This window comes from Pseudomonas psychrophila HA-4 (assembly GCF_000282975.1).
In the GTDB taxonomy this organism is placed as follows: Bacteria; Pseudomonadota; Gammaproteobacteria; order Pseudomonadales; family Pseudomonadaceae; genus Aquipseudomonas; species Aquipseudomonas psychrophila_A.
In genome coordinates, this window is sequence record NZ_ALJC01000084.1 from 1 (window position 1) to 55,204 (window position 55,204).

At 54.2% G+C, this 55,204-nt stretch carries 60 protein-coding genes and 4 tRNA genes; 60 read left to right on the top strand and 4 right to left on the bottom strand.

Annotation, left to right across the window (positions count from 1 at the left end; translation table 11 throughout):
* Positions 1 to 186: 186 nt before the first annotated feature.
* The 49 genes from birA (at position 187) to bfr (ending at position 35,609) form a co-directional block, all read left to right on the top strand.
* Complete coding sequence (birA, locus tag B347_RS0111610) at positions 187 to 1,134, top strand: bifunctional biotin--[acetyl-CoA-carboxylase] ligase/biotin operon repressor BirA (RefSeq protein ID WP_019409891.1); 948 nt, start codon at positions 187 to 189, stop codon at positions 1,132 to 1,134.
* A complete protein-coding gene (locus B347_RS0111615; RefSeq protein ID WP_019409892.1) occupies positions 1,124 to 1,867 on the top strand; it encodes a pantothenate kinase in 744 nt (247 codons plus the stop codon). Before birA ends, B347_RS0111615 begins: the two co-directional genes overlap by 11 nt.
* A 7-nt stretch (positions 1,868 to 1,874) precedes the next feature.
* On the top strand, positions 1,875 to 2,354 hold the full coding sequence (locus B347_RS0111620; protein ID WP_019409893.1) for a hypothetical protein: 480 nt from the start codon (positions 1,875 to 1,877) through the stop codon (positions 2,352 to 2,354).
* A 110-nt stretch (positions 2,355 to 2,464) separates the two neighbouring features.
* Positions 2,465 to 2,549 (top strand) — tRNA-Tyr (locus tag B347_RS0111625).
* Between the two features lie 24 nt (positions 2,550 to 2,573).
* Positions 2,574 to 2,647, top strand: a tRNA-Gly gene (locus B347_RS0111630).
* A 25-nt stretch (positions 2,648 to 2,672) separates the two neighbouring features.
* A tRNA-Thr gene (locus tag B347_RS0111635) sits at positions 2,673 to 2,748 on the top strand.
* Between the two features lie 243 nt (positions 2,749 to 2,991).
* A tRNA-Trp gene (locus B347_RS0111640) sits at positions 2,992 to 3,067 on the top strand.
* A 45-nt stretch (positions 3,068 to 3,112) separates the two neighbouring features.
* Positions 3,113 to 3,481 carry a preprotein translocase subunit SecE gene (gene secE, locus B347_RS0111645; RefSeq protein WP_019409894.1) on the top strand — a complete coding sequence of 123 codons (369 nt, stop codon included), beginning with the start codon at positions 3,113 to 3,115 and terminating at the stop codon, positions 3,479 to 3,481.
* Positions 3,482 to 3,490: 9 nt separating this feature from the next.
* Positions 3,491 to 4,024, top strand: coding sequence for a transcription termination/antitermination protein NusG (gene nusG, locus B347_RS0111650; protein WP_026014126.1), 534 nt, complete (start codon positions 3,491 to 3,493; stop codon positions 4,022 to 4,024).
* 119 nt (positions 4,025 to 4,143) lie between these two features.
* Positions 4,144 to 4,575 carry a 50S ribosomal protein L11 gene (gene rplK, locus B347_RS0111655; RefSeq protein WP_008008888.1) on the top strand — a complete coding sequence of 144 codons (432 nt, stop codon included), beginning with the start codon at positions 4,144 to 4,146 and terminating at the stop codon, positions 4,573 to 4,575.
* Positions 4,575 to 5,270, top strand: coding sequence for a 50S ribosomal protein L1 (gene rplA, locus B347_RS0111660; RefSeq protein WP_016779167.1), 696 nt, complete (start codon positions 4,575 to 4,577; stop codon positions 5,268 to 5,270). Before rplK ends, rplA begins: the two co-directional genes overlap by 1 nt.
* 195 nt (positions 5,271 to 5,465) lie before the next feature.
* A complete protein-coding gene (gene rplJ, locus B347_RS0111665) occupies positions 5,466 to 5,966 on the top strand; it encodes a 50S ribosomal protein L10 (protein WP_019409896.1) in 501 nt (166 codons plus the stop codon).
* 78 nt (positions 5,967 to 6,044) lie between these two features.
* Positions 6,045 to 6,410, top strand: coding sequence for a 50S ribosomal protein L7/L12 (gene rplL / locus B347_RS0111670; protein WP_019409897.1), 366 nt, complete (start codon positions 6,045 to 6,047; stop codon positions 6,408 to 6,410).
* 219 nt (positions 6,411 to 6,629) lie between these two features.
* Positions 6,630 to 10,703 carry a DNA-directed RNA polymerase subunit beta gene (gene rpoB / locus B347_RS0111675; RefSeq protein WP_019409898.1) on the top strand — a complete coding sequence of 1,358 codons (4,074 nt, stop codon included), beginning with the start codon at positions 6,630 to 6,632 and terminating at the stop codon, positions 10,701 to 10,703.
* A 64-nt stretch (positions 10,704 to 10,767) separates the two neighbouring features.
* Complete coding sequence (gene rpoC, locus B347_RS0111680; protein WP_019409899.1) at positions 10,768 to 14,967, top strand: DNA-directed RNA polymerase subunit beta'; 4,200 nt, start codon at positions 10,768 to 10,770, stop codon at positions 14,965 to 14,967.
* Positions 14,968 to 15,183: 216 nt separating this feature from the next.
* Positions 15,184 to 15,555 (top strand): 30S ribosomal protein S12, encoded by a 372-nt coding sequence (gene rpsL / locus B347_RS0111685; RefSeq protein WP_002555494.1) that lies wholly within the window; start codon positions 15,184 to 15,186, stop codon positions 15,553 to 15,555.
* Positions 15,556 to 15,678: 123 nt separating this feature from the next.
* Positions 15,679 to 16,149 (top strand): 30S ribosomal protein S7, encoded by a 471-nt coding sequence (gene rpsG, locus B347_RS0111690; RefSeq protein ID WP_019409900.1) that lies wholly within the window; start codon positions 15,679 to 15,681, stop codon positions 16,147 to 16,149.
* Between the two features lie 30 nt (positions 16,150 to 16,179).
* Entirely contained in the window at positions 16,180 to 18,285 is a 2,106-nt protein-coding gene (fusA, locus tag B347_RS0111695; protein ID WP_019409901.1) for an elongation factor G, read from the top strand.
* 35 nt (positions 18,286 to 18,320) lie between these two features.
* Positions 18,321 to 19,514 carry an elongation factor Tu gene (tuf, locus tag B347_RS0111700; RefSeq protein WP_017848801.1) on the top strand — a complete coding sequence of 398 codons (1,194 nt, stop codon included), beginning with the start codon at positions 18,321 to 18,323 and terminating at the stop codon, positions 19,512 to 19,514.
* Between the two features lie 143 nt (positions 19,515 to 19,657).
* Positions 19,658 to 19,969: a 30S ribosomal protein S10 gene (gene rpsJ, locus B347_RS0111705; RefSeq protein WP_003186070.1), complete on the top strand. Its 312-nt coding sequence runs from the start codon at positions 19,658 to 19,660 to the stop codon at positions 19,967 to 19,969.
* Positions 19,970 to 20,050: 81 nt separating this feature from the next.
* Positions 20,051 to 20,686 (top strand): 50S ribosomal protein L3, encoded by a 636-nt coding sequence (gene rplC, locus B347_RS0111710; RefSeq protein WP_019409902.1) that lies wholly within the window; start codon positions 20,051 to 20,053, stop codon positions 20,684 to 20,686.
* A gap of 12 nt (positions 20,687 to 20,698) precedes the next feature.
* Positions 20,699 to 21,301, top strand: coding sequence for a 50S ribosomal protein L4 (rplD, locus tag B347_RS0111715; protein WP_019409903.1), 603 nt, complete (start codon positions 20,699 to 20,701; stop codon positions 21,299 to 21,301).
* Positions 21,298 to 21,597: a 50S ribosomal protein L23 gene (gene rplW / locus B347_RS0111720; protein ID WP_003444375.1), complete on the top strand. Its 300-nt coding sequence runs from the start codon at positions 21,298 to 21,300 to the stop codon at positions 21,595 to 21,597. Before rplD ends, rplW begins: the two co-directional genes overlap by 4 nt.
* A 14-nt stretch (positions 21,598 to 21,611) precedes the next feature.
* Positions 21,612 to 22,436, top strand: coding sequence for a 50S ribosomal protein L2 (gene rplB / locus B347_RS0111725; RefSeq protein ID WP_019409904.1), 825 nt, complete (start codon positions 21,612 to 21,614; stop codon positions 22,434 to 22,436).
* A gap of 16 nt (positions 22,437 to 22,452) precedes the next feature.
* Positions 22,453 to 22,728 carry a 30S ribosomal protein S19 gene (gene rpsS / locus B347_RS0111730; protein ID WP_003232420.1) on the top strand — a complete coding sequence of 92 codons (276 nt, stop codon included), beginning with the start codon at positions 22,453 to 22,455 and terminating at the stop codon, positions 22,726 to 22,728.
* A gap of 13 nt (positions 22,729 to 22,741) precedes the next feature.
* Positions 22,742 to 23,074, top strand: a complete 333-nt coding sequence (rplV, locus tag B347_RS0111735; protein ID WP_003444373.1) for a 50S ribosomal protein L22 — start codon at positions 22,742 to 22,744, stop codon at positions 23,072 to 23,074.
* 13 nt (positions 23,075 to 23,087) lie between these two features.
* Positions 23,088 to 23,774 (top strand): 30S ribosomal protein S3, encoded by a 687-nt coding sequence (gene rpsC, locus B347_RS0111740; RefSeq protein WP_003176422.1) that lies wholly within the window; start codon positions 23,088 to 23,090, stop codon positions 23,772 to 23,774.
* A gap of 12 nt (positions 23,775 to 23,786) precedes the next feature.
* Positions 23,787 to 24,200, top strand: a complete 414-nt coding sequence (rplP, locus tag B347_RS0111745; protein WP_019409905.1) for a 50S ribosomal protein L16 — start codon at positions 23,787 to 23,789, stop codon at positions 24,198 to 24,200.
* A complete protein-coding gene (gene rpmC, locus B347_RS0111750) occupies positions 24,200 to 24,391 on the top strand; it encodes a 50S ribosomal protein L29 (protein ID WP_003444371.1) in 192 nt (63 codons plus the stop codon). The genes rplP and rpmC overlap by 1 nt, the downstream gene beginning before the upstream one ends.
* 2 nt (positions 24,392 to 24,393) lie before the next feature.
* Positions 24,394 to 24,660 carry a 30S ribosomal protein S17 gene (gene rpsQ, locus B347_RS0111755; RefSeq protein WP_003176419.1) on the top strand — a complete coding sequence of 89 codons (267 nt, stop codon included), beginning with the start codon at positions 24,394 to 24,396 and terminating at the stop codon, positions 24,658 to 24,660.
* 23 nt (positions 24,661 to 24,683) lie between these two features.
* Positions 24,684 to 25,052: a 50S ribosomal protein L14 gene (gene rplN / locus B347_RS0111760; protein WP_002555479.1), complete on the top strand. Its 369-nt coding sequence runs from the start codon at positions 24,684 to 24,686 to the stop codon at positions 25,050 to 25,052.
* A gap of 11 nt (positions 25,053 to 25,063) precedes the next feature.
* On the top strand, positions 25,064 to 25,378 hold the full coding sequence (rplX, locus tag B347_RS0111765) for a 50S ribosomal protein L24 (protein WP_003444369.1): 315 nt from the start codon (positions 25,064 to 25,066) through the stop codon (positions 25,376 to 25,378).
* Positions 25,379 to 25,400: 22 nt separating this feature from the next.
* Positions 25,401 to 25,940 carry a 50S ribosomal protein L5 gene (gene rplE / locus B347_RS0111770; protein ID WP_003186044.1) on the top strand — a complete coding sequence of 180 codons (540 nt, stop codon included), beginning with the start codon at positions 25,401 to 25,403 and terminating at the stop codon, positions 25,938 to 25,940.
* 13 nt (positions 25,941 to 25,953) lie between these two features.
* Entirely contained in the window at positions 25,954 to 26,259 is a 306-nt protein-coding gene (gene rpsN / locus B347_RS0111775; RefSeq protein ID WP_019409906.1) for a 30S ribosomal protein S14, read from the top strand.
* A gap of 212 nt (positions 26,260 to 26,471) precedes the next feature.
* On the top strand, positions 26,472 to 26,864 hold the full coding sequence (gene rpsH, locus B347_RS0111780; protein WP_019409907.1) for a 30S ribosomal protein S8: 393 nt from the start codon (positions 26,472 to 26,474) through the stop codon (positions 26,862 to 26,864).
* A 12-nt stretch (positions 26,865 to 26,876) separates the two neighbouring features.
* Positions 26,877 to 27,410 carry a 50S ribosomal protein L6 gene (gene rplF / locus B347_RS0111785; protein ID WP_003176412.1) on the top strand — a complete coding sequence of 178 codons (534 nt, stop codon included), beginning with the start codon at positions 26,877 to 26,879 and terminating at the stop codon, positions 27,408 to 27,410.
* Positions 27,411 to 27,420: 10 nt separating this feature from the next.
* Positions 27,421 to 27,771: a 50S ribosomal protein L18 gene (gene rplR / locus B347_RS0111790; RefSeq protein WP_003444364.1), complete on the top strand. Its 351-nt coding sequence runs from the start codon at positions 27,421 to 27,423 to the stop codon at positions 27,769 to 27,771.
* 3 nt (positions 27,772 to 27,774) lie between these two features.
* Positions 27,775 to 28,275 carry a 30S ribosomal protein S5 gene (rpsE, locus tag B347_RS0111795; protein ID WP_003186035.1) on the top strand — a complete coding sequence of 167 codons (501 nt, stop codon included), beginning with the start codon at positions 27,775 to 27,777 and terminating at the stop codon, positions 28,273 to 28,275.
* A 2-nt stretch (positions 28,276 to 28,277) separates the two neighbouring features.
* On the top strand, positions 28,278 to 28,454 hold the full coding sequence (rpmD, locus tag B347_RS0111800; RefSeq protein ID WP_003186033.1) for a 50S ribosomal protein L30: 177 nt from the start codon (positions 28,278 to 28,280) through the stop codon (positions 28,452 to 28,454).
* Positions 28,455 to 28,457: 3 nt separating this feature from the next.
* Positions 28,458 to 28,895 carry a 50S ribosomal protein L15 gene (gene rplO / locus B347_RS0111805; RefSeq protein WP_016779182.1) on the top strand — a complete coding sequence of 146 codons (438 nt, stop codon included), beginning with the start codon at positions 28,458 to 28,460 and terminating at the stop codon, positions 28,893 to 28,895.
* Entirely contained in the window at positions 28,896 to 30,224 is a 1,329-nt protein-coding gene (gene secY / locus B347_RS0111810; protein ID WP_019409908.1) for a preprotein translocase subunit SecY, read from the top strand. It abuts the gene before it with no gap.
* A gap of 28 nt (positions 30,225 to 30,252) precedes the next feature.
* Positions 30,253 to 30,369 (top strand): 50S ribosomal protein L36, encoded by a 117-nt coding sequence (rpmJ, locus tag B347_RS0111815; protein ID WP_002555468.1) that lies wholly within the window; start codon positions 30,253 to 30,255, stop codon positions 30,367 to 30,369.
* 129 nt (positions 30,370 to 30,498) lie between these two features.
* Positions 30,499 to 30,855, top strand: coding sequence for a 30S ribosomal protein S13 (gene rpsM / locus B347_RS0111820; RefSeq protein WP_019409909.1), 357 nt, complete (start codon positions 30,499 to 30,501; stop codon positions 30,853 to 30,855).
* A gap of 30 nt (positions 30,856 to 30,885) precedes the next feature.
* Positions 30,886 to 31,275 (top strand): 30S ribosomal protein S11, encoded by a 390-nt coding sequence (gene rpsK, locus B347_RS0111825; RefSeq protein WP_002555466.1) that lies wholly within the window; start codon positions 30,886 to 30,888, stop codon positions 31,273 to 31,275.
* Between the two features lie 18 nt (positions 31,276 to 31,293).
* Positions 31,294 to 31,914 (top strand): 30S ribosomal protein S4, encoded by a 621-nt coding sequence (gene rpsD, locus B347_RS0111830; protein WP_003444359.1) that lies wholly within the window; start codon positions 31,294 to 31,296, stop codon positions 31,912 to 31,914.
* A gap of 22 nt (positions 31,915 to 31,936) precedes the next feature.
* A complete protein-coding gene (locus tag B347_RS0111835) occupies positions 31,937 to 32,938 on the top strand; it encodes a DNA-directed RNA polymerase subunit alpha (RefSeq protein ID WP_003176403.1) in 1,002 nt (333 codons plus the stop codon).
* A 42-nt stretch (positions 32,939 to 32,980) separates the two neighbouring features.
* Positions 32,981 to 33,367: a 50S ribosomal protein L17 gene (rplQ, locus tag B347_RS0111840; protein WP_003444357.1), complete on the top strand. Its 387-nt coding sequence runs from the start codon at positions 32,981 to 32,983 to the stop codon at positions 33,365 to 33,367.
* 173 nt (positions 33,368 to 33,540) lie between these two features.
* A complete protein-coding gene (locus tag B347_RS0111845; protein WP_019409910.1) occupies positions 33,541 to 34,989 on the top strand; it encodes a catalase in 1,449 nt (482 codons plus the stop codon).
* A gap of 155 nt (positions 34,990 to 35,144) precedes the next feature.
* Positions 35,145 to 35,609, top strand: a complete 465-nt coding sequence (gene bfr, locus B347_RS0111850) for a bacterioferritin (RefSeq protein WP_019409911.1) — start codon at positions 35,145 to 35,147, stop codon at positions 35,607 to 35,609.
* 82 nt (positions 35,610 to 35,691) lie between these two features.
* Here the strand turns inward: bfr and uvrA are convergent, their stop codons facing one another.
* Positions 35,692 to 38,526: an excinuclease ABC subunit UvrA gene (uvrA, locus tag B347_RS0111855; RefSeq protein ID WP_019409912.1), complete on the bottom strand. Its 2,835-nt coding sequence runs from the start codon at positions 38,524 to 38,526 to the stop codon at positions 35,692 to 35,694.
* 198 nt (positions 38,527 to 38,724) lie between these two features.
* Here uvrA and B347_RS0111860 point away from each other — a divergent pair, with 198 nt between their 5' ends.
* The 7 genes from B347_RS0111860 to B347_RS0111890 all read left to right on the top strand — a co-directional run bounded on the left by B347_RS0111860 (position 38,725) and on the right by B347_RS0111890 (position 45,577).
* A complete protein-coding gene (locus B347_RS0111860) occupies positions 38,725 to 40,116 on the top strand; it encodes an MFS transporter (RefSeq protein ID WP_019409913.1) in 1,392 nt (463 codons plus the stop codon).
* Between the two features lie 9 nt (positions 40,117 to 40,125).
* Positions 40,126 to 40,653, top strand: coding sequence for a single-stranded DNA-binding protein (locus tag B347_RS0111865; protein WP_019409914.1), 528 nt, complete (start codon positions 40,126 to 40,128; stop codon positions 40,651 to 40,653).
* A 588-nt stretch (positions 40,654 to 41,241) separates the two neighbouring features.
* Complete coding sequence (locus B347_RS0111870; protein ID WP_019409915.1) at positions 41,242 to 42,036, top strand: transporter substrate-binding domain-containing protein; 795 nt, start codon at positions 41,242 to 41,244, stop codon at positions 42,034 to 42,036.
* Between the two features lie 91 nt (positions 42,037 to 42,127).
* Positions 42,128 to 42,802, top strand: coding sequence for an amino acid ABC transporter permease (locus B347_RS0111875; RefSeq protein ID WP_019409916.1), 675 nt, complete (start codon positions 42,128 to 42,130; stop codon positions 42,800 to 42,802).
* 4 nt (positions 42,803 to 42,806) lie between these two features.
* Positions 42,807 to 43,607, top strand: coding sequence for an amino acid ABC transporter ATP-binding protein (locus B347_RS0111880; protein WP_019409917.1), 801 nt, complete (start codon positions 42,807 to 42,809; stop codon positions 43,605 to 43,607).
* Positions 43,608 to 44,798: a pyridoxal phosphate-dependent aminotransferase gene (locus B347_RS0111885; protein WP_019409918.1), complete on the top strand. Its 1,191-nt coding sequence runs from the start codon at positions 43,608 to 43,610 to the stop codon at positions 44,796 to 44,798.
* A 296-nt stretch (positions 44,799 to 45,094) separates the two neighbouring features.
* A complete protein-coding gene (locus B347_RS0111890) occupies positions 45,095 to 45,577 on the top strand; it encodes an Lrp/AsnC family transcriptional regulator (RefSeq protein ID WP_019409919.1) in 483 nt (160 codons plus the stop codon).
* A gap of 55 nt (positions 45,578 to 45,632) precedes the next feature.
* Here the strand turns inward: B347_RS0111890 and B347_RS0111895 are convergent, their stop codons facing one another.
* The 3 genes from B347_RS0111895 to B347_RS0111905 are packed head-to-tail and all read right to left on the bottom strand — an operon-like array spanning position 45,633 to position 49,767.
* Entirely contained in the window at positions 45,633 to 47,222 is a 1,590-nt protein-coding gene (locus B347_RS0111895; protein WP_019409920.1) for an aldehyde dehydrogenase (NADP(+)), read from the bottom strand.
* 21 nt (positions 47,223 to 47,243) lie between these two features.
* The gene (locus B347_RS0111900; protein WP_019409921.1) at positions 47,244 to 48,581 is read right to left on the bottom strand and encodes an MFS transporter; all 1,338 of its coding nucleotides are present in this window, start codon (positions 48,579 to 48,581) and stop codon (positions 47,244 to 47,246) included.
* Between the two features lie 43 nt (positions 48,582 to 48,624).
* Positions 48,625 to 49,767 carry an iron-containing alcohol dehydrogenase gene (locus B347_RS0111905; protein ID WP_019409922.1) on the bottom strand — a complete coding sequence of 381 codons (1,143 nt, stop codon included), beginning with the start codon at positions 49,765 to 49,767 and terminating at the stop codon, positions 48,625 to 48,627.
* 155 nt (positions 49,768 to 49,922) lie between these two features.
* On the opposite strand from B347_RS0111905, the gene B347_RS0111910 reads away from it, so the two are divergent.
* From B347_RS0111910 to B347_RS0111925, 4 genes are all read left to right on the top strand, one after another.
* Positions 49,923 to 50,867, top strand: a complete 945-nt coding sequence (locus tag B347_RS0111910; protein ID WP_019409923.1) for a LysR family transcriptional regulator — start codon at positions 49,923 to 49,925, stop codon at positions 50,865 to 50,867.
* A gap of 268 nt (positions 50,868 to 51,135) precedes the next feature.
* The gene (locus tag B347_RS0111915; protein ID WP_050997502.1) at positions 51,136 to 53,199 is read left to right on the top strand and encodes a mechanosensitive ion channel domain-containing protein; all 2,064 of its coding nucleotides are present in this window, start codon (positions 51,136 to 51,138) and stop codon (positions 53,197 to 53,199) included.
* A 145-nt stretch (positions 53,200 to 53,344) separates the two neighbouring features.
* Complete coding sequence (locus tag B347_RS0111920; protein ID WP_026014129.1) at positions 53,345 to 54,229, top strand: sugar nucleotide-binding protein; 885 nt, start codon at positions 53,345 to 53,347, stop codon at positions 54,227 to 54,229.
* Complete coding sequence (locus tag B347_RS0111925; protein ID WP_019409926.1) at positions 54,222 to 55,151, top strand: NAD-dependent epimerase/dehydratase family protein; 930 nt, start codon at positions 54,222 to 54,224, stop codon at positions 55,149 to 55,151. Before B347_RS0111920 ends, B347_RS0111925 begins: the two co-directional genes overlap by 8 nt.
* Positions 55,152 to 55,204 lie beyond the last annotated feature (53 nt).

Sequence of the window (55,204 nt, forward strand, 5' to 3'; positions counted from 1 at the left end):
AAACCCCCTGTCTGCTCGCGCAGACAGGGGGTTTGTTTTTGCGCTCGAAAAATTCAAGTTTGCACTCTAGGTGTCAATTCTAGAAATAAGCTGCCAATAGATCGTTTGGCTCCTGCTTTGCAGGCTTTCTATGCAATAGTCCGGCTCATCGTTATTATGCGTGCCTGATTGTGAGGCGAAACTTGCATGCTGATGTTGTTAAAACTTCTTAAAGATGGTCGTTTTCATTCTGGACAAGCCCTGGGTGCAGCGCTCGGTATTAGCCGTAGTGCTGTATGGAAGCAGTTGCAGCGCTTGGAAGCAGACTTGAACCTATCGATCCATAAAGTTCGTGGTCGTGGCTATCAATTAGCTTCGCCGCTTGAGCTTCTTGAAAAGGACCAGCTTGCCGATAGCTGCTTTCCCGTATGTATCCATGAGTCTCTGGATTCGACCAATGCGCAAGCATTGCGTGAGATTTCAAGCGGGCTGCCTGCCCCTTTTATAATTCTGTCAGAGCAGCAGAGTGCAGGGCGAGGCCGTAGAGGAAGAAAGTGGGTCAGCCCCTTTGCTGAAAATATCTATTACAGCCTGGTTCTTCGCATGGATGGCGGGATGCGCCAGCTTGAAGGGCTCAGCTTGGTTGTCGGCTTAGCGGTGCTAGGTGCGCTTAGAGTTTTTGGCGACTTTGAGGCTGGTTTGAAATGGCCAAATGATATTTTGGTGGGAAATAAAAAAATTGCAGGCATTCTGCTGGAGTTGGTGGGTGATCCTGCTGATGTGTGTCATGTCGTCATTGGCATTGGTGTGAACGTCAATATGATTGTTGCAAGTGGTGTGGATCAGGCTTGGACGTCCGTGCGTTTGGAAACCGGTTGCGCTATCAATCGCAATGCGTTGATTGTTGCTCTTGGCGGGAGCTTAGAAATGTATCTGGGCCGTCATGAGGCTTTAGGGTTTGCTCCAATTAGGGCTGAATGGGAGCGCAATCATCTATGGCAAGGGCGCGAAGTTTCTTTGATGGCCGGTGCGCACCAGGTGGCTGGGACCGTGCTTGGTATCGACCAGCAAGGCGCAATACGTCTGAATGTTGCTGGGCAGGAAAAAACGTTCAGTGGTGGCGAGCTAAGTTTGAGGTTGCGCCATGATTCTTGAGCTGGACTGCGGGAATAGTTTTATCAAATGGCGGATAATTCATAACGGTGCAGTTATCGAGGGCGGAGTTGTTGACTCTGATTTGGGTCTGATAGCAGAGATCTTAGCAAACCCCTTACTGCGTATTACTCGTTGTCGCCTGGTCAGCGTGCGCAGTGATGAGGAGACATCTGGTCTTATTGCAGTTTTAGTCTCTACTTTTGCGGTAGAGGTTTTATGCGCTGAACCTGCTAGAGCTCTCGCAGGAGTCACAAACGGTTATGAGGACTTCGAGCGTCTTGGTCTAGATCGTTGGTTGGCTTTGGTCGGTGCTTATGAGCTGTCTAAAGGTCCTTGCCTTGTGCTTGATTTGGGGACGGCCGTAACTGCTGATTTTGTGTCTGGAGGCGGCCAGCACCTGGGTGGGTTTATTTGTCCAGGCCTTCCATTGATGCGCAGCCAGTTGCGTACGCATACTAGACGAATCAGATATGACAACTTGTCGGCTGAACAGGCGCTTCAGCGCGAAGCACCTGGGCGCACGACTGTTGAAGCTGTTGAGCGTGGATGTCTTATGATGTTGCGCGGGTTTGTGCTGTCGCAGTTGCAATTGGCGAGTACTTACTTGGGTGAGGATTATGTTGTATTCCTCACTGGGGGCGATGCTGGCTTGGTGGCGAGCGCGGTGCCGGATGCTCGTCTTGTGAAAGATCTTGTATTCGTAGGTCTGGCTGCTGCTTGTCCCTTATCCTGAGGTTCCTATGCGTTGGCTGTTCCTGCTGTTGGTTGTACTAAATATCTTCTACTTTGTGTGGCATCAGCAAGAGGCGCCTTTGAAGGCAAAGGAAGTTGTATCCTTATCTCTTTATAAAGGTAACAAGCAGGGTATTCAGCTGCTTAGCGAGACACGCTCGGACTTGTCCGCAGCGCAGCCTAAGAGGCAGGAAGGGTATGAGAATTCTGTCTGCTTTTATTTGAGCGGGCTTGGCAATGGCGATGCCTTGAGCAAAGTTAGGCAAAGTTTGGCGGATGCGGGGCTCGCAGGTGAGCTAGATAGTGCCGCGGATGCGGATTCTGGGGAGTTTACTTTCTTAGTATCGCCGCTCTCCAGGGCTCAAGCAGCTGAAAGCGTTTTGCAAAACCTACTTAATGAATTCAATAAGTTGAAATACGAAAAAAAGCAGTGCGAGGGCTTGCAGCTGCCCGGCACTTTGCATAGAATGGCGCCCGCTCCACAGTGAACTCAGAATTGTGTTTTCAAGGTGGTGCACGTTGACAACCTAACTTGATGATTTAATTAAGGAAAGCGGTTGACAAAGAGTAGGGATGATGTAGAATCCCGCTCAGCTCAGGAGGGGTTCCCGAGCGGCCAAAGGGATCAGACTGTAAATCTGACGTCTACGACTTCGAAGGTTCGAATCCTTCCCCCTCCACCATATTTACGCAAATCAGCAAGATTTGCGGGTGTAGTTTAGTGGTAGAACCTCAGCCTTCCAAGCTGATGATGCGGGTTCGATTCCCGCCACCCGCTCCATTCGTGCTGGTTTCAAAGATGTTTCGCTCTTGTAGCTCAGTTGGTAGAGCACACCCTTGGTAAGGGTGAGGTCAGCGGTTCAAATCCGCTCAAGAGCTCCATATAACAAGGCAGATATGAAAATATCTGCCTTTGTTTTGACGGGCTGGTTAGCTTGTTTGGAGTGTTTGCGGGTAATGCTTAGGCTTGGCATTGCTGCTCCTGTTGGTGATTGCTGTTGTGGGTGGCCTGCATTCTGCTGCTTACAAGTCTTGGTTTGTTGTTCGGCCTGAGGCAAAAGTAATTACATTGGTTGTTGAAAAGTCTCTCTCGGGTCGGCATAATCGGCGGCTCGATAATGTTTTAGGTCAGTAGCTCAATTGGCAGAGCGACGGTCTCCAAAACCGTAGGTTGGGGGTTCGATTCCCTCCTGACCTGCCAGATTCGCTCATTGCGTCTGGCTTTCTTTTCACAGGATCCTCTTTGATGACTCCCAAAGCTGAAGTTCAAGGCTCTCGCTTCGATCTCCTCAAGTGGCTAGTAGTAGTAGCTCTGGTGGTGGTGGGCGTTGTTGGGAATCAGTATTATTCTGGTTCGCCGATCCTGTATCGCGTCATTGCGCTTCTTGTGATTGCTGCTGTTGCTGCCTTTGTAGGTTTGCAGACTGCAAAGGGCAAGTCGTTCGCTGTCCTGGTAAAGGAAGCTCGTACTGAGATTCGTAAAGTCGTATGGCCAACTCGCCAAGAAACTACGCAGACTACGTTGATCGTGGTGGCTGTTGTTCTTGTTATGGCGTTGCTGTTGTGGGGTTTAGATTCCCTGCTCGGCTGGCTCGTTTCCTTGATTGTTGGCTAAGGGTGTCCCGTGGCTAAGCGTTGGTACGTAGTGCATGCTTATTCGGGTTACGAAAAGCATGTTATGCGCTCTTTGATTGAGCGTATTAAGCTGGCAGGCATGGAAGATGGCTTCGGCGAAATTCTGGTTCCCACTGAAGAAGTGGTTGAAATGCGTAATGGCCAGAAGCGCAAAAGTGAGCGTAAGTTCTTCCCTGGTTATGTGTTGGTCCAGATGGACATGAGCGAAGGTACTTGGCACTTGGTCAAGGATACACCTCGCGTCATGGGCTTCATTGGCGGCACCGCTGACAAGCCAGCACCCATTACAGATAAAGAGGCAGAAGCAATTCTGCGTCGCGTTGCTGACGGTAGCGACAAGCCTAAGCCGAAGACGTTGTTCGAGCCAGGTGAAGTTGTTCGCGTCACTGACGGTCCGTTTGCCGATTTCAATGGCACGGTCGAAGAAGTTAACTACGAAAAAAGTCGCATCCAAGTGGCTGTGCTTATTTTCGGGCGCTCTACTCCGGTAGAGCTAGAGTTTAGCCAGGTCGAAAAGGTCTAGCTGAGCACGCATCCCAACCCCATGGCTTCGGCTGTGGGGTTTTGTCGTCACTGGGATAAACACGCAAGTAACCGGGGAGCCTTTAATTTAGGCGTCTGAACCCGTAATTGGAGTGCCTCATGGCCAAGAAGATTACCGCTTACATCAAGCTGCAAGTGAAGGCCGCTCAGGCCAACCCAAGCCCACCTGTTGGTCCAGCTCTGGGTCAGCATGGTGTGAACATCATGGAATTCTGCAAAGCTTTCAACGCCCGTACTCAGGGTATTGAGCCAGGCCTGCCGACTCCAGTGATTATCACTGTTTACAGCGACCGTAGCTTCACGTTCGAAACTAAGTCGACCCCTGCTTCGGTTTTGCTGAAGAAGGCTGCTGGTCTGACTAGCGGTTCCGCTCGTCCAAACACCGTTAAGGTTGGCACTGTTACTCGTGCTCAGCTGGAAGAAATCGCGAAAACCAAAAACGCGGATCTGACTGCAGCTGATATGGAAGCAGCCGTGCGTACCATCGCCGGTTCTGCTCGTAGCATGGGCCTTAACGTGGAGGGTGTGTAATGGCTAAGCTGACTAAGCGTCAAAAGGCAATCGCCGGTAAAATTGAAGCTGGCAAGTCTTACAACTTTGTAGACGCTGCTGCTCTGCTGGCTGAGCTGTCGACTGTTAAATTCAGCGAGTCTTTTGACATCGCCGTTAACTTGGGCGTAGACCCACGTAAATCTGACCAGGTTGTTCGTAGCGCTACTGTGCTGCCACACGGCACTGGTAAGACTGTACGTGTAGCTGTGTTCACCCAAGGTCCTGCTGCTGAAGCTGCTCTGGCTGCCGGCGCTGATCGCGTTGGTATGGATGACCTGGCTGCCGAAATGAAAGGCGGCGACCTTAACTACGACGTAGTTATTGCATCCCCGGACGCAATGCGTGTTGTAGGTCAGTTGGGTCAGATCCTTGGTCCACGTGGTCTGATGCCTAACCCTAAGGTTGGTACTGTAACTCCAGACGTAGCTACCGCAGTTAAGAACGCGAAGGCTGGTCAGGTTCGTTATCGCACTGACAAAAACGGTATCATCCACACTTCCGTTGGCAAGATCGGCTTCGACGCCGTTCAGCTGAAGGAAAACGTTGAAGCCCTGATCGCTGATCTGAAGCGTATCAAACCAGCTTCATCGAAAGGTATTTACGTTAAGCGCGTTACCCTGAGCACCACTATGGGCCCAGGCTTGGTCATCGACCAAGGTTCTTTGGACGCGTAAGACAAATTGGCGCAGCGTGCTGCGCCAATGAAAGATTGGGGTCCCTGCCTGGCGGGGGCTATCCAAGACCGTAGGCGGCGCAAGCCTTAAACCTCAAGCCTACGCAGATGGTGCTCCCGGTTCCTTACCGAATCAGACACCAAAACGACATCCGGCCTCGGTTGGATGAAACGGTAACAAGCAGGAGTTAAACCCGTGGCAATTAAACTCGAAGACAAGAAGGCCATCGTCGCTGAAGTCAACGAGGCTGCCAAAGTTGCTCTGTCTGCTGTTGTGGCTGATGCCCGCGGTGTGACAGTAGGCGCTATGACCGGACTCCGTAAAGAGGCTCGTGAAGCTGGCGTTTACGTACGTGTTGTACGTAACACCCTACTGAAGCGCGCTGTTGCAGACACTGAATACAGTGTCCTCAATGACGTGTTCACTGGCCCGACCTTGATCGCATTCTCCAACGAACATCCAGGCGCTGCTGCCCGTTTGTTCAAAGAGTTCGCTAAAGGTCAGGATAAGTTCGAGATTAAGGCAGCTGCGTTCGAGGGCAAGTTCCTCGCAGCTAACCAAATCGACGTACTGGCAACACTGCCGACCCGCGACGAAGCTATTTCGCAGCTGATGAGCGTGATTCAAGGCGCTACCAGCAAGCTGGCTCGTACTCTGGCTGCAGTTCGCGAGCAAAAAGAAGCTGTTGCAGCCTAAGGCTGAGCACTTTCTCTCGCGTATTTTTGTTTATTTCGATGGCCGCGTAGGCCGTCTCCCAATTCAGGAAATACAGCAATGTCTATCTCCCAAGACGATATCCTCAACGCCGTAGCTGAAATGTCGGTTCTGCAGGTTGTTGAGCTGATCAAAGCTTTCGAAGAAAAATTCGGCGTTTCGGCTGCCGCTGCTTCTGCTGGTCCAGCTGCTGCTGCCGCTGTTGTTGAAGAGCAAACTGAATTCAACGTCATGCTGCTGGAAGCTGGCGAGAAGAAAGTTAACGTGATCAAGGCTGTTCGTGAACTGACTGGTCTGGGCTTGAAAGAAGCCAAGGCAGTAGTTGACGGTGCTCCAGCTATGGTTCTGGAAGCTGTTGCTAAAGACGCAGCTGACAAAGCCAAGGCTACCTTGGAAGAAGCAGGCGCTAAAGTCGAGCTGAAGTAAGCATCGACCTTGCGTCTCCAGCCCAAGCGTTAAGCTGAGGCTGATGGCTGGTGGCTCTTGCCACCGGCCTTTTTCCGTTATTGGCGGCCGACTGGCTCGGCGCCTTTAGCGTGCTGTAACCACCCTGTGCGGTGGAGCAAACCAAGGGGTTTGCACGATTTTCTGGCTGCTCCCGTCGGGAGAGGCCAAACAAGCAGGTGACCAAGCTGGGGAACGCTGATGGCTTACTCATATACTGAGAAAAAACGTATCCGCAAGGACTTTAGCAAGTTGCCGGACGTCATGGATGTGCCGTATCTCTTGGCAATCCAGCTGGATTCGTATCGTGAATTCTTGCAGGCGGGAGCGACTAAAGATCAGTTCCGCGACGTGGGCCTGCATGCGGCCTTCAAATCCGTTTTCCCGATCATCAGCTACTCCGGCAATGCTGCGCTGGAGTACGTCGGTTATCGCTTGGGCGAACCGGCATTTGATGTCAAAGAATGCGTGTTGCGCGGTGTAACTTACGCCGTACCTTTGCGGGTAAAAGTTCGTTTGATCATTTTCGACAAAGAATCGTCGAACAAAGCGATCAAGGACATCAAAGAGCAAGAAGTCTACATGGGTGAAATCCCCCTGATGACTGAAAACGGTACCTTCGTAATCAACGGTACCGAGCGTGTAATTGTTTCCCAGCTGCACCGTTCCCCGGGCGTGTTCTTTGACCACGACCGCGGCAAGACGCACAGCTCCGGTAAGCTGCTTTATTCCGCGCGTATCATTCCTTACCGTGGTTCGTGGTTGGACTTTGAGTTCGATCCGAAAGACTGCGTGTTCGTTCGTATCGACCGTCGTCGTAAGCTGCCTGCATCGGTACTGCTGCGCGCGCTGGGTTATACGACTGAGCAAGTGCTTGACGCTTTCTACACCACCAACGTTTTCCATGTTCAAGGTGAGAGCATCAGCCTAGAGCTGGTTCCTCAGCGCCTGCGTGGTGAAATCGCAGCCATCGATATTACCGATGACAAAGGCAAGGTGATCGTCGAGCAAGGCCGTCGTATTACTGCTCGTCACATCAACCAGCTGGAAAAAGCCGGTGTCAAAGAGCTCGTTATGCCTCTGGACTATGTCCTGGGTCGCACAACGGCCAAGGCAATCGTTCATCCGGCTACTGGTGAAATCATTGCCGAGTGCAACACCGAGCTGACAACAGAAATCTTGGCAAAGGTTGCCAAGAGCCAGGTTGTTCGCATCGAAACGTTGTACACCAACGATATCGACTGCGGTCCGTTTGTCTCCGACACTCTCAAGATCGACTCCACCAGCAACCAATTGGAAGCTCTGGTCGAGATCTATCGCATGATGCGTCCTGGCGAACCGCCAACTAAAGACGCTGCCGAGACACTGTTCAACAACCTGTTCTTCAGCCCTGAGCGCTATGACCTGTCTGCGGTCGGCCGTATGAAGTTCAACCGTCGTATCGGTCGTACCGAAATCGAAGGTTCGGGTGTGTTGTGCAAAGAAGACATCGTCGCGGTACTGAAGACTCTTGTCGACATCCGTAATGGTAAAGGCATCGTCGATGACATCGACCACCTGGGTAACCGTCGTGTTCGCTGTGTTGGCGAAATGGCTGAAAACCAGTTCCGCGTTGGCTTAGTGCGTGTTGAGCGTGCGGTCAAAGAGCGTCTGTCGATGGCAGAAAGCGAAGGCTTGATGCCGCAGGACCTGATCAACGCCAAGCCAGTGGCTGCTGCGGTCAAAGAGTTCTTCGGTTCCAGCCAGCTGTCTCAGTTCATGGACCAAAACAACCCGCTGTCCGAGATCACCCACAAGCGCCGTGTTTCTGCACTGGGCCCGGGCGGTCTGACGCGTGAGCGTGCAGGCTTTGAAGTTCGTGACGTACACCCGACGCACTACGGTCGTGTATGCCCGATTGAAACGCCGGAAGGTCCGAACATCGGTCTGATCAACTCCTTGGCTGCTTATGCGCGCACCAACCAGTACGGCTTCCTTGAAAGCCCGTACCGTGTGGTGAAAGACGCGTTGGTCACCGACGAAATCGTATTCCTGTCCGCCATCGAAGAAGCTGATCACGTGATCGCTCAGGCTTCGGCCACGATGAACGACAAGAAAGTACTGATCGACGAACTGGTAGCTGTTCGTCACTTGAACGAATTCACCGTTAAGGCGCCGGAAGACGTCACCTTGATGGACGTTTCGCCGAAGCAGGTAGTTTCGGTTGCCGCGTCGTTGATTCCGTTCCTTGAGCACGATGACGCCAACCGTGCGTTGATGGGTTCGAACATGCAGCGTCAAGCTGTACCAACCCTGCGCGCTGACAAGCCGCTGGTAGGTACTGGCATGGAGCGTAACGTAGCGCGTGACTCCGGCGTTTGCGTCGTGGCTCGTCGTGGCGGCGTGATCGACTCTGTTGATGCTAGCCGTATCGTGGTTCGTGTTGCTGATGATGAAGTTGAGACCGGCGAAGCTGGTGTTGATATCTACAACCTGACCAAATACACCCGCTCGAACCAGAACACCTGCATTAACCAGCGTCCGCTGGTTCGCAAGGGTGACCGCGTACAGCGCAGCGACATCATGGCTGACGGTCCGTCCACCGATATGGGTGAGCTGGCTCTGGGTCAGAACATGCGCATCGCGTTCATGGCCTGGAACGGTTACAACTTCGAAGACTCCATCTGCTTGTCGGAACGCGTAGTTCAAGAAGACCGCTTCACCACGATCCACATTCAGGAACTCACCTGTGTGGCGCGTGACACCAAGCTTGGGCCTGAAGAGATCACTGCAGACATCCCGAACGTCGGTGAAGCTGCGCTGAACAAGCTGGACGAAGCCGGTATCGTTTACGTAGGTGCTGAAGTTGGCGCTGGCGACATTCTGGTGGGTAAGGTCACCCCGAAAGGCGAGACCCAGCTGACGCCAGAAGAGAAGCTGTTGCGTGCAATCTTCGGTGAAAAAGCAAGCGACGTTAAAGACACCTCCCTGCGCGTGCCTACCGGTACCAAAGGTACTGTCATCGACGTTCAAGTCTTCACTCGTGACGGTGTTGAGCGTGATGCTCGTGCCCTGTCGATCGAGAAGACTCAGTTGGACGAGATCCGTAAGGATCTGAACGAAGAGTTCCGTATCGTTGAAGGCGCCACTTTCGAACGTCTGCGCTCTGCTCTGGTTGGCCATGTGGCTGAGGGCGGTGCAGGTCTGAAGAAAGGCCAGGAAATCACTAATGAAGTCCTGGACGGTCTTGAGCATGGGCAGTGGTTCAAACTGCGCATGGCTGAAGATGCTCTGAACGAGCAGCTTGAAAAAGCTCAGGCTTACATCATCGATCGCCGTCGTCTGCTGGATGACAAGTTCGAAGACAAGAAGCGCAAGTTGCAGCAGGGCGATGACCTTGCTCCAGGCGTGCTGAAGATCGTCAAGGTTTACCTAGCAATCCGCCGTCGCATCCAGCCGGGTGACAAGATGGCTGGTCGTCACGGTAACAAAGGTGTGGTCTCTGTGATCATGCCGGTTGAAGACATGCCGTACGATGCCAATGGCACCCCGGTCGATGTGGTCCTCAACCCGTTGGGCGTACCTTCGCGTATGAACGTTGGTCAGATTCTCGAAACTCACTTGGGCCTCGCGGCTAAAGGTTTGGGCGAGAAGATCAACCTCATGATTGAAGAACAGCGCAAGGTTGCTGACCTGCGTAAGTTCCTGCATGAGATCTACAACGAAATTGGCGGTCGTCAAGAAAGCTTGGATGACTTCTCCGATCAAGAAATCCTTGATCTGGCGAAGAACCTTCGCGGCGGTGTACCAATGGCTACCCCGGTGTTCGACGGTGCCAAAGAAAGCGAAATCAAGGCAATGCTTCGTTTGGCAGACCTGCCAGACAGCGGCCAGATGGTGCTGACTGATGGTCGTACCGGCAACAAATTCGAGCGTCCGGTTACCGTTGGCTACATGTACATGCTGAAGCTGAACCACTTGGTAGACGACAAGATGCACGCTCGTTCTACCGGTTCTTACAGCCTGGTTACCCAGCAGCCGCTGGGTGGTAAGGCGCAGTTCGGTGGTCAGCGTTTCGGGGAGATGGAGGTCTGGGCGCTGGAAGCTTACGGCGCGGCATACACTCTGCAAGAAATGCTCACAGTGAAGTCGGACGATGTGAACGGTCGTACCAAGATGTACAAAAACATCGTGGACGGCGATCACCGTATGGAGCCGGGCATGCCCGAGTCCTTCAACGTGTTGATCAAAGAAATTCGTTCCCTCGGCATCGATATCGATCTGGAAACCGAATAACACGTGACGCGAATCGAGAGCGGGGCTGTACCGCCCGCTCTCTGCTCCGCCAGGAGGAAAGGCCTTGAAAGACCTACTGAATTTGCTGAAAAACCAGGGTCAAGTCGAAGAGTTCGACGCTATCCGTATTGGATTGGCATCGCCTGAGATGATCCGTTCGTGGTCGTTCGGTGAAGTTAAAAAGCCGGAAACCATCAACTACCGTACGTTCAAGCCTGAGCGTGACGGCCTGTTCTGCGCCAAAATCTTTGGCCCGGTAAAGGATTACGAGTGCCTGTGCGGTAAGTACAAGCGCTTGAAGCACCGCGGTGTGATCTGTGAGAAGTGCGGCGTTGAAGTCGCGCTGGCCAAGGTCCGTCGTGAGCGCATGGCTCACATTGAACTGGCCTCGCCAGTTGCGCATATCTGGTTCCTGAAATCGCTGCCGTCCCGTATCGGCTTGCTGATGGACATGACCCTGCGTGATATCGAGCGTGTTCTCTACTTCGAGAGCTATGTCGTTATCGATCCAGGCATGACCACCCTTGAGAAAGGTCAGTTGCTCAACGATGAGCAGTATTTCGAAGCGCTGGAAGAGTTCGGCGACGACTTCGATGCCCGCATGGGTGCTGAAGCTGTCCGTGAACTGCTGCACGCTATCGATCTGGAGCACGAGATTGGCCGTCTGCGCGAAGAAATTCCGCAAACAAACTCTGAAACCAAGATCAAGAAACTGTCCAAGCGCTTGAAGTTGATGGAAGCCTTCTTGGGCTCCGGCAACCTTCCTGAGTGGATGGTTCTGACCGTTCTGCCGGTTCTGCCGCCAGACCTGCGTCCTTTGGTTCCGTTGGATGGCGGTCGTTTCGCGACGTCCGACCTCAACGATTTGTATCGTCGAGTGATCAACCGTAACAACCGCTTGAAGCGCCTGCTTGATCTGTCCGCACCGGACATCATCGTGCGTAACGAAAAGCGGATGTTGCAAGAAGCTGTCGACGCCTTGCTCGACAACGGCCGTCGTGGCCGCGCTATCACGGGTTCGAACAAGCGTCCTCTGAAATCCTTGGCTGACATGATCAAGGGTAAACAAGGTCGTTTCCGTCAGAACTTGCTCGGTAAGCGTGTTGACTACTCGGGTCGTTCGGTAATTACCGTTGGTCCGACCTTGCGTCTGCACCAGTGCGGTCTGCCTAAGAAAATGGCCCTCGAGCTGTTCAAACCATTCATTTTTGGCAAGCTTGAAATGCGCGGTCTTGCGACCACCATCAAAGCAGCCAAGAAAATGGTTGAGCGTGAGTTGCCAGAGGTTTGGGACGTTCTCGCTGAAGTAATTCGCGAACACCCGGTACTCCTCAACCGTGCGCCGACCCTTCACCGTCTGGGTATCCAAGCGTTTGAACCGGTACTGATCGAAGGTAAAGCTATCCAGCTGCACCCTCTGGTCTGTGCTGCGTACAACGCCGACTTCGACGGCGACCAAATGGCCGTGCACGTACCGCTGACACTGGAAGCTCAGTTGGAAGCGCGTGCGTTGATGATGTCGACCAACAACATTCTGTCGCCAGCCAACGGTGAGCCAATCATCGTTCCGTCGCAGGACGTTGTACTGGGTCTGTACTACATGACGCGTGAGGCGATCAACGCCAAAGGCGAAGGTCGTGTGTTCGCTGACCTGCAAGAAGTTGACCGCGTATTCCGTGCTGGCGAAGCTGCACTGCATGCCAAGGTTAAAGTGCGGATCAACGAAACCGTTAACGACCGTGACGGCGGCAGCGTGAGCAACACCCGTATCGTCGACACAACTGTTGGCCGTGCACTGTTGTTCCAGGTTGTGCCAAAAGGTCTGTCGTACGACGTCGTCAACTTGCCGATGAAGAAAAAAGCGATCTCTAAGCTGATTAACCAGTGCTACCGCGTGGTTGGTTTGAAAGAGACTGTGATCTTCGCTGACCAGTTGATGTACACCGGTTTTGCTTACTCGACAATTTCCGGCGTTTCCATCGGTGTTAACGACTTCGTTATCCCTGATGAAAAAGCTCGCATCATCGCTGCTGCTACCGATGAAGTGAAAGAGATCGAAAGCCAGTACGCCTCGGGCCTGGTAACACAGGGCGAGAAGTACAACAAAGTAATCGACCTTTGGTCGAAAGCTAACGACGAAGTATCCAAGGCGATGATGTCGAACCTTTCGAAAGAGAAGGTTATTGACCGTCACGGCAACGAAGTTGAGCAAGAGTCGTTCAACTCGATGTACATGATGGCCGACTCCGGCGCGCGGGGTTCTGCCGCGCAGATCCGTCAACTGGCCGGTATGCGTGGTCTGATGGCTAAGCCGGACGGTTCCATCATCGAAACGCCGATTACTGCGAACTTCCGTGAAGGTTTGAGCGTACTTCAGTACTTCATCTCGACCCACGGTGCTCGTAAGGGTCTGGCGGATACCGCCTTGAAAACTGCTAACTCCGGTTACTTGACGCGTCGTCTGGTAGACGTTGCGCAGGATCTGGTTGTGACTGAAGTCGACTGCGGCACCGAACACGGTCTGCTGATGACTCCGCACATTGAAGGCGGTGACGTTGTAGAGCCATTGGGCGAGCGTGTACTGGGTCGAGTAATCGCCCGAGACGTATTCAAGCCGGGTACCGATGAAGTTATCGTTCCTGCTGGCACTCTGGTTGACGAGAAGTGGGTTGAATTCATCGAGCTGAACAGCATCGACGAAGTTATCGTGCGCTCGCCAATCAGCTGTGAAACCCGTTTCGGTATTTGCGCCAAGTGCTACGGCCGCGATCTGGCTCGTGGTCACCAGGTGAACATTGGTGAAGCTGTCGGCGTAATCGCTGCTCAGTCGATCGGTGAGCCGGGTACTCAGCTGACGATGCGTACGTTCCACATCGGTGGTGCTGCAAGCCGGACCTCTGCTGCTGACAGCGTTCAGGTTAAGAATGGCGGTACTGTCCGTCTGCACAACCTGAAGCACGTAGAGCGTGTAGATGGTTGTCTGGTCGCCGTGTCGCGTTCCGGTGAGCTGGCAATCGCTGATGACTACGGTCGTGAGCGTGAGCGCTACAAGCTGCCGTACGGTGCCGTAATCTCGGTTAAAGAAGGTGACAAGGTTGACGCTGGCTCTATCGTAGCTAAGTGGGATCCGCACACTCACCCAATTGTTACCGAAATGAAAGGTACCGTGACCTACGTGGGCATGGAAGAAGGCATCACGATCAAGCGTCAGACCGACGAATTGACCGGTATGACCAACATTGAAGTGCTTGATGCCAAAGACCGTCCAGCTGCCGGCAAGGACATTCGTCCAGCCGTTAAGATGGTGGGTGTTGACGGCAAGGATCTCCTGTTGCCAGGTACCGACGTACCGGCTCAGTACTTCCTGCCAGCTAACGCATTGGTCGGTGTAGCGGATGGTGCGGAAATCGCGATCGGCGACGTTATCGCTCGTATTCCGCAAGAAACTTCGAAAACTCGAGACATCACCGGTGGTCTGCCACGCGTTGCTGACTTGTTCGAAGCGCGTCGTCCGAAAGAAGCCTCGATCTTGGCTGAAGTCAGCGGCACCATCGCGTTCGGTAAAGAAACCAAAGGCAAGCGCCGTCTGGTTATTACCCCGAACGACGGTACCGATCCGTACGAAGAGCTGATTCCAAAGTGGCGCCACCTGAACGTCTTCGAAGGCGAACAAGTGAACCGCGGCGAAGTTATCTCCGACGGTCCAAGCGATCCACACGATATCTTGCGTTTGCTGGGTGTGAGTGCGCTGGCCAAGTACATCGTTAACGAGATTCAAGACGTTTACCGTCTGCAAGGCGTAAAAATCAACGATAAGCATATCGAAACGATCCTTCGTCAGATGCTGCGTAAAGTTGAAATTGCCGAGTCTGGTGACTCCTCCTTCATCAAGGGTGACCAGATGGAGTTGACGCAGGTATTGGTCGAAAACGAGCGTCTGGGTAACGAAGACAAATTTGTGTCCAAGTTCACTCGCGTTCTGTTGGGTATCACGAAGGCATCGTTGTCCACTGAATCGTTCATCTCCGCGGCCTCTTTCCAAGAGACAACCCGCGTACTGACCGAAGCAGCGGTAACCGGCAAGCGCGATTACCTGCGCGGCCTGAAAGAAAACGTTGTCGTGGGTCGTTTGATCCCGGCAGGTACTGGTCTTGCATACCACAGCGAGCGCAAGCGTCGTCGTGAGGCTGACAAGCCATTGCGCGTAAGCGCCAGTGAAGTGGAAGCAGCACTGACCGAAGCGCTGAACTCGAGCGGTAACTGAGTTCTGCGATAAATGAAGGGTAGGCCCTGACCATTCCGTTCATCGAATCGAGACAAATTGTCGAGCTTTGATGAGGGGGAAGCTCGGGGCCTTGCCTTGACTGGGGGCAAGATCCTCTTTAGACTCTTGTACCCCTAAATTTGGCGGGAATTCGTTCCTGCCATTTTGCTTTTCTTGCAAGACAATAGCGTCGCAAGACAACAGTGGAGCTAGTAGATGGCAACTATCAACCAGCTGGTACGTCAGCCGCGTAAGCGTATCGTCGAGAAATCCGACGTGCCTGCGCTGCAAAACTGCCCGCAACGTCGTGGCGTATGCACCCGTGTGTATACAACTACGCCGAAAAAACCTAACTCGGCACTGCGTAAAGTATGCCGTGTGCGCCTGACCAACGGTTTCGAGGTTTCCTCGTACATCGGCGGTGAAGGTCACAACCTGCAAGAGCACAGCGTGGTACTGATCCGTGGCGGTCGTGTAAAAGACTTGCCAGGTGTTCGTTATCACACCGTTCGCGGCTCTTTGGATACTTCCGGCGTTAAAGGTCGTAACCAAGGTCGTTCGAAGTACGGTACCAAGAAGCCGAAGTAGTATTCGGTTGCTGGTAAATAATGCAGATTTCTTTTTTTCTGAGTCGATAAGAGTAAGGTCGGACGTGCATCCTCAGGGTGTAATGGTTCCGAGCTAACCTGAAGACCGTTTGAGGGCTTATCCATGCCAAGAAGACGCGTAGCAGCCAAGCGCGAAGTGCTTGACGATCCAAAATACGGAAGCCAAATTCTGGCCAAGTTCATGAACCACGTAATGGAAAGCGGTAAAAAAGCCGTTGCCGAGCGTATCGTTTATGGCGCGCTGGAAAAGGTTAAAGAACGCAAGAACGGCGATCCCCTGGAACTCTTCGAGAAAGCACTCGACGCCATCGCTCCGCTGGTCGAAGTGAAGTCGCGCCGTGTAGGCGGTGCTACTTACCAGGTTCCGGTCGAAGTTCGCCCGTCCCGTCGTAACGCCCTGGCAATGCGCTGGTTGGTAGACTTCGCACGCAAGCGTGGCGAGAAGTCTATGGCCCTGCGTTTGGCTGGCGAGCTGTTGGATGCTGCTGAAGGTAAAGGTGCTGCTGTTAAGAAGCGTGAAGACGTGCACCGTATGGCCGAAGCTAACAAAGCTTTCTCGCACTACCGCTTCTAATTTTAGCGTCACTAATTTTGCGAGGGCTTTATGGCTCGTACTACTCCGATTAATCGCTACCGTAACATTGGTATCGTTGCTCACGTGGATGCTGGTAAAACCACCACCACAGAGCGCGTCCTTTTTTACACTGGCAAAAGTCACAAAATGGGCGAGGTGCATGATGGCGCCGCGACCACAGACTGGATGGTTCAGGAGCAGGAGCGTGGTATTACCATTACTTCTGCTGCTATTACCGCCTTCTGGAAAGGTTCTGCCAAGCAGTACAAAGACGAGCATCGCTTCAACGTAATCGATACCCCGGGCCACGTAGACTTCACTATTGAAGTTGAGCGTTCCCTGCGCGTACTCGATGGTGCTGTTGTTGTGTTCTGCGGTACTTCGGGTGTGGAGCCTCAGTCGGAAACCGTATGGCGTCAAGCCAACAAATACGGTGTTCCACGTCTTGTTTACGTAAACAAGATGGACCGTGCTGGTGCGAACTTCCTGCGCGTAATCGAGCAGATCAAAAAGCGTCTGGGTCACACTCCGGTGCCTATCCAGCTAGCTATTGGTTCTGAAGATAACTTCCAGGGTCAGATCGATCTGATCAACATGGAAGCTGTCTACTGGAATGATGCAGACAAGGGTATGGTTCCTGTCCGCAAAGAAATTCCAGCTGAGCTGAAAGATCTGGCTGATGAGTGGCGCGATAACATGGTTCAGGCTGCGGCCGAAGCCAACGAAGAGCTGATGAACAAGTACCTCGAAGGTGAAGAATTCACCATCGCGGAAATCAAGGCTGCTCTGCGTCAGCGTACTATCGCTGGTGAGATCGTCTTGGCTGTTTGTGGTTCTTCCTTCAAGAACAAGGGTGTTCCCTTGGTTCTCGACGCCGTTATCGACTTCTTGCCTGCGCCTACCGATATTCCAGCCATCAAGGGTACTGACCCGGATGACGAGACTATCGAGTTGGAGCGTCATGCAGACGACAGCGAGCCGTTCTCAGCTCTGGCGTTTAAAATCGCTACTGACCCATTCGTGGGTACCTTGACTTTCGTCCGCGTTTACTCGGGCGTTTTGAACTCCGGCGACGGCGTAATCAACTCGGTTAAAGGTAAAAAAGAGCGTGTGGGTCGTATGGTGCAAATGCATGCAAACGCCCGCGAAGAGATCAAGGAAGTGCGCGCTGGTGACATCGCGGCCTTGATCGGCATGAAGGACGTCACCACTGGTGAGACCCTGTGCAACGCTGACAAGCCAATCATCTTGGTTCGTATGGATTTCCCGGAGCCGGTTATTTCGGTTGCCGTTGAGCCTAAGACCAAAGATGACCAGGAAAAAATGGGTATCGCTCTGGGCAAACTTGCTCAGGAAGATCCATCTTTCCGCGTTAAAACTGATGAAGAGACTGGTCAGACGATCATCTCTGGTATGGGTGAGTTGCACCTGGACATCCTGGTTGACCGGATGCGCCGTGAGTTCAACGTTGAAGCCAACATCGGTAAGCCTCAGGTTTCCTATCGTGAGCGCATCACGAAGAACTGTGAGATCGAAGGCAAGTTCGTTCGTCAGTCCGGCGGTCGTGGTCAGTTTGGCCATTGCTGGATCCGTTTTGCTCCTGCTGACGAAGGTCAGGAAGGTCTGCAGTTCGTGAACGAAGTGGTAGGTGGTGTGGTTCCTAAGGAATACATCCCGGCTATCCAGAAAGGTATCGAAGAGCAGATGAAGAACGGTGTTGTTGCCGGCTATCCGCTGATCGGCCTGAAGGCTACCGTGTTTGATGGTTCTTACCACGACGTCGACTCCAACGAGATGGCGTTTAAGGTGGCTGCTTCCATGGCTACCAAGCAACTGGCCCAGAAGGGCGGTGGTGAGTTGCTTGAGCCGATCATGGCGGTAGAGGTTGTTACACCTGAAGACTATATGGGTGACGTGATGGGCGACTTGAATCGTCGTCGCGGCATGATCCAAGGTATGGAAGATACGGTTTCCGGCAAAGTTATTCGTGCTGAGGTTCCGTTGGGTGAAATGTTCGGTTATGCGACCGACGTTCGTTCCATGTCCCAGGGTCGCGCAAGCTACTCTATGGAATTCAAAAAATACGATACAGCTCCGTCGCACATCGTCGAAGCTGTTACTAAAAAACAAGGCTGATTTAGTTCAGTCCTTTAGGCAAGGAGTTAATTGTCGTGGCTAAAGAAAAATTTGATCGTTCCCTACCGCACGTCAACGTTGGCACTATCGGTCACGTTGACCATGGTAAAACCACGCTGACTGCAGCTCTGACTCGTGTTTGCTCCGAGGTTTTCGGTTCGGCTATCGTTGATTTCGATAAAATCGACAGCGCGCCAGAAGAAAAAGCTCGTGGCATCACCATCAACACTGCGCACGTTGAATACAACTCGAAAATTCGTCACTACGCTCACGTTGACTGCCCAGGTCACGCTGACTACGTGAAGAACATGATCACCGGTGCTGCCCAGATGGACGGCGCGATCCTTGTTTGTTCGGCTGCTGATGGTCCGATGCCACAAACTCGTGAGCACATCCTGCTGTCCCGTCAGGTAGGCGTTCCGTACATCGTGGTTTTCCTGAACAAGGCTGACCTGGTAGACGACGCTGAGCTGCTGGAACTGGTAGAGATGGAAGTGCGCGATCTGCTGAGCACTTACGACTTCCCAGGTGACGACACTCCGATCATCATCGGTTCTGCTCGTATGGCGCTGGAAGGCAAAGACGACAACGAAATGGGCACCACTGCCGTTCGTAAGCTGGTTGAAACTCTGGACAGCTACATCCCAGAACCAGTTCGTCTGACCGACAAGCCGTTCCTGATGCCAATCGAAGACGTATTCTCGATCTCTGGTCGCGGTACTGTTGTGACTGGTCGTATCGAGCGCGGTATCGTTCGCGTTCAAGATCCGCTGGAAATCGTTGGTCTGCGTGACACTACTGTTACCACTTGCACCGGCGTTGAAATGTTCCGTAAGCTGCTCGACGAAGGTCGTGCAGGCGAGAACTGCGGCGTTCTGCTGCGTGGCACCAAGCGTGACGATGTTGAGCGTGGCCAGGTTCTGGTTAAGCCAGGCACTGTTAAGCCTCACACCAAGTTCACCGCAGAAGTTTACGTTCTGAGTAAAGAAGAAGGCGGCCGTCATACTCCGTTCTTCAAAGGCTACCGTCCACAGTTCTACTTCCGTACTACTGACGTGACTGGTAACTGCGAGCTGCCAGAAGGCGTTGAAATGGTAATGCCAGGTGACAACATTCAAATGACTGTTACCCTGATCAAAACCATCGCAATGGAAGATGGTCTGCGTTTCGCTATTCGTGAAGGCGGTCGTACCGTCGGCGCTGGCGTCGTAGCCAAAATCATCGAATAATCGATGATTGCATGAAAAAGCCCCCGCTCAGCGGGGGCTTTTTTTATTGAGTTGACACCTAGTGGGGTCGTCTATAGAATTGCGCCTCCTTTTAACGGGCGTATTGCGCTCGGTGGGAATAGCAATCTGGAGTCTGAAATCCAATGCAAAATCAGCAAATCCGTATCAGGTTGAAGGCTTTTGACCATCGCCTGATCGACCAATCAACCCAGGAAATCGTGGAAACCGCGAAACGTACTGGTGCTCAAGTGCGTGGTCCAATTCCACTGCCTACCCGTAAAGAGCGGTTCACCGTTCTGGTCTCCCCGCACGTCAACAAAGACGCGCGTGACCAGTACGAGATCCGTACTCATAAGCGCGTCCTGGATATCGTCCAGCCAACGGATAAAACCGTTGATGCACTTATGAAGCTTGATCTTGCGGCCGGTGTGGAAGTGCAGATCAGCCTCGGCTAAGACTTGGGTCTTAGTCGTGTAACGCTCTGAAATGGGCGGCCATAGCGGGTGAAAGCCCCGTACACTCATGAGGTTTACAACATGACTATTGGTGTAGTCGGTCGTAAATGCGGTATGACCCGTATTTTCACCGAAGAAGGTGTCTCCATTCCGGTCACGGTCATTGAGATCGAGCCGAATCGCGTCACCCAGTTCAAAACTGAAGAAACCGATGGCTATCGTGCAGTGCAAGTCACTGTCGGCGAGCGTCGCGCTTCGCGTGTAACAGCTGCTCAGGCGGGTCACTTCGCCAAGGCAAACGTTGCAGCTGGTCGTACCGTGCTGGAATTCCGTCTTGAAGAAGGCGAGTACCAAGCAGGCGACCTGATCAACGCTGAAATCTTCGCTGCTGGTCAACTGGTTGATGTAACCGGTCAGTCCAAAGGTAAAGGCTTCCAGGGTACGATCAAGCGTTGGAATTTCCGTGGCCAAGATAACACTCACGGTAACTCCGTTTCCCACCGCGTCCCGGGCTCTATTGGCCAGTGCCAGACTCCTGGTCGTGTATTCAAGGGCAAGAAAATGTCCGGTCATATGGGCGCTGAGCGCGTGACCGTGCAGTCCCTCGAAGTAGTGCGCGTCGACGCTGAACGCAATCTGTTGTTGGTCAAGGGTGCTGTTCCTGGCGCTACTGGCGGCAACCTGGTTGTACGTCCGGCGGCCAAGGCTCGCGGTTAAGGGGAAGCTGACATGCAATTAAACGTAAATGACGCTCAAGCGATCGAAGTTTCCGAACTGACTTTCGGCGGCGAGTTCAACGAGACGCTGGTTCACCAAGCAGTCGTGGCCTACATGGCTGGCGGCCGTCAAGGTAGCAAGCAGCAAAAGACCCGTTCCGACGTTCGTGGTGGCGGTAAGCGCCCTTGGCGTCAGAAAGGTACTGGCCGTGCTCGTGCCGGTACTATCCGTAGCCCAATCTGGCGCGGCGGCGGTACCACTTTCGCAGCTCGTCCACAGGATCACTCTCAGAAGCTCAACAAGAAGATGTATCGCGCAGCAATGCGTTCCATCCTTGCTGAACTGGTGCGTACTGATCGTCTGGTCGTGGTTCAGGACTTCGCTGTTGAAGCACCGAAAACCAAAGATCTGCTGAACAAACTGACTGGCATGGGTCTGACAGACGTCCTGATCGTGTCCGAAGTTGTTGATCAGAATCTGTACCTGGCTGCTCGTAACCTGCCACACGTTGATGTACGTGACGTGCAAGGTTCCGATCCAGTTAGTCTGATCGCATACGACAAGGTGTTGATCACCGTGTCGGCCGTGAAGAAATTCGAGGAGCTGCTGGGATGAACCAGGAACGCGTATTTAAAGTTCTGCTTGGCCCGCACGTTTCCGAGAAGGCTACGGTTCTGGCAGACAAGAAAGGCCAGTTCGTTTTCAAGGTTGCTACTGATGCAACCAAGCTGGAAATCAAGAAGGCCGTCGAAAGCCTGTTCAGCGTGAAAGTTGAGCGTGTTACTACCCTGAATGTTCTGGGTAAGAGCAAGCGCACCGCTCGCGGCGTGGGCAAGCGTAATGACTGGAAGAAGGCGGTAATCTCCCTTCAGCCAGGCCAAGATCTCGATTTCAGCAGCAGTGCTGAGTAAGGAAGGGGTGCATCATGGCAATCGTTAAATGCAAACCGACTTCCCCTGGCCGCCGTCATGTGGTCAAGGTGGTCAACCAGGAGCTGCATAAAGGCGCTCCTCACGCACCGCTGCTCGAGAAAAAATCGAAGTCTGGTGGTCGTAACAACAATGGCCGTATTACCACTCGTCACATCGGTGGTGGTCATAAGCAGCATTATCGTTTGGTCGACTTCCGTCGCAACGACAAAGATGGCATTCCAGCCACTGTTGAGCGTATCGAATACGATCCAAACCGTACTGCTCACATTGCTCTTATGTTGTACGCAGACGGCGAACGCCGTTACATCATCGCCCCTAAAGGCGTGAGCGCTGGTGACCAACTGATCGCAGGTGCTTTGGCACCGATCAAGCCAGGTAACTCGCTGCAGCTGCGCAGCATTCCAGTAGGTAGCACCGTACACGGCATCGAATTGAAGCCAGGTAAAGGCGCGCAAATCGCACGTTCCGCTGGTGCTTCGGCTCAGCTGGTAGCTCGCGATGGTGTTTACGTGACCCTGCGTCTGCGTTCTGGTGAAATGCGTAAAGTATTGGCTGAATGCCGTGCAACGTTGGGCGAAGTCTCGAACTCCGAGCACAGTCTGCGTTCGCTGGGTAAAGCTGGTGCCAAACGCTGGCGTGGCGTTCGCCCAACCGTTCGTGGTGTTGCCATGAACCCGGTTGACCACCCACATGGTGGTGGTGAAGGTCGTACCTCTGGTGGTCGTCATCCGGTATCGCCATGGGGCTTCCCGACTAAGGGCGCGAAGACTCGTGGTAATAAGCGTACCGACAAAATGATCGTCCGTCGTCGCAAGTAAATAGAGGGATACGACAGTGCCACGTTCTCTGAAAAAAGGTCCTTTTATTGATCTTCACCTACTGAAGAAGATCGAAGTGGCGGCGGAAAAGAACGATCGCAAACCGGTGAAAACCTGGTCGCGTCGTTCGATGATCCTGCCACAAATGGTCGGTCTGACCATCGCTGTGCATAACGGTCGTCTTCATGTCCCAGTTCTTGTGAACGAAGACATGGTTGGCCATAAACTAGGCGAGTTTGCCGGTACCCGCACTTATCGTGGGCACGTGGCAGACAAGAAAGCCAAGCGTTAAGGGGTAAGGAACGATGGAAGTAGCCGCTAAGTTGTCGGGCGCTCGAATCTCCGCCCAGAAAGCCCGCTTGGTCGCCGACCAGATCCGCGGGAAGAAGGTGGGCGAAGCGCTCAACCTGTTGGCTTTCAGCAACAAGAAAGCCGCCGAGATCATCAAGAAAGTGCTGGAGTCGGCCGTAGCCAACGCCGAGCACAACGAAGGCGCAGACGTTGACGACCTTAAAGTCGCTACCGTTTTCGTCAACGAAGGGCGTTCGCTGAAGCGCATCATGCCGCGTGCCAAAGGCCGCGCTGATCGCATCGTCAAGCGGTCTTGCCATATCACTGTCAAGGTTGCTGACAAGTAACGGAGTCGAAGAGATGGGTCAGAAAGTACATCCCATTGGCATTCGCCTGGGAATCGTCAAGGAGCACACCTCCGTCTGGTACGCAGACGGTCGGACTTATGCGGACTACTTGTTCGCTGATCTGAAGGTGCGTGAATACCTCCAAGACAAACTAAAAAGCGCGTCCGTAAGCCGTATCGATATCCATCGTCCGGCCCAAACTGCACGCATCACCATCCACACTGCTCGTCCAGGTATCGTTATCGGGAAGAAAGGTGAAGATGTTGAGAAGCTGCGTCAGGACCTGACCAAGCAAATGGGTGTGCCTGTGCACATCAATATCGAAGAGATCCGCAAGCCGGAACTCGACGGTATGCTGGTTGCGCAGAGCGTAGCTCAGCAGCTGGAGCGTCGTGTAATGTTCCGTCGCGCGATGAAACGCGCTGTACAGAACGCTATGCGCATTGGTGCCAAAGGCATCAAAATCCAAGTGAGCGGTCGTCTCGGCGGTGCTGAAATTGCACGTACTGAATGGTATCGCGAAGGTCGTGTGCCATTGCACACCCTGCGTGCCGACATCGACTATGCCAACTACGAAGCTCACACCACTTACGGTGTGATCGGTGTAAAGGTTTGGATCTTCAAAGGCGAAGTAATTGGTGGTCGCCAAGAAGAGCTGAAGCCACAAGCACCAGCGCCTCGTAAAAAAGCTGCTAAGTAAGGGGTACGCCAAATGTTACAACCTAAGCGTACGAAGTTCCGCAAGCAAATGACTGGCCACAACCGTGGCTTGGCATTGCGCGGTAGCAAAGTCAGCTTCGGCGAGTATGCGCTGAAGTCTGTTGCTCGTGGTCGCCTCACCGCTCGTCAGATCGAATCAGCGCGTCGTGCACTGACCCGTCACGTTAAGCGTGGTGGCAAGATCTGGATCCGTGTATTCCCGGACAAACCTATTTCCAAAAAGCCACTCGAAGTTCGGATGGGTAAAGGTAAGGGTAACGTCGAATACTGGGTTGCCCAGATTCAGCCAGGCAAAGTCCTGTATGAAATCGAGGGTGTTTCTGAAGAGCTGGCGCGTGAGGCTTTCGCCCTGGCTGCTGCAAAGCTGCCGCTCGCCACCTCCTTTGTTAAACGGACGGTGATGTGATGAAAGCGAATGAACTTCGTGAAAAATCCGCACAGCAGCTGAACGAGCAACTGCTCGGCTTGCTGCGCGACCAGTTCAATCTGCGTATGCAGAAAGCAACTGGCCAGTTGGGGCAGTCGCATCTGCTCTCGCAAGTTAAGCGTGACATTGCTCGCGTGAAGACTGTGCTCAAACAGCAGGCAGGTAAGTAATCATGGCTGAAGCCGAAAAAACTGTCCGTACGCTGACTGGCCGTGTTGTCAGCGACAAGATGGACAAGACCATCACCGTTCTGATCGAGCGTCGCGTTAAGCACCCGATCTACGGTAAATACGTTAAGCGTTCGACTAAGCTGCACGCGCACGACGAAACCAATCAGTGCCACATCGGCGACAAAGTCACTATTCGTGAAACTCGTCCGCTGGCCAAGACTAAGTCTTGGGCATTGGTTGATGTTCTCGAACGCGCTGTGGAAGTCTAAGGACTAGGGGTCGGAGAAATTATATGATTCAGACTCAATCCATGCTCGATGTGGCCGATAACAGCGGCGCACGCCGCGTTATGTGCATCAAGGTGCTGGGTGGCTCCCATCGTCGTTACGCTGGTATCGGTGACATCATCAAAGTTACCGTGAAGGAAGCAATTCCTCGCGGTAAAGTGAAAAAAGGCCAAGTGATGACTGCTGTTGTAGTCCGCACTCGTCACGGCGTACGTCGTGCTGATGGCTCCATTATCCGCTTTGATGGCAACGCTGCTGTTCTTCTGAACAACAAGCAAGAGCCGATCGGCACCCGTATCTTTGGGCCAGTGACCCGTGAGCTTCGTACTGAGAAGTTCATGAAGATCGTCTCGCTCGCCCCAGAAGTGCTGTAAGGAGATCCGACATGCAAAAGATTCGTCGTGACGACGAGATCATCGTGATCGCCGGCAAAGACAAAGGTAAGCGCGGTAAGGTGCTTAAGGTTCTCGCTAACAACCGTCTGGTTATTGGCGGTCTGAACCTGGTTAAGCGTCATACCAAGCCAAACCCGATGTCGGGCGTACAAGGCGGTATCGTCGAGAAAGAAGCTCCACTGGACGCTTCTAACGTGGCCATTTTCAACGGCGAAACCAACAAGGCTGATCGCGTTGGTTTTAAAGTAGAAGAAGGCAAAAAAATTCGTGTCTTCAAGTCGACCCAAAAAGCGGTTGATGCTTGAACACTGCTAGGTAGATGAGACCATGGCACGACTAAAAGAGATTTACCGGAAGGAAATCGCTCCGAAACTTAAGGAAGAACTTAAGCTTTCGAACGTGATGGAAGTTCCGCGCGTTACCAAGATCACTCTGAACATGGGTTTGGGCGAAGCGATCGGTGACAAAAAAGTCATCGAGCACGCTGTAGCTGATTTGGAAAAGATCACAGGTCAAAAAGTTGTTGTGACCTACGCTCGCAAATCCATCGCAGGCTTTAAAGTTCGCGAAGGCTGGCCGATCGGCGTCAAAGTAACTCTGCGCCGTGAGCGTATGTACGAATTCCTGGATCGTCTGCTGTCGATCTCCCTGCCTCGGGTTCGCGACTTCCGCGGCCTGAATGCCAAGTCCTTCGATGGTCGTGGTAACTACAGCATGGGCGTTAAAGAGCAGATCATTTTCCCGGAAATTGACTACGACAAAATCGATGCCCTTCGCGGTCTGGACATCACCCTGACCACCACTGCTCGGACAGATGATGAAGGTCGCGCATTGCTGCGTGCTTTCAAATTCCCGTTCCGCAACTGATTGGAGTAGGACCATGGCCAAGATGAGCATGAAAAACCGCGAGCTGAAACGTCAGCTAACGGTTGCCAAGTTCGCCAAGAAGCGTGCTGAGCTTAAAGCTATCATCGTTGATCTGAACGCAAGTCCAGAAGCGCGTTGGGAAGCTCAAGTAGCTCTGCAGAAGCAGCCACGTGACGCAAGCGCTGCGCGCATGCGTAACCGCTGCCGCCTGACTGGTCGTCCGCACGGTGTTTACCGCAAGTTCGGCTTGGGCCGTAACAAATTGCGTGAAGCAGCAATGCGTGGTGACGTACCAGGTCTGGTTAAAGCCAGCTGGTAAGGCGTACAGACAAAGTCTCCACTGTCAGGGTCGCAATATCCTGACAGTCGGTGGCCTTGAATATGAATCAAGCCCCTATTGGGGCTTGATTCATTTCTGGCGTGTGTCTAGAATATCCGGCTCGCCTGAGCCCGTGCTTTTTAAGCATTGAGTCACTCGGCGATAGTTGTAGCCGCAAGGCTAATTCTTTTTGTATCAGGAGCGTCTAGCCCATGAGTATGCAGGACCCGTTAGCGGACATGCTAACTCGAATCCGTAATGCCCAGATGGCTGAAAAGTCCGTCGTAAGCATGCCATCTTCCACGTTGAAGGTAGCTGTAGCCAAAGTTCTCAAAGACGAAGGTTACATCGCGGATTATCAGATCAGCAGCGAAATCAAACCACTGCTGTCTATCGAGCTGAAGTACTTCGAAGGCCGTCCGGTTATCGAAGAAGTTAAGCGCGTTAGCCGTCCAGGCCTGCGTCAGTACAAGTCCTCCGATGACCTGCCAAAAGTTCGTGGCGGTCTCGGTGTGTCTATCGTCTCCACCAACAAAGGTGTGATGACGGATCGTGCTGCGCGCGCTGCCGGTGTCGGCGGCGAAGTTCTTTGCACTGTGTTCTAAGGGGGGATAAGCATGTCACGCGTCGCTAAGAACCCCGTTAAGCTGCCAGCTGGTGTCGAAGTAAAATTCGCAGGCCAACAGCTTTCGGTGAAGGGTGCCAAGGGCACTCTAGAACTGAACATCCATTCGTCGGTTGAAATCGTTGAAGAGGCCGGTGAGCTGCGTTTCGCTGCTCGCAATGGCGATCAACAAACTCGCGCAATGGCTGGTACCACTCGTGCGTTGGTAAACAACATGGTCCAAGGCGTAAGCCAAGGCTTCGAGCGCAAGCTCCAGCTGGTCGGTGTTGGTTACAAAGCGCAAGCAAAAGGCACAGTGCTGAACCTGGCTCTTGGCTTCTCGCACCCAGTGGATTACGAACTGCCGGAAGGCATCACCGCTGAGACCCCAAGCCAAACCGATATCCTGATCAAGGGCATCGATAAGCAGCTGGTAGGTCAAGTGGCCGCTGAGATCCGCGACTTCCGTCCACCAGAACCTTACAAAGGTAAAGGTGTGCGTTACGCGGACGAAGTCGTCCGCCGTAAAGAAGCCAAGAAGAAGTAGGGCCTAGCAAATGACCGACAAAAAAGTTACTCGACTGCGTCGCGCTCGCAAAGCACGTCTGAAAATGCACGAATTAGAAGTTGTGCGTCTCTGCGTGTTCCGCTCTTCGCAGCATATATATGCCCAGGTCATCTCGGCCGACGGCAGCAAAGTCCTGGCAAGCGCCTCGACTTTGGACAAAGAACTGCGTGATGCTGCCACTGGCAACATCGACGCGGCCACAAAGGTTGGCCAGCTGGTCGCTACGCGTGCTAAAGCCGCTGGCGTCTCGCAGGTGGCTTTCGACCGCTCTGGCTTCAAGTACCACGGCCGCGTGAAAGCGCTGGCTGAGGCTGCTCGTGAAGCTGGGCTGGAGTTCTAAGTTATGTCAAATAACGACCAAAAGCGCGACGAAGGCTACATTGAGAAGCTGGTTCAAGTTAACCGCGTAGCCAAAACCGTTAAAGGCGGCCGTATCTTCACTTTCACCGCGTTGACCGTGGTTGGTGATGGTAAAGGGCGCGTTGGCTTCGGCCGTGGCAAGTCACGTGAAGTGCCTGCTGCGATCCAGAAGGCAATGGAAGCTGCTCGCCGCAACATGATTCAAGTTGACCTGAACGGCACAACGCTGCAGTACGCAATGAAGTCCGCTCATGGCGCTTCGAAGGTTTACATGCAGCCTGCTTCTGAAGGTACCGGTATCATCGCTGGCGGCGCTATGCGTGCTGTCCTCGAAGTTGCTGGCGTTCAGAACGTTCTGGCCAAGTGCTATGGCTCGACTAACCCGGTAAACGTGGTTCACGCCACTTTCAAAGGTTTGAAAGCTATGCAATCTCCTGAGTCCATCGCTGCTAAGCGTGGCAAAAGCGTCAAGGAGATCTTCTGATCATGGCTACCGTAAAAGTAACGCTGATCAAAAGCATGACCGGCCGTATCCCTAACCACAAATTGTGCGTTAAGGGTTTGGGTCTGCGTCGCATCGGTCACACTGTAGAAGTACTTGATACTCCCGAGAATCGCGGGATGATCAACAAGGCTTACTACATGCTGCGTGTCGAGGGTTAATCGATGAAACTCAATGATCTGAGTCCAGCGCCGGGTTCCCGTCGCGAAAAGCATCGTCCGGGCCGTGGTATCGGTAGCGGTTTGGGTAAGACTGGTGGCCGTGGTCACAAAGGTCAGACCTCCCGTTCCGGTGGCACAATTGCTCCAGGCTTTGAAGGCGGTCAACAGCCGCTGCATCGCCGTCTGCCTAAGTTCGGTTTCGTTTCCCTGAAAGCCATGGATCGCGCAGAAGTGCGTTTGTCCGAGCTGGCTAAAGTGGAAGGCGATATCGTTACTGTGCAGACCCTGAAAGATGCCAACGTGATCAACGTCAACGTACTGCGTGTGAAAATCATGCTGTCCGGTGAAGTTACTCGCGCTGTCACAATCGGCAAGGGAATCGGCGCCACCAAAGGTGCGCGTTCGGCTATCGAAGCAGCTGGCGGCAAGTTCGAGGAATAAATGGCTAAGCAAGGTGCTCTCTCAGCGCTCAGCAAAGGCGGGTTATCCGAGCTCTGGGCTCGTCTGCGTTTTCTATTCTTGGCGATTATCGTCTACCGAATAGGCGCACACATCCCAGTTCCAGGCATTAACCCGGACCGGTTGGCGGACCTGTTTCGACAGAATGAGGGGACCATTCTTAGCTTGTTCAACATGTTTTCCGGCGGTGCGCTGGAGCGGATGAGTATTTTTGCGCTGGGGATCATGCCGTACATTTCGGCATCGATCATCATGCAGCTTATGTCCGCTGTCAGCCCACAGCTGGAGCAGTTGAAGAAGGAAGGTGAAGCTGGTCGTCGCAAGATAAGCCAGTACACCCGCTACCTCACTGTCGTTCTTGCTCTTGTTCAAGCTATTGGCATGTCCATTGGTCTGGCAGGGCAAGGCGTGGCGTTCACTGGTGACCTAGGCTTCCATTTCGTTGCAATAACCACGTTTGTGGCGGGTGCAATGTTTATGATGTGGCTGGGTGAGCAGATTACTGAGCGTGGTGTTGGCAACGGTATCTCGATGTTGATTTTTTCGGGTATCGTCGCCGGTCTTCCGAGAGCAATTGGGCAGTCTTTTGAGTCTGCGCGTCAGGGCGATATCAACATCTTCGCCTTGGTTGCTATCGGTTTGCTGGCAGTAGCGATTATCGGTTTCGTGGTGTTCATTGAGCGTGGTCAGCGTCGTATTGCTGTTCACTACGCCAAGCGTCAGCAAGGCCGCAAGGTGTTTGCTGCGCAGACTAGCCACCTACCGCTGAAAGTGAATATGGCCGGTGTTATCCCGGCTATTTTTGCGAGCAGCATTTTGCTGTTCCCGGCTTCGCTGGGTGCCTGGTTTGGTCAGTCTGAAGGTATGGGCTGGTTGCAGGACATCTCGCAGTCGATCGCTCCTGGTCAGCCGTTGAATATTCTGCTGTTTAGTGCAGGGATTATTTTCTTCTGCTTCTTCTATACGGCGTTGATGTTCAATCCGAAAGACGTAGCGGAAAACCTGAAGAAGTCCGGTGCCTTTATTCCGGGTATCCGTCCAGGTGAGCAGTCTGCGCGCTATATTGATGGCGTTTTGACTCGTTTGACTCTGTTCGGTGCTCTTTATATGACGGCCGTATGTCTGTTGCCCCAGTTCCTGGTGGTTGCAGCAAACGTTCCGTTCTACCTTGGCGGGACCTCGTTGCTGATCGTGGTCGTGGTTGTTATGGACTTTATGTCGCAAGTACAATCGCACCTCGTTTCGCACCAGTACGAATCCCTGATGAAGAAAGCCAACCTGAAGGGCTACGGCAGCGGCATGCTGCGCTGAAGTTCCCATAAGGTTAGAGGAGTTGGTGATGAAAGTTCGTGCATCGGTGAAAAAGCTGTGCCGTAACTGCAAGATTATTCGCCGCGAAGGTGTTGTTCGGGTAATTTGCAGCGCGGAACCACGTCACAAACAGCGCCAAGGCTGAGTGTGATCTGTTTGAAGCCCAGCAGCTAGTGCGCTGCTGGGTTGATTATTTGTTATTACAGCGATATTATCTCGCGCCCTATTTCTTGGCTTCCGGGGCGTAGGTAGCTGTCAATTGGAGTCCCACTGAATGGCCCGTATTGCAGGCGTTAACATTCCAGATAACAAGCACACTGTTATCTCGCTGACCTACATCTATGGTGTTGGTCGCACTACTGCACAGAAAATCTGTGTGGATGCTGGTGTAAACCCAGCCGCTAAGATCAAGGATCTGAGCGACGAGCAGATTGAGTTACTGCGTGGCGAAGTGGCAAAGTTCACCACTGAAGGTGACCTGCGTCGTGAAGTCAACATGAAAATCAAACGCTTGATGGATTTGGGCTGCTACCGCGGTCTGCGCCATCGTCGTGGTCTTCCAGTGCGCGGTCAGCGTACCAAGACCAACGCGCGTACTCGCAAAGGTCCGCGTAAGCCGATCCGCAAGTAATCGCACCAGCGAATCGACAGGAATTTAGTCATGGCAAAACCTGCTGCTCGTCCTCGTAAAAAAGTAAAAAAGACAGTGGTTGATGGCATCGCCCACATCCACGCGTCTTTCAACAACACAATCGTGACCATCACCGACCGTCAGGGTAACGCGCTTTCTTGGGCTACCTCCGGTGGTTCGGGTTTCCGCGGTTCTCGCAAGTCCACCCCGTTTGCTGCTCAAGTAGCTGCTGAACGTGCTGGTCAAGCTGCGCTGGAATATGGCCTGAAAAACCTTGACGTTAACGTTAAAGGTCCAGGTCCAGGTCGTGAGTCCGCTGTCCGTGCTTTGAACGGCTGTGGCTATAAGATCGCCAGCATCACCGACGTGACGCCAATCCCGCACAACGGGTGCCGTCCGCCGAAGAAGCGCCGCGTGTAATCCAGGAGACTGTAAAGAATGGCTCGTTACATTGGTCCAAAATGCAAACTGGCACGTCGTGAAGGCACCGATCTCTTCCTGAAGAGTGGTGTGCGCGCTATCGAATCGAAGTGCAATATTGAAGCTGCTCCAGGCATCCACGGCCAACGCCGCGGTCGCCAATCCGACTACGGCACCCAACTGCGTGAAAAGCAGAAGGTCCGTCGTATCTACGGCGTTCTCGAGCGTCAGTTCAGCGGCTACTACAAACAAGCTGCTGGCAAAAAAGGTGCAACTGGCGAAAACCTGTTGCAACTGCTCGAATGCCGCCTGGATAACGTCGTATACCGTATGGGTTTCGGCTCTACTCGTGCCGAATCTCGTCAGTTGGTATCGCACAAGTCGATCAGCGTAAACGGTCAGACCGTTAACGTTCCGTCCTACCAGGTTCGTGCTGGTGACGTGGTCGCTATCCGCGAGAAAGCAAAGAACCAGCTTCGCATTGTCCAAGCTCTCGATCTGTGTGCCCAACGTGGCCGCGTAGAATGGGTAGAAGTAGACACTGAGAAGAAGTCGGGCGTTTTCAAGAACGTTCCTGCTCGCAGTGATCTGTCCGCCGACATCAACGAAAGCCTGATTGTCGAGCTCTACTCCAAGTAAGGGCTAGAAAATAGGTGCATCCATGCAGATTTCGGTAAATGAGTTCCTGACACCCCGCCACATTGATGTGCAGGTTGTCAGTCCAACCCGCGCTAAAATCACTCTCGAGCCTCTCGAGCGTGGTTTTGGCCACACCCTGGGCAACGCGCTGCGCCGCATCCTGTTGTCCTCAATGCCAGGCTGTGCAGTAGTCGAGGCCGAGATTGATGGTGTGCTCCACGAGTACAGCGCCATCGAAGGTGTACAGGAAGACGTAATTGAAATCCTGTTGAACCTTAAAGGTCTGGCTATCAAGCTGCACGGCCGTGACGAAGTTACGCTGACCTTGTCGAAGAAGGGTTCGGGGGTGGTTACCGCTGCCGATATTCAGCTGGATCATGATGTCGAGATCGTTAATCCCGATCACGTAATCGCCAACCTGGCGTCTAACGGCGCCTTGAACATGAAGCTCACCGTAGCTCGTGGTCGTGGTTATGAACCAGCAGACTCGCGTCAGAGCGATGAAGACGAAAGCCGTAGCATTGGTCGCTTGCAGCTTGACTCTTCGTTCAGCCCGGTTCGCCGTATCGCATACGTGGTGGAAAACGCCCGTGTAGAACAGCGTACTAACCTGGACAAGCTGGTTATTGATCTGGAGACCAACGGTACCCTAGATCCTGAAGAGGCTATCCGTCGTGCTGCAACCATCCTGCAACAGCAGTTGGCTGCATTCGTCGACCTCAAAGGTGACAGCGAACCAGTGGTTATCGAACAGGAAGACGAGATCGATCCGATCCTGCTTCGTCCGGTTGACGATCTGGAACTGACCGTGCGTTCGGCCAACTGCCTTAAGGCGGAGAACATTTACTACATTGGTGACCTGATTCAGCGCACCGAAGTAGAACTGTTGAAGACTCCGAACCTGGGCAAGAAATCCTTGACTGAAATCAAGGACGTTCTGGCCTCCCGTGGTCTGTCCCTCGGCATGCGCCTCGACAACTGGCCGCCTGCAAGTCTTAAGAAGGACGACAAGGCGACTGCCTGATCGTCGTAATCACCGAACGTTGTGTTTGGTAAGGAATGAACCATGCGTCATCGTAAAAGTGGTCGTCACCTGAGCCGCACTAGCTCCCATCGCAAGGCTATGTTTCAAAACATGGCAGTGTCGTTGTTCGAGCACGAGCTGATCAAAACGACTCTGCCGAAAGCCAAAGAATTGCGTCGCGTTGCTGAGCCGCTGATTACTCTGGCCAAGAATGATTGTCTGGCTAACCGCCGTCTGGCCTTCGACCGTACGCGTTCGAAAGCCATCGTTGGTAAGCTGTTCAACGATCTGGGCAAGCGTTATGCAACTCGTGAGGGTGGCTACCTGCGCATCCTCAAGTGCGGTTTCCGCGCTGGCGACAACGCGCCTATGGCGTACGTCGAGTTGGTTGATCGTCCAGTTGGCGGTGAAGCTGTATCCGCTGAGTAAGACGTCAGTCTCTACAAAGAACCGGGCCTAGCGCCCGGTTTTTTGTGTTCGGTCGATTATTAATAACTATTGATCTCGACAATTTAATGCATTTGCCCACACAGCTTTCGTGGTCAATACTCTTCCTCAGCCGATTAGCCGGCAGCATCAAGACTGATTGAGGAAGGATTAGCATGAGCCAGACCAAAACGCTTACGACCGCCAGCGGCGCGCCTGTTGCTGACAACCAGAACTCTCGTTCGGCTGGGCCTCGTGGCCCGTTGTTGCTCGAAGACTTTCACTTGATTGAAAAACTCGCGCACTTTAACCGCGAAAATATTCCAGAACGTCGTGTGCATGCCAAAGGTTCGGCTGCTCATGGCACCTTCACCCTGACGCGTGACATCACTCAATACAGCAGTGCCAAGCTGTTTGACACCGTCGGTAAGCAAACCCCTACCTTCTTGCGCTTCTCTACTGTGGGCGGTGAGCGGGGTTCTGCTGACACCGAGCGCGATCCGCGTGGTTTCGCCCTCAAGTTCTATACCGAAGAAGGTAACTGGGACATCGTGGGTAACAACACCCCGGTTTTCTTTATTCGCGACCCGCTCAAGTTTCCTGACTTTATCCACACCCAAAAGCGCCTGCCGCAGAGCAACCTTAAAAGCGCACAAGTGAAATGGGACTTCTGGTCGCATTCACCAGAGTCTCTGCACCAGGTCACCATTTTGTTCTCGGATCGCGGTATTCCCGATGGCTATCGCCATATGCACGGTTTTGGCAGTCACACTTACAGCCTGATCAACGCCGCAGGTGAGCGTCACTGGGTCAAATGGCATTACAAAACCAAGCAAGGCATCAAGAACCTGCCGCCAGAAGAGGCTGCACGTCTTGCCGGAACGGATCCTGATTACGCCCAGCGCGACCTGTTCGATGCTATCGAGCGTGGCGACTACCCAAAATGGCGTGTGTGCATTCAGGTCATGACCGAAGCTCAGGCTGCATCGCACCGGGACAACCCGTTCGACGTGACCAAGACCTGGTCGCAGAAAGAATTTCCGCTGATCGAGATCGGCGAACTTGAGCTCAACCGTAACCCGCTCAACTACTTTGCTGAAGTTGAGCAGGCGGCCTTTGGTCCTAGCAACATGATCCCCGGTGTTGGTCTCTCCCCTGACCGCATGCTCCAAGGCCGTGTCTTCGCGTATGCGGATGCGCACCGTTACCGTGTAGGCACCAACCATCAGCACCTGCCCATCAACGCCCCACGCGTGCCTGCGCACACCTACCAGCGTGATGGCTCTATGGCTTTTGGCAACAATGGTGGTGCGGCGCCTAACTACGAGCCCAACAGCTACGCTGATGCGCCTAAGCAAGCCCCGCAGTATGCCGAGCCGCCATTAGCGCTCAGTGGTGCGGCTGACCGCTATGACCATCGCGAAGACACTGACTACTACAGCTATGCCGGTGCACTGTTCCGGCTGATGAATGACGAGCAGAAAGCGCTGCTTATCAACAACATCGCCGGCGCTATGGAGGGTGTGACAGATGACGTTGTTCAGCGTCAGTTGCAGCACTTCCTAAAGGCCGATCCTGCCTATGGTGAAGGCATTGCGAAAGCGCTGGGTGTAACCGTTAAGTAAGTCTAAGTGAGAAGCAGAACCGCCCTCAAATGGGCGGTTTTTGCGTTATTTAGGCATGTTTTCTCCACAAATTAGCGTTTTTGTTGCGATTGAACCGTGACCTCTCAGTCAGCTTGGTTCAAACTACAGCCTTTCAAGAAGGGAGATGTGGGGCGATGCTAGGGCACCCGGACGTAATCGATTACCTCAACACGTTGTTAACCGGCGAGCTGGCTGCACGTGACCAATATTTTGTCCATTCTCGTATGTACGAGGATTGGGGTTTTACCAAGTTGTACGAACGTATCAACCACGAAATGGAAGAAGAGGCACAACACGCTGATGCGTTGATGCGCCGGATTCTGATGCTCGAAGGCACCCCGCGCATGCGCCCGGATGACCTCGATGTGGGTACTACCGTGCCAGAGATGTTCGCCGCCGACTTGCGCCTGGAATACAAAGTGCGCGCTGCGCTCTGCAAAGGCATTGAACTGTGTGAGCGTCACAAAGACTACGTAAGCCGCGACATGCTGCGTATTCAGTTGGCAGACACCGAAGAAGATCACACCTACTGGCTTGAAAAGCAGTTGGGTCTGATCAAGTCGATCGGTCTGCAGAACTACCTGCAATCGCAGTTCTGATCCTCCTGCAAAAAGCGGAAGCCCCAGAACACCAAAAAGCCCCTGCCATCTCTCGATGACAGGGGCTTTTTCGTACAGCGATTTAAGCCTTGTCGCGTATCAACAACGGTTTTAGGTAGAACCCGGTGTGAGATTGCTTCATTTCTGCGACCTCTTCCGGTGTCCCAGTGGCAATAATCTGCCCGCCTTTAGAGCCGCCTTCAGGCCCAAGATCCACCAGCCAGTCAGCGGTCTTGATCACGTCCAGGTTGTGCTCGATCACCACCACGGTGTTGCCGTGGTCGCGCAGTCGGTGCAGCACATCCAGCAATTGTTGAATATCAGCAAAGTGCAGACCCGTTGTTGGCTCATCCAGGATGTACAGCGTCTTGCCGGTATCACGCTTGGACAGTTCGCGAGACAGCTTCACCCGCTGCGCCTCGCCGCCTGACAGCGTCGTGGCAGACTGTCCGAGCTTGATGTAGGACAAGCCCACATCCATCAGCGTTTGCAGCTTGCGCGCCAGTGCAGGTACCGCATCGAAGAACTCTCTTGCTTCCTCGATAGTCATCTCCAGCACTTCGTGGATGCTCTTGCCCTTGTACTTGATCTCAAGGGTTTCGCGGTTGTAGCGCTTGCTCTTGCAGACATCGCAAGGCACGTAGATGTCCGGCAGAAAGTGCATTTCTACCTTGATCAGACCATCACCCTGACACGCCTCGCAGCGTCCGCCCTTCACGTTGAAGGAGAAACGCCCTGGGCCATACCCCCGGGAGCGGGACTCCGGCACACCCGAAAACAGCTCGCGGATAGGTGTAAAGAGCCCCGTGTACGTCGCCGGATTGGAACGCGGTGTACGACCAATCGGGCTTTGGTCGATATCGACCACTTTGTCCAAGTGTTCTAGCCCTTTAATACTGTCATGGGCTGCCGCTTCCAACGTGGTCGCGCCATTCAGTGCGGTAGCGCTGAGCGGATAGAGCGTGTTATTGATCAGCGTTGATTTGCCCGAGCCGGACACGCCCGTCACGCAGGTCAGCAGACCAATCGGTATCTCAAGGTCCACATTGCGCAAGTTGTTACCGCGTGCACCTTTGAGCGACAGCGTCAGCTTTTTATTGCGCGGTGTACGTTTAGCCGGTACTGCTATTTTCACCCGGCCCGACAGGTACTTGCCGGTTAGTGAGTCAGGATGCGCCATGACCTCGGCTGGTGTGCCTTCGGCAACAATATGGCCACCATGCACCCCGGCACCCGGGCCGATATCGACCACATAGTCCGCCAGACGAATCGCGTCTTCGTCGTGCTCAACCACGATCACCGTGTTGCCGATGTCACGCAGATGCTTAAGCGTTCCCAGCAAGCGATCGTTATCGCGCTGATGTAAGCCAATAGATGGTTCGTCGAGGATGTACAACACACCCACCAAGCCCGCACCAATCTGACTGGCCAGACGAATACGCTGAGCTTCACCGCCCGACAACGTATCGGCGCTGCGATCCAGTGACAGATAGTCCAAGCCCACATTCACCAAAAACTGCAAGCGCTCGCGAATTTCCTTGAGAATCTTGTCTGCGATCTCACCACGACGGCCAGTCAGGCTCAGGGTGCTGAAATACTCAGTCGCGTCACCAATCGGCAAATTGGTCACGGCTGGCAGGGTTTTCTCACCGACCCACACGTGCCGCGCCTCACGACGCAAACGAGTGCCCCGGCAGTCTGGGCACGACTGGGTGCTCAGAAACTTGGCCAGCTCTTCGCGGACAGTGGCCGACTCGGTTTCGCGATAACGGCGCTCCAAGTTCGGCACAATGCCTTCAAACGGATGCGCCCGTTTCACGATGTCGCCGCGATCATTCAGATAGCGAAAATCCACGTTCTGGGTGCCACTGCCGTACAGAATGACTTTCTGCTTGTCGGCAGGCAGTTCATTGAACGGCACTTCGAGGCTGAAATCGTAGTGCTTGGCCAGCGCCCCGAGCATCTGGAAATAATAGACGTTTCGTCTGTCCCAGCCACGAATGGCGCCTTCGGCCAACGTAAGTTCGCCGTTCACCAGACGTTTGATGTCAAAGAACTGCTTAACCCCCAGGCCGTCACACGTAGGGCACGCGCCCGCCGGGTTGTTAAAGGAAAACAGCTTGGGTTCAAGCTCACTGATGGCGTGGCCACAGATCGGGCAGGCGAAGCGCGCGGAGAAGATCATCTCTTCGCCTGTCTCATCGTCCATCGGTGCGACCAGCGCAATGCCGTCTGCCAGTTTCAGCGCGGTCTCGAACGACTCAGCCAAACGCTGTTGCAGGTCGGCACGCACTTTAAAGCGGTCAACCACCACATCAATCGTGTGCTTCTTCTGTTTGTCGAGTTTTGGCAACTCATCCAGCTCACAGAGCCTGCCGTTCACGCGTGCCCGCACAAAGCCTTGCGCACGCAGTTCTTCAAACACCGACAGGTGCTCGCCCTTTCGCTCGCGAATGACAGGCGCCAGCAGCATGAGTTTGCTGCCTTCAGGTTGCGCCAGCACCAGGTCAACCATTTGGCTGACAGTCTGGGCTTCCAGTGGAATATCGTGGTCTGGGCAGCGTGGAATACCCACGCGGGCATACAGCAGGCGCAGGTAATCGTAGATCTCGGTGATGGTACCGACCGTGGAACGCGGGTTGTGTGACGTCGACTTCTGTTCGATGGAAATCGCCGGTGACAGCCCTTCAATCGTATCGACGTCAGGCTTCTCCATCATCGACAGGAATTGTCGCGCATAAGCCGACAGCGACTCGACATAACGCCGCTGGCCTTCGGCATACAACGTGTCAAATGCCAGAGATGATTTGCCGGAGCCAGACAGTCCGGTGATGACGATCAGTTTGTCCCTTGGCAGGGTCAGGTCGATGTTCTTCAGGTTGTGGGTTCGTGCCCCACGTATCAGGATCTTGTCCACTGCGGCCTCGCTTGGCGGGCATAACGTAAACGACTGAGTATACGTATCTGTGTGAAAGCTGTGCAGGCTCTTGATGGCTTGATGTCATCAAGCAGGCTTTCATAACTTTTACGTGACAAAGCGTCGCGCCTTGCTCGTGTGTGTGCTGTTACTCGATGGGACTGGTAGAATCGCCGCCGGTTCACATGAGGTTTTTCCATGCACGATCCCCACAGCGAACGCATGAGTGGCAGCGAGACCCGCGCAGCCAGCGGTCTGGCACTTGTGTTTGCGTTCCGTATGCTTGGCATGTTTATGGTATTGCCGGTTTTGGCGACCTATGGGATGGACCTGGCAGGTGCGACACCTGCCTTGATTGGTTTGGCGATAGGTGCTTATGGCCTGACCCAAGCAATTTTTCAGATTCCGTTTGGCATCATTTCTGACCGCATTGGCCGACGCCCGGTGATTTACTTCGGGTTGATCGTGTTTGCCTTAGGCAGCGTCTTGGCGGCTAACTCAGACTCGATTTGGGGCGTCATTGCTGGACGCGTCCTGCAGGGCGCAGGTGCTATTTCTGCGGCCGTCATGGCTTTGCTTTCAGACCTGACCCGCGAGCAGCACCGTACCAAGGCAATGGCCATGATCGGCATGACCATCGGGTTGTCATTTGCAGTCGCCATGGTTGTTGGGCCCTTGCTGACTAGCGCTTTCGGCTTGTCGGGGCTGTTCTTGGCCACGGGCGCAATGGCGCTGCTCGGCATCGTGATTGTCATGTTTATGGTGCCGCGCTCAACCGGCACCTTGCAGCACCGCGAGTCCGGCGTCGCCAAAAAAGCCTTGATGCAGACGTTGCGTCATCCCGATCTGCTGCGCCTGGATCTAGGCATCTTTGTGTTACACGCCATGTTGATGTCGAGCTTCATCGCATTGCCGCTGGCGCTGGTCGAGAAAGCCGGCCTGCCCAAAGAGCAACACTGGTGGGTGTACCTGACCGCGCTGCTGATTTCCTTTTTCGCCATGATCCCGTTCATCATCTATGGCGAAAAGAAACGCAAAATGAAACGAGTTTTACTCGGCGCAGTCAGTACGTTGATGCTGACTGAGCTATTCTTCTGGCAGTTCGGCGATAGCTTGCGAGCTTTGGTGATCGGCACGATTGTGTTCTTCACTGCGTTTAACTTGCTGGAGGCGTCATTGCCTTCACTGATCAGCAAGGTGTCACCGGCGGGCGGTAAAGGAACGGCGATGGGGGTTTATTCCACCAGTCAATTCCTTGGTTCTGCAATGGGCGGCATACTCGGCGGCTGGTTATTTCAGCATGGCGGTCTGTCGGTTGTGTTCCTGGGATGCGCAGGTCTGGCTGCACTCTGGCTAGCCTTTGCTGTTACCATGCGCGAACCTCCGTACGTGACAAGCTTGCGCTTGCCGTTAACGCCTGTGGCGCTTCGCGAAGCAGGCCTGGCCGAGCGTTTGAAGGCTGTTGCTGGAGTAACTGATGCTGTGGTCGTGGCTGAAGAGTCTGCGATTTATATCAAATTGGACACCGAACTATTGGATCGCACGACACTCGAGCAGTTGGTTAATCCAGCGCCGACGTGCGAAGCCTAGGAGAACGTTATGGCCCGTGGGGTTAACAAAGTTATATTGGTCGGCACATGCGGCCAGGATCCCGAAGTTCGCTACTTGCCTAACGGTAATGCCGTGACCAACCTGAGTCTGGCAACCAGCGAACAGTGGACTGACAAGCAAACCGGTCAAAAAGTCGAGAAGACTGAATGGCACCGCGTATCGATGTTCGGCAAAGTTGCCGAGATCGCTGGCGAATACCTGCGCAAGGGTTCGCAGGTGTACATCGAAGGCAAATTGCAAACCCGTGAGTGGGAAAAAGACGGTATCAAGCGTTACACCACAGAAATCGTGGTCGACATGCAAGGCACCATGCAACTGCTGGGTGGCCGTCCACAGGGCGACCAACAAAACCAGGGCGGCGGTAACAACTACCAGCAATCCGCTCCGCGCCAGCAGGCTCAACGCCCTGCACCGCAACAGCAGCAGCAACAGCAACAGTCGCGTCCCGCGCCACAACAGCAGGCTCCACAGCCAGCTCCGGATTTCGACAGCTTCGACGACGATATCCCGTTCTAGGATATTGCTGAAACCTCAACGGTTTCTTTTAAAAAGCCCCTGCACAGGGGCTTTTTTTATGGCGATTTTTTGGCCTTGGTGGATGGAGGGTGTAGGCCCTTGGAAGGGGTAACGTTTTCATGGGAATCAGGCGCCTCCGTTTTTTGCCGCGGCGAGTGACATAAGCGATTCGCTGCGAAAAGGGGAGAAGGCAACCGGCCTCTTGCCCGCAGAATAAAGAATCCATCAAAAACGGCCGAATAGATGAAGGGATATTTCAGGTCGTTCGATGAAATTCGTTAAAGCTGAAAAGTAAATTCACCCAAGATCTTCATACTGAAGTCCTGTTTCCCAAGGCGGGAATTTGCTTTGAAACGCGCACCTGCCCCGGTATTCAGGTGAACACAGTAGCCGTTATCGCTATGACGTTTTGGTGAGCCTGCTCGGCGACGTTGATAGCCTGTAATTAGCGGAGAAATAGTGGAACCAGCACCGACTCAGTAGTTGGCTTGCCCACGCTAAAAGATAGAAATATCTAAATAACAATAATTGAATGAAGAAATGTTCGAACTCACTTCCTCTAACTTATAAATATGTGGAGTTCTATCAATGCACCCAGTAAAACTTACGCTGGCTTCGATCGCTTTCGCTTACTCCAGCATTTCCTTGGCCGCCGACATTACCGTTGCCGCGCACGTTGCTAATGTGCCGTTTGAGTTTGAAGACCAAACGGGAAAGGCAGTGGGCTACGAAGTCGATATTATTAACGCCGTTGCAAAGAATATGAATAAAACGGTGGAGTACACCTCTATGCCGTTTCATATGTTATTTCCCGCGGTTCAGTCAGGGCGCGCAGATATTGCAATTGGCACCGTTACTGTGACGCCAAAACGTTTGGAGTCAGTTTCATTTGGCCAACCATGGTTTGACTCTGAGCAATGCCTGACCGTCGCGACGCGCAGTGGTATCAATGATCTAGAAGGGCTAAACGGCAAAGTTCTGGCGGTTCAAACCGGTACGGTTGGCGAAATCTGGGGCACTAGCAACCAAGCACACTATAACTACAAAGACATTCGTCGATACGACGCTAACGTAGACGCTCTGCTCGATGTGGCGTCTAACCGCGTCAGTGGCCTGGTGCACGACTGCCCGATGGACGCTTATTACATCAAGGACAAGCCTCAATACAAAATTGCGGCTCGTATCCCTACTAATGAACAACTGGCCCCGATGTTCAAAAAGGATAACCCCATGCTCGCGGAGTTTGATGCTCAGGTCACCAAACTCAAAGAGAGCGGTGAGCTGGCTCAGATCTATATCAAATGGTTCGGCGAACCCGCCGACGCCGACTCGAGTGTCGTCAAACAGCGACCCATTCCGACGCTGGCCGCTTCGGCTCAATAAATGAGCGCGGCACTATAACAAGTATCGAGATGCCAGCGCCGTGCGCCGCTGGCGTCCGGTGTGATACCTGTGATGATCGAGGTTTATTGACATGGGTTTGATGGAAACATTTTTCAATTTAGACGTTCTGCACAGCTCGGCGCTGGCATTGCTCGAAGGCCTGAAGCTCACCATAACGCTGGGGTTAACCAGCTTGGTAACCTCTTTCGCAGCAGGACTTATCTTAGTGTTGGGCAGGCTCTACGGCCCAATGCCTATTCGTGTGATCGCTATCGCTTTCATCGACATCTTCCGGGCAATTCCCCTCTTGGTGTTGCTGGTATTGGTGTATTACGCACTGCCCTTTGTGGGCATCAACTTCAGTCCCTTCTGGGCCGCCGTTACGGCGCTTTCTCTGGTTGCTTCTGCTTATGCGGCTGAGTGCTTTCGTGCGGGTATCGAAGCCGTGGCGATAGGGCAGTTTGAAGCAGCAAAAGCGTTGGGCTTCAGTTGGACAGACATGATGAAGGACGTGGTTTTACCTCAGGCCCTGCGTCTGGTCATTCCTCCTTCAACGGGCATCGGCATCAGCTTGATCAAAGACACGGCATTGGCGTCAGTCGTTGCTATGCCTGACCTGCTCAAACAAGCACTCCAAGCGCAGGCCTTCTATGCCAATCCATCGCCTCTGATCGGGGCCGCATTGCTGTACCTCATCATTCTTCTTCCTTTGGTGAGGATCGTCAGTTCCATTGAAGAACGTCAGAAACGTGCGGCGGGCAGGTAAAAGAATGACTCATCAGAAAGCGACTCAGCCGTTTATCAAAATCACTGATCTGCAAAAGTTTTACGGCCAATTCCAGGCCTTGCACGACATCAACTTGGCGGTAGAAAAAGGCCAGATACTCGCACTCATCGGGCCTTCCGGCTCAGGCAAATCAACCTTGGTTCGCTGCATCAACCTGCTGGAACAGTTCCAAGCGGGCACGATTGAAGTGGACGGTATTGAGGTGAAAGAGGGCCGTAACCTCAACAAGGTCCGAGCAGAAGTTGGGATGGTCTTCCAGCAATTCAATCTTTTCCCGCACATGACCGCGCTGAAGAACGTCGCCATTGCCCCGGTTCGGGTGCGGGGCATTTCTTGGGAAGAGGCTGAGAAGAAAGCCTTGGCTCTATTGGAGCGCGTAGGCCTGAGTCAGCATGCTCACAAGCGCCCATCGCAACTGTCTGGCGGGCAACAACAGCGAGTGGCAATTGCGCGTGCGTTGGCGATGGAGCCCGAAGTGCTGCTGTTTGATGAGCCGACCTCTGCGCTGGACCCAGAGATGGTCGGAGAGGTGCTGGATGTAATCCAAAAGGTCGCTGAAACAGGAGTGACCATGTTGATCGTGACGCATGAGATGTCATTCGCAAGGCGCGTCTCGAACCGCGTCATTTTTATGGAGCAGGGTCGAATCATCGAGGACACCCCTCCTGAAGAGTTCTTTGGTTGCGGCCCCAAGACAGACCGAGCGCAATTGTTCATTCGATCAGTTCTGCAAGGGCACCCTGATGCCGGCCTAACTGCACCGCTTCAAGTACTGGAAGACTAAATGACCATGACCTACAGCACGAACGCCTCCTCTCACCAAGAACCTCGTATTCAGATCCGTGAACTTGCCGGTTCTGAAATCCGCAACGTCGCCAACGGCGCCATGGGGCGCTCCGACGTTCTGCCCTTTTGGTTTGGCGAATCGGACCAACCTACGGCCTCCTTTATCCAGCAAGCGGCCATTGCGTCGATCACGGGAGGAGAGACCTTCTACGCTCAAAACCTAGGCCGGCCGTACCTGCGTGAAGCCATCGCGACCTACCTTTCGAATCTACACGGCAAGCCGTTTTCAGCTGACCGTATCGTCGTTACAGCCTCGGGCGTGTCGGGCTTGATGCTGACCAGTCAACTGCTGTTGAGTCCGGGTGATCGGGTCGTGGCCGTCACCCCTATCTGGCCGAATCTCGTCGAAATACCCAAGATTCTGGATGCGCATGTCGAGCGGGTTTCGCTTGAGGTCATCAATGGCAGTTGGACGCTTGATGTGGGTAAGCTTCTTGACGCTCTAACACCCGATACACGACTGCTCTTGCTCAACTCACCGAACAACCCTACAGGGTGGATGATTGATCAAGAGAGCGTCGACTTGATCCTGGCTCACTGCCGCAAATACGGGATCTGGATCCTGGCCGATGATGTCTACGAGCGTTTGGTTTTTGATCCGAGCGTAAAGTCTGCGCCCTCATTCCTGCGCTCTTCCCAACCGGGTGATCGTGTCATCTCCGTCAATAGCTTTTCGAAGGCCTGGACGATGACAGGATGGCGAGTGGGATGGATGGTGGTACCGCCTGAGCTTGCACCTGATATGGCCAAGTTGATTGAGTACAACGTGTCCTGCGTGTTCGAGCCCGTGCAGCGTGCTGCGCATATCGCTATCACCCAGGGAGAGCAAACCATCTCGGATTTACGTAATCACCTTCAACTGACCCGCAACTTGCTGCTTGACGGGTTGAGGGCGTTACCTGGCGTTGAAGTGCCGGATGCCGGGGGCGCGATGTATGCTTTTTTCAGAATTGAAGGTCATGCCGACACACTCTCGCTGGCCAACCGACTGGTTGAGGAGGTGGGTTTGGGCTTGGCCCCAGGCATAGCGTTTGGGCCGGAAGGGGATGGATGGTTGCGCTGGTGTCATGCTGTTCAGCCCGACCGACTGGTCTTGGGGTTAGAGCGACTCAAGCGTTTCTTAGGTTAGTAACCATGCGATATGCCGAAGGCCCGAACAGGGCCTTTGGTGTTTTTAGCTTAGAGACATGGCGTTGGACAAAAAACGTTTCGAACTGGGGCGTTGTCTGTAACGGGTGAATTAACCGATCCTGCCCCCGACGTTATTATTAACGTCGGCATCTCGGGCATTACTTATTGCGCTATGTAGTTGGGCACGGGTAACTGTTAATAGGGCGTTTTAAGTAAGCCTGGATGTTGTGATTGACAGAGCACTGTGGATAAAAATAGTCTTCAAGAAATCCTGAAAAAAAAGGGAGAGTAATGATGGTTGAAATACTGGATAAGATCGATGTTGCTATTTCGGATCGTCTACAGCGCGACGGAAGATTGTCGAATGTTAAACTCGCGGAGCTGCTTTCTCTAAGTGAGGCATCTTGTTGGCGAAAACAAAAGCGACTCGAAGAGTGCGGTGTTATTGAGGGTTATCAAGCTATTCTTAACCGCAAGAAACTTGGGCTCGGTCTAATGGCTTTTGTGCATATATCCTGCACAGACCACAGCGAAGAGGCCACCGCCAAATTTGAAAGGATTATTGAAGCCGCGCCTCAGGTGCTCAGTTGTCACAATGTCACTGGCGAGGCGGACTTCTTGCTGCAAGTAGTTGCTCGTGATCTGGATAGTTATAGCCGGTTTGTAGAGAAGGTATTGAGAAAGCTGCCAGGGGTTTTAAGCATCCGATCCAACCTGTCACTGCGCGAAATGAAGACTACGAATCGATTGCCCGTTACCGAACTTTTGAGTATTTGAGGGCTGCGCGAGCAGGAGCCAAGGCCATCGTCTTGACTCCTGTTGCAGTCATCGATCAGTTAGCCGGAGCAGTTGTTACTCCATCAATCTGCCGCCACACATTCAACGGATTTTTGTGTTTAAGCGCTTTGGGGAGCAAGGCGTCAGGGAAGTTCTGATAGCAGACAGGGCGCAGAAAACGCTCAATGGCAGTTGAGCCTACCGACGTCGTGCGGCTGTCTGACGTGGCGGGGAATGTGCCGCCATGCACCATGGCGTCACACACCTCCACGCCCGTTGGGAAACCGTTGATGAGAATACGGCCCGCCTTTTTCTCCATGGCTTGGACCAGGTCTTGGGCAATCGTCAGGTCTTGTGTTTCCAGATGAATCGTTGCGGTGAGTTGCCCTTCAATGGATTGTGCAAACGCCAGCATCTCTTCGACGTTCTGGCAACGAATCACGATTGCTGCCGGCCCAAACACTTCCTCCAGCAAACCTGGATTGGCCGCTACGCTTGCGAACAGCGTTTGGTACAGATGGCCTTGCGCTTGAGTCATGCCAGAGTGAGCTTGCCCAGACGCGACGACGTCGACAGCTGCGTCGTCCGAGATCTTGCTGATCCCCTGTTGGTAGGCTGAATGGATCCCGGGCGTGAGCATGGTCTGGGCTGCCTTTTGTGACAGGTGCGTGCTGGCCTGAGCCAAAAACGCGTCCAAATCAGGCCCCTCCACGGCCAGTACGATGCCGGGGTTGGTGCAAAACTGCCCTGCGCCCATCACTAGCGCGTCCACGAACGACGTTGCAATGTCGCTCGCTCGAGCCTCCAATGCGCCGGGCAGCAGAAATACCGGGTTGATGCTGCTCATTTCAGCGTAGACCGGGATCGGCTCAGGGCGCGCTGCTGCTGCGCGCATGAGCGCCAGACCACCTGCCCGAGACCCAGTGAAGCCGACCGCTTTAATGGCAGGGTGCGAAACTAATTGCTGACCCACGTCATTTCCGTCCCCTATGACCAGAGAGAATGTCCCTTCTGGCAGCTCAAGTCGCTTCGACGTTTGCTGAATAACGCGGCCAATCAGCTCAGAGGTGCCGAGGTGAGCCCGATGAGCTTTTACAATCACCGGGCAGCCAGCAGCAAGCGCCGAGGCGGTGTCACCACCCGCCACGGAAAACGCCAGAGGGAAGTTGCTGGCGCCGAAGACCGCCACCGGCCCTAGCGGGATCTTGCACAGGCGCAGGTCGGGGCGTGGCAGGGGTTGACGTTCGGGCAGCGCCGAATCCAACGTGGCGGTTTGCCACCGGCCTTGACGAAGCACCGTAGCGAACAGGCGCAGTTGGCCAACGGTTCGGCCACGCTCGCCTTCCAGTCGTGCCATGGGCAGGCCAGTCTCGAGATGCGCGCGCTCTGTCAGAATCGGGCCCAGCTCAATGATTCCGTCAGCGATGGCTTCAAGAAATTGCGCACGGGTTTCAGGATCGGTCGCGCGAAACGGATCGAATGCTTGCGCTGCGAGTTCGCAGGCCTGGTCGACAAGATCCGTCGTCGCGCACGTGAAGACAGGATGACTGAGAGCTTGCTGGTCATTAGGGTTAACCGCCAGAAGCTCGCGGCCTTTGCCGCGAATCGCTTGGTAGCCTATTAGTTGTTCGCCAGTGAGGTGCATGTGTGTCCTCCGTAAACCTGATTACTTGTCAGTAGAAATGGGTTGTTTGAGTAGCAGCACGTAGGCCATTGCTGCCACAGATGCCACGGCGGCACTGATCAAAAAGGCAGAGGCGAACGAACCTGATTGCTGGATGCTGAACCCTGTCACGATGGGTGCCACGGAGCCCGCTAGGTATCCGCCAAAGTTTTGGATGGACCCGAAGGACGCGACGCGCCGGCTATCCACCACGGTGTTCGCGATCATCCACGCGGTCGAACTTGCCATGTTGATGCTGAAGAGCGCGCAGCACAGAAGGGCCACACTCAAGACAATGCCGCTGCCAAACGAAAGCGGAACCGTGAAGGCGGCGGCCAAGAGCAGCGCGGTCACAACGACAATCTTGCGACTGCCCAGAATGCTGGCGCCTTTCTTCACCAGACGGTCACAGATGCGGCCCGCCACAATGGTGCCGAGCGCGCCGAAGACGTAGGCCAAAGAAACCACCCACGCGGTTTGATAGAGACTCAGGCCGTGTTCGCGCTCGAAGTAACCGGGCAGCCATGTCAAATGAAGCCACAGCATGTAGATCACGCCCATGAACCCCAGCACCGCTCCCCACGTCGTCTTATGGCGGAACAGTTCAGCCCAGGCGCTAAGTTGCTCCTTCATGGTCGGTCTTGGAGTAGCGACAGGTAGCGCCTGTGAGGCCATTAAGCGATCACGCTCCTCGTCAGGGAGCTCTGCTAAGTAGCGCTCCTTGCTTTTGTAGAAAGCGAACCAGCAGATGGCAATCACAATCCCGAAAACACCGGTGACGATAAACATGCCTCGCCATCCCCAGGTGATCATCAGCAACGTCAGCAGCGGCGGCGCAATGCACGGCCCGATGCAGGTCGACGACAGAACAATACCGGTCGGTGTGCCGCGCTTCTCCGCCTCAAACCACTCTGCCAATGCTTTCGCCGCCGAGGGGAACATCGGCGCCTCACCAATACCCAGCAAAATTCTCAAACCGATAAAAGACGAAAAGCTGTTGATCAGGCCAGACGCGGTCTGGGCCACCGACCAGCCCAGAAGCGCGGCGCCCAAGGAAACCTTGCTGCCAAGGCGGTCGATGATCACGCCCAGCGGCAATTGCGCCAGCGCGTAGGCCAGTGAAAACGCCGACAACAAAATCCCCATTTCTGACGGCGTAATCCCCATATCCCGTTGGATAGAAGTGTTAGCAATGGACAGGGCGCTGCGGTCAACGTAGTTGATGATGCCAATCACCAAGAGCAGGCTCACGGTAATGACTTGGTACTTCTTGTAAGGATTGGAGCTCGCGACCTTATCAGGCTTGCGGTCAAGCTCGGCTTGCGCAGGTTTAGTATTCATGGCCTTCACTTTTATTGTTGTTGGTTTAAAAGCGGGTCGCTGTTTACATTGAGGCCTTGAGCAACCACAGATAATCGTCGGCGCTCGCCTCGCGCGGGTTCGTACGATGGCTGTGATCGGCCAAGGCGCCCTGAATGATTTTCGGGAACATGTCTTCGGTCACGCCAAGCTCACCTAAGCCTGTTGGCAGCCCCAGCGCTTGAGTCATGTTGTGAATCGCCTCTTCAATTTTGCGTTCGTCAGCCAGGCCTAAAGCCTGAGCGATTCGAGACATCTTGTGCTCGGCCACCACTGTCTCTGCGGTGCGGTTGAAGGTGATCACCGCAGGCAGAAAAATGGCGTTTAGGGTGCCGTGGTGAAGGCGCGGGTTTATACCGCCCAGCGAGTGGCTGAGGCTGTGGACGCACCCCAGGCCTTTCTGAAAGGCTAAGGCGCCTTGTAGCGAGGCACTCATCATGTTGATGCGGCCCTCCAGATTCTTCGGGTCTTGGGTGGCGGTTTCAATGAAACGCCAGGCACGCCACAGGCCATCCAGAGCAATACCGTCTGCTGGCGGGTTGAATGCCGGGGCCATGAAGGTCTCGAGGCAGTGAGCGATCGCGTCCATACCCGTTGCTGCGGTCAGTGCACTCGGTAGGCCCAAGGTCAGCTCGGGATCGCAGATTGCAGCTTTCGGAACGACAAACGGAGAAATCACTCCGACCTTGCGCCCGTCATCCAAGATCAGAATCGCGCCACGGCCCACTTCGCTGCCCGTGCCAGCAGTGGTGGGGACCGCGATCACAGGCGCTGTCGCTGACGTGATGCGGGCCAGGCCGCCTTCGATGACGGCGAAGTTTTTGAGCGGGCCTTCATGCGTTGCACACACGGCGACACCTTTAGCCAAGTCGATCGCCGAGCCGCCGCCGATAGCAATGATGCCGTCGCAGCCACACGCTTTGAACATCGCCACGGCGTCGCGAACGGCGCCTTCATTGGGGTTGGGCGGCGTGCCGTCGTAGATCGGCAGTTCAACGGTCGTGTCGGTGAATGTGCTCAGAGCAACGTCGATGATACCGGCGGCGCGTACGCCTCGGTCAGTGACGATCAAAGGCCGGGTTATACCAACCCGCTGGCACTCAGCCGGAAGGAGCGAAATGGCTCCTGCGTCGAATTGAATTTGGGTGATGTAATTGATCAGGGACATAGAATCTCCGTGCGCCTACTGGCTTTATTGTTGTGGGCGAATCTCAGGCCGGACTGCCGCATTCAATGCGACATGGTGGTGCGCCAGTATAGAAATCAATTCTGAGGCGTGGTATTGAGAACAATCCATACAGATATAACCTGGACTAATACCAGATGACCCCTTCGCTCAATTCGATCATGTCCAGACTTCATGCCCGACACTTGCGCCTGCTCATCGAGTTAGACGAGCACCGCTCGCTTCTCGGGGCTGCGAGCAGCGTTGGCCTCACTCAACCGGGTGCGAGCAAAGCGCTTCAAGAGATCGAAACCACTTTTGGTACGGCGCTCTTCATACGAACCAACCGAGGGCTGGAGCCTACGGCAGCCGGGTTCTGCGCAATCCGCTACGCCCGTGTGGTTCAAACCGATATCTCAAACCTTCGGCATGACCTTGATGCGATCTTGCGAGGTGTGGGCGGGCGACTCGCGGTGGGTGCAATCATGGGCGCTGTCCCGCTGTTGATGAGAGCGGTGTCCCAGCTCATTGCCATCCAGCCCGAGATGTCGTTCGAGATCGTCGAAGACACCAGTCAATCGCTGCTGGCGCAGATCGAGTGCGGGCGGTTGGACATGGCGGTGTGCAGAACCTGTGTGAGTAACTCTCCGCACTTGTTCTCAAGTTCTCTTGTTCAGGATGAGACGCTGGCCGTCATCGCCAGTATCGATCACCCGCTCAAGCACATGAAGACGCTAAGCCTTGAGCAGTTGGCTGATAGTCGATGGATCGCTTACAAAACGAATATGCCCATGCGGGTGCAACTGGAGCGCGAGTTTCACGATGCGGGGATTCGTTTCCCGCTGCACCTGGTCGAGACCACTTCTATTCTCGCGACCTTGTCGCTCTTGCAAAACCAACCCGACTTCGTTGCGCTAGTCTCCATCGATGTCGCTAACCAATGTGCCCAGCACCATCGAGTGCAGATCCTACCTCTCTCGATGAAGTCAGTCAGTGACCCCTACGAACTGGTGACACGAAGAGGGAGCCAAGCAACGCCGGCCATGACGCAACTCACGCACTTACTGCTTGAACCAGCCGAAATAAATAAACCCGATGCTTAACGCCGTTGCGCCTGTGGTTTTGCGATCGGTGTGTGCATCCATGAACGTGTAGCAACCCCCGCTTTGCTAGGTAGCAGAAGGTTTTTGAGTGAAGTTGCCGGGCCTGCGTGTCTGTTGACTACGCTGTACCCAGCCAGAGTACCGTTGGGCTGTTAATCGAATGCCAGTTGTTCGTGATCAAGCCACTGCTTACAGATGTCCAGGAGAACCCACGATTTTGTCCATTCTTAAAACAGTCGCCTTGTTCACCGCCTTGCTGCTTGCCGGTATGGGCACCCTTCAGGCCGCGCCAACGCTGGCCTCGGTTATGAAAGCCGAAGAAACCGGAGGCAAGCCACCGGTGCTGGTCGATGGCGGCTTGCTGGGTGCTTTGGGGTCCAGCATGGACTCAATGCATGACCAGTTGGGCATGAGCCTGCATCTGCTGGACACGTGGCGGTTGCGTACTGAGCGGGCGGCAGATGAAGCGGGTGAGTTGGCCGGGCAAGTCGTTACACAGCCCGCCAAGAGCGGCTTGGGTGATCTGTTGATGCTAACGATCACCTGGTTTGGTTGTTTTCTCGGGCTAATGCTGGCCGGCAAATGGTTGGCACGATGCCTGAACAATAGCCGTCTGGTTCGAACTCGACCCAGGGTGTGCATGCTGATTGGCTACGGCGTCCCGTATGTGCTGCCGGCGGTACTGGCCTTGGCGTTGACACTGTTTGCCAGTCGCTATCTGCAAGATTCTTTTGGGCGCTCCCTGGCCCTCTGCCTGACTTACGCCAGCAGCTGTGGGGTGTTTTGCGCGGCGTTGGTGTTATCTCTGAGCGCCCTGTTTGATGTAGGGCATAAGCGGCGAGCGGTGGAGATTATTCGTCAGTATTCCCTCTGGCCGTTGTTCGCGATCGGTTTTTTTGCGGCCCTGAGCGATGCGACGAACAACCCGCTCATTGCGCAAGATTTTGGCCGCAATATCGCCAGTTGCCTGTCGGTGCTGTCGGGCCTGGCGGCGTGTTCCATCTTTGCCTACCTCTCAATCAAATTACGCCGCCCAGTGGGACACCTGATTCGAAATCGCGCATTGGCCCAGCGCTTGGGGCAACCGGCTTTGCAGGAGTCGTTGCGCATTTTTTCAATACTCTGGTACTGGCCCATCCTCCTCATGCTGCTGGTCTCGGCGCTTAACTTGCTGGGTGTGGGCGAGGGCAGTGAGCGGGCACTGCGCAGCGCGCTGCTGACTTCCGGGTTACTGATTGGCACGGTGTTTTTGAGCACGATTCTGCATCACTCATTCCGTACTCGCCTGCATGCTACGGGCGCCTATAAAGAGCGCTTCATGACGGTGATTTACGCCGTGCTGCGTATTGCACTGGCCATTACTTTTATCGAATTGCTGGCGCAAATCTGGGGCTTCTCGCTGCTGGCGTTTGCGTCCGATAGTCACACTGGTCAAGTCATCAGTGATTCACTTGGGCACATCCTGCTGATTTTGCTGGTCACGTGGCTAGCCTGGGTGGTACTCGATACGGCCATCCAGCAAGCGCTGGAACCTTCAATCACGCGGCGCGGTACCCATCAGCCAAGCACGCGGACCAAAACCATCCTGCCGCTGCTGCGCAATGCCATAAAAGTCATTCTGGTCGTGGTGTGCACCATCACCACAATGGCCAATCTAGGGGTGAACGTCGCGCCCTTCCTGGCGGGTGCCGGGGTCATCGGTCTGGCGATAGGCTTTGGTTCTCAGCAATTGGTGCAAGACGTCATTACTGGCTTATTCATCATTATTGAAGACACCATTTCAGTCGGTGACTGGGTTGTGGTCGATTCCAACCATGCAGGGACCGTCGAGGGGCTGACCATTCGCACCTTGCGGCTGCGTGACTCGCGTGGCTATGTGCATTCGGTGCCCTTTGGCCAGATCAAGGCGGTGATCAACCATTCCCGGCAATTTGCTTATGCCTTCTTCTCTATTCAGTTCACCTACGACAGCGATATAGACAAAGCGACGGACTTAATCCGTGATGCGGGTCGGCAGATTAGCGACGATCCTTTGCTTAGCCTCAGCCTGCAGGGTTCATTGACTATTTTTGGGGTAGACAGCATGAATTTGGATGGGGTGACGATGACCGCGCAGTTCAGGACCATATCCGGCGCGCAGAGCTCTATTGCGCGGGCATTCAACGGCCGACTCAAAAAGCTTGTGGATAAGTCGGCAGATGTACACTTTGCGCAACATTATCCACAGGGCTTTCTGGTGCCCGTGCATGGGCCGGAGGAAACCGCGCAATCTGCCCCAGAATCGCAGCACTCCACACTGCTGCTGCCTGATATGCCACCGCCTTCAAGGTGATGGCCATTGACCCACTGTGCAGTTTGTCAGTGACGACAGGCATAGAAACCCGCAAAATGCGAGAGTCTTGATCATGGCCAACAGCTTCCACGGTTGGTTTTCTGGTATATATCACCGTTCTGAATAGACTGAGCCTGCACACTCTATGCGAATGCGCCTTATGTTATTGGGCGGCGGAAATGCTCTCGGGCAGGCGCTGATTCGTCTGGGTGCCGAGGAAGACATTAATTTCCTCGCCCCGCGTCCGCCGCAAGACGGCTGGGACGCTGCGAGCCTGACGCAACTGCTGGATGACACCCGTCCAGATGCTGTCATCAACCTTGCCTACTACTTCGACTGGTTTCAGGCGCAGAGCGTGAGCGAGACGCGCCTTGCGGCCCAGGAGCGCGCTGTCGAGCGTCTCTCTGAGTTGTGCCAGCACCACAGCATGACGTTGCTGCAGCCTTCCAGCTATCGAGTGTTCGATGGATCGCGAGCAACGGCTTACAGCGAAAAGGACGAACCTGTCCCGCTCGGCCTGCGTGGTCAGGCGTTATGGCGCATTGAGCAAAGTGTGCGAGCGATTTGCCCGCAACATGTTCTGCTGCGTTTCGGCTGGTTGCTGGATGACAGTCCTGAGGGCAGTTTGGGCCGCTTTTTGGCGCAGGCTGAAAAACCGGGCGAGTTGCTGATGGCCGATGATCGACGCGGCAACCCGACACCGGTCGATGACGCCGCACGGGTCATTATTTCGGTGCTCAAGCAGCTCGATTGTGCGGCGCCGCTGTGGGGCACTTACCACTATGCTGGGCATGAGGCCACCACGCCGCTGGCGTTGGGTCAGGCCATTCTCGATGAGGCGCGACACTTGCGCCCGCTGATCATCCAAGCGCCTACACCTCAGGCACACGCAGCATGCCCCGATGTGGCTGAAGAGCCTCAGCATGCAGTGCTGGCCTGTAAGAAAATTCTTCATACCTTCGGGATCAAGCCTCGCGCCTGGCGTGCGGCCCTCCCGGCTTTACTGGACAGGTTTTATCGTCATGGTTGATGCACCCGTTTTAATCACCGGCGGCGCCGGCTTTATCGGCTCTAATCTAGTGGAAAGATTGTTGGCCCAAGGTTATGCCGTGCGAATCCTCGACGACCTGTCGACGGGCAAGCGCAGCAACTTGCCGCTTGATAATCCCAAGGTAGAACTGATCGTAGGTAACGTCGCTGATGCGGCCTTGGTCAAAAGCGTCATGGCGGGCTGCGGCGCAGTGGTTCACCTAGCGGCAGTGGCCTCAGTTCAGGCCTCGGTAGATGACCCCGTGAGCACCCATCAAAGTAACTTCGTTGGCACGCTCAATGTGTGCGAGGCCATGCGTGAAACTGGCGTAAAACGCGTAGTGTTTGCTTCCAGCGCAGCGGTCTATGGCAACAACGGTGAAGGTGAGTCGATTGTTGAAGACACCCCCAAAGCGCCGCTCACGCCCTACGCCTCAGACAAGTTAGCCAGCGAGTACTACCTGGATTTCTACCGCCGCCAGCATGGCCTAGAACCGGTCATCTTCCGTTTTTTTAACATATATGGGCCGAAACAAGACCCGTCCTCGCCGTACTCGGGCGTGATCAGCATATTCAGCGAGCGCGCAGAGAAGGGCCTGCCGATCACCATCTTTGGTGATGGGGAGCAAACCCGCGACTTCATGTATGTGGGCGATCTGGTGACCATTCTGGCTCAGGCCATTGAAGCGTCGCAGGTTGAAGAAGGCGCCATCAACGTGGGCCTGAACAAAACCACGACCCTCAAGCAAATGCTTGAAGCCTTGAGTGCGGTGGTTGGCGAGCTGCCGCCCATCAGCTACGGCCCGGCCCGTGCTGGCGATATCCGCCACTCGCGCGCAGACAACACCCGCCTGCTACAACGCTTCACCTTGGGTGAAACCACGCCCATGAAGGTTGGCTTGGCCCGTTTACTGGGGCGTTAACAACCCGTGTTGTCCCGTCCTGAATAAGGTTTACACCTTCTGACCTATCCTCA

Coding starts and splice junctions, on each gene's coding strand:
- B347_RS0111845 (WP_019409910.1), top strand. CDS start 33,541: ATGAGCCAGACCAAAACGCTTACGACCGCCAGCGGCGCGCCTGTTGCT.
- B347_RS0111895 (WP_019409920.1), bottom strand. CDS start 47,222: ATGCACCTCACTGGCGAACAACTAATAGGCTACCAAGCGATTCGCGGC.
- rpsN (WP_019409906.1), top strand. CDS start 25,954: ATGGCCAAGATGAGCATGAAAAACCGCGAGCTGAAACGTCAGCTAACG.
- rpsC (WP_003176422.1), top strand. CDS start 23,088: ATGGGTCAGAAAGTACATCCCATTGGCATTCGCCTGGGAATCGTCAAG.
- rplA (WP_016779167.1), top strand. CDS start 4,575: ATGGCTAAGCTGACTAAGCGTCAAAAGGCAATCGCCGGTAAAATTGAA.
- rplP (WP_019409905.1), top strand. CDS start 23,787: ATGTTACAACCTAAGCGTACGAAGTTCCGCAAGCAAATGACTGGCCAC.
- rpsQ (WP_003176419.1), top strand. CDS start 24,394: ATGGCTGAAGCCGAAAAAACTGTCCGTACGCTGACTGGCCGTGTTGTC.
- rplK (WP_008008888.1), top strand. CDS start 4,144: ATGGCCAAGAAGATTACCGCTTACATCAAGCTGCAAGTGAAGGCCGCT.
- rplE (WP_003186044.1), top strand. CDS start 25,401: ATGGCACGACTAAAAGAGATTTACCGGAAGGAAATCGCTCCGAAACTT.
- B347_RS0111835 (WP_003176403.1), top strand. CDS start 31,937: ATGCAGATTTCGGTAAATGAGTTCCTGACACCCCGCCACATTGATGTG.
- B347_RS0111890 (WP_019409919.1), top strand. CDS start 45,095: ATGGTTGAAATACTGGATAAGATCGATGTTGCTATTTCGGATCGTCTA.
- B347_RS0111905 (WP_019409922.1), bottom strand. CDS start 49,767: ATGTCCCTGATCAATTACATCACCCAAATTCAATTCGACGCAGGAGCC.
- rplW (WP_003444375.1), top strand. CDS start 21,298: ATGAACCAGGAACGCGTATTTAAAGTTCTGCTTGGCCCGCACGTTTCC.
- B347_RS0111860 (WP_019409913.1), top strand. CDS start 38,725: ATGCACGATCCCCACAGCGAACGCATGAGTGGCAGCGAGACCCGCGCA.
- rplB (WP_019409904.1), top strand. CDS start 21,612: ATGGCAATCGTTAAATGCAAACCGACTTCCCCTGGCCGCCGTCATGTG.
- rpsM (WP_019409909.1), top strand. CDS start 30,499: ATGGCCCGTATTGCAGGCGTTAACATTCCAGATAACAAGCACACTGTT.
- B347_RS0111615 (WP_019409892.1), top strand. CDS start 1,124: ATGATTCTTGAGCTGGACTGCGGGAATAGTTTTATCAAATGGCGGATA.
- B347_RS0111920 (WP_026014129.1), top strand. CDS start 53,345: ATGCGAATGCGCCTTATGTTATTGGGCGGCGGAAATGCTCTCGGGCAG.
- B347_RS0111900 (WP_019409921.1), bottom strand. CDS start 48,581: ATGAATACTAAACCTGCGCAAGCCGAGCTTGACCGCAAGCCTGATAAG.
- rpsE (WP_003186035.1), top strand. CDS start 27,775: ATGTCAAATAACGACCAAAAGCGCGACGAAGGCTACATTGAGAAGCTG.
- rplO (WP_016779182.1), top strand. CDS start 28,458: ATGAAACTCAATGATCTGAGTCCAGCGCCGGGTTCCCGTCGCGAAAAG.
- rpsL (WP_002555494.1), top strand. CDS start 15,184: ATGGCAACTATCAACCAGCTGGTACGTCAGCCGCGTAAGCGTATCGTC.
- secE (WP_019409894.1), top strand. CDS start 3,113: ATGACTCCCAAAGCTGAAGTTCAAGGCTCTCGCTTCGATCTCCTCAAG.
- rpsK (WP_002555466.1), top strand. CDS start 30,886: ATGGCAAAACCTGCTGCTCGTCCTCGTAAAAAAGTAAAAAAGACAGTG.
- fusA (WP_019409901.1), top strand. CDS start 16,180: ATGGCTCGTACTACTCCGATTAATCGCTACCGTAACATTGGTATCGTT.
- secY (WP_019409908.1), top strand. CDS start 28,896: ATGGCTAAGCAAGGTGCTCTCTCAGCGCTCAGCAAAGGCGGGTTATCC.
- rpsJ (WP_003186070.1), top strand. CDS start 19,658: ATGCAAAATCAGCAAATCCGTATCAGGTTGAAGGCTTTTGACCATCGC.
- rplC (WP_019409902.1), top strand. CDS start 20,051: ATGACTATTGGTGTAGTCGGTCGTAAATGCGGTATGACCCGTATTTTC.
- B347_RS0111865 (WP_019409914.1), top strand. CDS start 40,126: ATGGCCCGTGGGGTTAACAAAGTTATATTGGTCGGCACATGCGGCCAG.
- rpsH (WP_019409907.1), top strand. CDS start 26,472: ATGAGTATGCAGGACCCGTTAGCGGACATGCTAACTCGAATCCGTAAT.
- birA (WP_019409891.1), top strand. CDS start 187: ATGCTGATGTTGTTAAAACTTCTTAAAGATGGTCGTTTTCATTCTGGA.
- rpmD (WP_003186033.1), top strand. CDS start 28,278: ATGGCTACCGTAAAAGTAACGCTGATCAAAAGCATGACCGGCCGTATC.
- rplF (WP_003176412.1), top strand. CDS start 26,877: ATGTCACGCGTCGCTAAGAACCCCGTTAAGCTGCCAGCTGGTGTCGAA.
- rplN (WP_002555479.1), top strand. CDS start 24,684: ATGATTCAGACTCAATCCATGCTCGATGTGGCCGATAACAGCGGCGCA.
- rplX (WP_003444369.1), top strand. CDS start 25,064: ATGCAAAAGATTCGTCGTGACGACGAGATCATCGTGATCGCCGGCAAA.
- rpsG (WP_019409900.1), top strand. CDS start 15,679: ATGCCAAGAAGACGCGTAGCAGCCAAGCGCGAAGTGCTTGACGATCCA.
- B347_RS0111875 (WP_019409916.1), top strand. CDS start 42,128: ATGGGTTTGATGGAAACATTTTTCAATTTAGACGTTCTGCACAGCTCG.
- B347_RS0111915 (WP_050997502.1), top strand. CDS start 51,136: ATGGGCACCCTTCAGGCCGCGCCAACGCTGGCCTCGGTTATGAAAGCC.
- B347_RS0111870 (WP_019409915.1), top strand. CDS start 41,242: ATGCACCCAGTAAAACTTACGCTGGCTTCGATCGCTTTCGCTTACTCC.
- B347_RS0111885 (WP_019409918.1), top strand. CDS start 43,608: ATGACCATGACCTACAGCACGAACGCCTCCTCTCACCAAGAACCTCGT.
- rpmJ (WP_002555468.1), top strand. CDS start 30,253: ATGAAAGTTCGTGCATCGGTGAAAAAGCTGTGCCGTAACTGCAAGATT.
- B347_RS0111925 (WP_019409926.1), top strand. CDS start 54,222: ATGGTTGATGCACCCGTTTTAATCACCGGCGGCGCCGGCTTTATCGGC.
- rplD (WP_019409903.1), top strand. CDS start 20,699: ATGCAATTAAACGTAAATGACGCTCAAGCGATCGAAGTTTCCGAACTG.
- rplR (WP_003444364.1), top strand. CDS start 27,421: ATGACCGACAAAAAAGTTACTCGACTGCGTCGCGCTCGCAAAGCACGT.
- B347_RS0111880 (WP_019409917.1), top strand. CDS start 42,807: ATGACTCATCAGAAAGCGACTCAGCCGTTTATCAAAATCACTGATCTG.
- rplQ (WP_003444357.1), top strand. CDS start 32,981: ATGCGTCATCGTAAAAGTGGTCGTCACCTGAGCCGCACTAGCTCCCAT.
- bfr (WP_019409911.1), top strand. CDS start 35,145: ATGCTAGGGCACCCGGACGTAATCGATTACCTCAACACGTTGTTAACC.
- rpsD (WP_003444359.1), top strand. CDS start 31,294: ATGGCTCGTTACATTGGTCCAAAATGCAAACTGGCACGTCGTGAAGGC.
- B347_RS0111620 (WP_019409893.1), top strand. CDS start 1,875: ATGCGTTGGCTGTTCCTGCTGTTGGTTGTACTAAATATCTTCTACTTT.
- rplV (WP_003444373.1), top strand. CDS start 22,742: ATGGAAGTAGCCGCTAAGTTGTCGGGCGCTCGAATCTCCGCCCAGAAA.
- B347_RS0111910 (WP_019409923.1), top strand. CDS start 49,923: ATGACCCCTTCGCTCAATTCGATCATGTCCAGACTTCATGCCCGACAC.
- rplL (WP_019409897.1), top strand. CDS start 6,045: ATGTCTATCTCCCAAGACGATATCCTCAACGCCGTAGCTGAAATGTCG.
- rpoB (WP_019409898.1), top strand. CDS start 6,630: ATGGCTTACTCATATACTGAGAAAAAACGTATCCGCAAGGACTTTAGC.
- rpmC (WP_003444371.1), top strand. CDS start 24,200: ATGAAAGCGAATGAACTTCGTGAAAAATCCGCACAGCAGCTGAACGAG.